This is a genomic window from Streptomyces sp. NPDC057743 (genome assembly GCF_042798755.1).
Taxonomy (GTDB): domain Bacteria; phylum Actinomycetota; class Actinomycetes; order Streptomycetales; family Streptomycetaceae; genus Streptomyces.
Genome location: NZ_JBHVJX010000002.1, coordinates 202063 through 259171, shown reverse-complemented (window position 1 = coordinate 259171; position 57109 = coordinate 202063). Strand labels below are relative to the sequence as shown.

The following is a 57109-nucleotide window of genomic DNA, read 5'->3' as shown; positions in this document are numbered from 1 at the left end:
CCCCCGGGCGTGGCCGAGCAGCGCGATCGAGGCCGCGCACCGCTTCAGGTCCCAGGTGAACGGGCCGACGTACCCCTCACCGGAAGCGGTGACGCCGAACACCAGTCGGCCGGTGGCGTCCAGATACGCGCCGAAGCTGCCGGCGTGCAGATCGCCGTGGATCCACACCCGGCCGGTCCGCTCGTCCAGATACGGGGCGCCCGGCGCCCCCGCGCCGGCCACCGCCAGGTCGTGGTGGAAGAGGGCCGCGGCCCCGCGGAAGAAGGCCGCGGGCGAGCCGGCCATCCGCCGCAGAGCGGGGCCGGCGACCGTGGGGTCGAGGGCGGCGCGGATCTGCTCGGCGCGTCGTGCGGTGTCCTGGCCGTGCCGTGCGGTCTCCCGCACCGGGGCGTCCTGGATCGGCATCATCGGCATTGCTCACAGCCTCCTGGAGTGCCGGAAAGCGGATCGGAGATCAGACCGGAGAACGGACGAGGAGGCCCGTGAGTGCCCGCCCGCGCCAACGCCGTGCCGGGGCGCCGGACGATCCCTCGCCGGGCCGGCGCTGTCAGTGCCGGGCCGTAGACTTCAACACCGTCAGAACCATCTTTCCGACCCGCATTCTTCTCCCTCTCCCGACGTCCCTGACAACTGCCGCTCCCGGAGGTTTTGCGCCGTGGCTCCCTCGTCCAGGCCCCCCTTCACGCACCTGCACGTCCACACCCAGTACTCGCTGTTGGACGGTGCGGCGCGGCTGAGCGACATGTTCACGGCGTGCAAGGACATGGGGATGACCCACATCGCCATGTCCGACCACGGCAACCTCCACGGTGCCTACGACTTCTTCCACTCCGCGAAGAAGGCCGGCGTCACCCCGATCATCGGCATCGAGGCGTACGTCGCACCGGAGTCGCGGCGCAACAAGCGCAAGATCCAGTGGGGCCAGCCGCACCAGAAGCGCGATGACGTCTCCGGTTCCGGTGGTTACACCCACAAGACGATCTGGGCGGCGAACAGCACCGGTCTGCACAACCTCTTCCGCCTCTCCTCCGACGCCTACAAGGAGGGCTGGCTCCAGAAGTGGCCCCGGATGGACAAGGAGACCCTCTCCCAGTGGTCCGAGGGCCTGATCGCCTCCACCGGCTGCCCCTCCGGTGAGCTCCAGACCCGGCTGCGCCTGGGCCAGTTCGACGAGGCGCTGAAGTCCGCCGCCGAGTACCAGGAGATCTTCGGCAAGGACCGGTACTTCCTGGAGCTGATGGACCACGGCATCGAGATCGAGCGCCGGGTGCGCGACGGCCTGTTGGAGATCGGCAAGAAGCTGGGCATCCCCCCGCTGGTCACCAACGACTCGCACTACACCTACGCCCACGAGGCGACCGCGCACGACGCCCTGCTGTGCATCCAGACCGGCAAGAACCTCTCCGACCCCGGCCGCTTCAAGTTCGACGGCACCGGCTACTACCTCAAGTCCACCGACGAGATGTACGCCATCGACTCCTCGGACGCCTGGCAGGAGGGCTGCCGCAACACCCTCCTGGTCGCCGAGCAGGTCGACACCACCGGCATGTTCGAAAAGCGCGACCTGATGCCGAAGTTCGACATCCCGGAGGGCTTCACCGAGGTCACCTGGTTCCAGGAGGAGGTCCGGGTCGGCATGCAGCGCCGGTTCCCGGGCGGCGTCCCCGAGGACCGCGCGAAGCAGGCCGAGTACGAGATGGACGTCATCATCCAGATGGGGTTCCCGGGCTACTTCCTCGTGGTCGCCGACTTCATCATGTGGGCGAAGAACAACGGCATCGCGGTCGGCCCCGGCCGAGGCTCGGCGGCCGGCTCGATCGTCGCCTACGCCATGGGCATCACCGACCTCGACCCGATCGAACACGGCCTGATCTTCGAGCGGTTCCTCAACCCCGAGCGCGTCTCCATGCCCGACGTCGACATCGACTTCGACGAGCGTAGGCGCGTCGAGGTCATCAGGTACGTCACGGAGAAGTACGGCGCCGACAAGGTCGCCATGATCGGCACCTACGGCAAGATCAAGGCGAAGAACGCCATCAAGGACTCGGCCCGCGTGCTGGGTTACCCGTACGCCATGGGCGACCGGATCACCAAGGCGATGCCCGCCGACGTCCTCGGCAAGGGCATCGACCTCGACGGCATCACCAACCCCTCGCACCCCCGCTACAGCGAGGCCGGCGAGGTCCGGGGGATGTACGAGAACGAGCCGGACGTCAAGAAGGTCATCGACACCGCCAAGGGCGTCGAGGGCCTGGTCCGACAGATGGGCGTGCACGCCGCCGGCGTGATCATGTCCAGCGAGCCGATCATCGACCACGCCCCGGTCTGGGTGCGGCACACCGACGGCGTCACCATCACGCAGTGGGACTACCCGCAGTGCGAGTCGCTCGGCCTGCTGAAGATGGACTTCCTGGGCCTGCGCAACCTCACCATCATGGACGACGCCCTGAAGATGGTGAAGGCCAACAAGGGCATCGACCTGGAGCTGCTCTCCGTCCCGCTCGACGACCCCAAGACCTTCGAACTCCTCTGCCGCGGCGACACGTTGGGCGTCTTCCAGTTCGACGGCGGCCCGATGCGCTCGCTGCTGCGCCAGATGCAGCCCGACAACTTCGAGGACATTTCCGCCGTCTCGGCCCTGTACCGCCCGGGCCCGATGGGCATGAACTCGCACATCAACTACGCCGAGCGGAAGAACGGCCGCCAGGAGATCACCCCGATCCACCCGGAGTTGGAAGAGCCCCTGAAGGAGACCCTGGGCCTGACCTACGGCCTGATCGTCTACCAGGAGCAGGTGCAGAAGGCCGCCCAGATCATCGCCGGCTACTCGCTCGGCGAGGCCGACATCCTCCGCCGCGTGATGGGCAAGAAGAAGCCCGAGGAACTGGCCAAGAACTTCACCATCTTCCAGGCCGGCGCCAAGAAGAACGGCTACTCCGACGAGGCCATCCAGGCCCTGTGGGACGTCCTGGTCCCGTTCGCCGGCTACGCCTTCAACAAGGCGCACTCCTCCGCCTACGGCCTGGTCACCTACTGGACCGCCTATCTGAAGGCCAACTACCCGGCCGAGTACATGTCCGCGCTGCTCACCTCGGTGCGCGACGACAAGGACAAGTCCGCGGTCTACCTCAACGAGTGCCGCAAGATGGGCATCAAGGTCCTCCCGCCGAACGTCAACGAGTCCGAGGCCAACTTCGCGGCCCAGGGCGACGACATCATCCTCTTCGGCCTCACCGCCGTGCGGAACGTCGGGCAGAACGTCGTCGACTCGATCATCCGCTGCCGCAAGGCCAAGGGGAAGTACTCCTCGTTCCCCGACTACCTCGACAAGGTCGACGCGGTGGTCTGCAACAAGCGCACCACCGAATCCCTCATCAAGGCCGGCGCGTTCGACGAGATGGGCCACACCCGCAAGGGCCTGACCGCGCACTACGAGTCGATGATCGACAACGTCGTCCAGGTCAAGCGCAAGGAGGCGGAGGGCCAGTTCGACCTCTTCGGCGGGATGGGCGACGACTCCTCCGACGACACCCCCGGCTTCGGGCTGGACGTGGAGTTCTCCGAGGACGAGTGGGACAAGACCTATCTCCTCGCCCAGGAACGGGAGATGCTCGGTCTCTACGTCTCCGACCACCCGCTCTTCGGCCTCGAACACGTGCTGAGCGACAAGGCCGACGCCGCCATCGCCCAGCTCACCGGCGGCGATTACGCGGACGGTTCGATCGTCACCATCGGCGGCATCATCTCCGGCCTCCAGCGCAAGATGACCAAGCAGGGCAACGCCTGGGCGATCGCCACCGTCGAGGACCTCGCCGGCTCCCTCGACTGCATGTTCTTCCCCGCCACGTACCAACTGGTGTCCACCCAACTCGTCGAGGACGCCGTGGTGTTCATCAAGGGCCGGCTGGACAAGCGGGAGGACGTACCGCGGCTGGTCGCCATGGAGTTGATGGTCCCCGACCTCTCGGAGGCCGGCGCCGACGCCCCGGTGACGATCACCATCCCCGCGGTGAAGGTCACCCCGCCGATGGTCGAGAAGCTGGGTGAGGTGCTCAGCAGCCACCGCGGTTCGAGCGAGGTCCGGATCAGGCTCCAGGGCGTGCGCAAGACCACCGTGCTCCGCCTGGACCGCCACCGGGTCACCGCCGACCCGTCGTTGTTCGGCGATCTGAAGGTGCTGCTCGGCCCGTCCTGCCTGGCCGGCTAGGACGGCGGCGCCGGCCGGTCGGGAACCGACCGGCACGGAAGACGACTTGAGGGGCGCGCCCGCACGATGCGGGCGCGCCCCTCAAGTCATCGGCGGCACGCGGCGGTTGGGGAGGTGCCGGGCGGCCGGGAGGTGTCAGTTGTGGCCGAAGCGGCGCTGGTGCTTGCGCGCGACGTCCGCCGGGCTGGCCTGGGCCTGCGAGTGCGAGATCGCCTCCAGGGTCGACTTCTCCGACTGCTGCTGGCCGCGTTCGGGCTGGCTCGCCTTCGACTGCTTCCGGTCCTTCTTGTTCTTGGCCATGATCGTGCCTCCTGAAGGGGATCTCTGGATCGGCCGGAATCAGCCTTACACGACGGGCAGATCACTGCATTTCGGGCAATTACCCTGAGTGACAGCGGGAGTTACGCGCCGTACCGACGAATACGGCCGAATCCGCCACGCCGAAGATCGAGTTGGTGCAGATAACCCCCGTTCGGTCGGGCAGACTCGAAGGAAGCCGAAGAGCACTCGTGCCACGGGCCGAGCCGGGGGGCGACCGGACTTCAGCACCTCAGGGAAGAGGGTGGAACGTGGACCGCTGCGTCGTCCTGGTGGACGCCGGGTATTTGCTCGGGGCCGCCGCCAGCCTGCTCGCCGGAGAACCCGCCCGTTCCCGGATCACCGTCGACCACGCCGCCCTCATCCAGGGGTTGCGTCAGCGCGCCGAGGCCGACACCGAACGGCCGTTGCTGCGCATCTACTGGTTCGACGGCGCCCCCGACCGCGTTCCGCAGCCCGAGCACCGCCGGTTGCGGGTGATGCCGCGGGTCACCGTCCGGCTGGGCGCGCTGACCCGCAGCGACGGTCGCTGGGCGCAGAAGGGCGTGGATGCCGCGATGCACGCCGAGTTGACCGAACTCGCCCGCAACCGCGCCTGCTCCGACATCGTGTTGGTCACCGGCGACGGCGATCTGCTGCCGGGGCTGATGTCGGCCAAAGAACACGGCGTCGCGGTCCACCTCTGGGCGGTGCAGGCCGCCGACGGCGACTACAACCAGTCCGAGGATCTGGTCGCCGAGGCCGACGAGCGGCGGGTGTTGGACCGGACCTGGATCACCCGCGCGGTCCGGCCGAAGGAGCTGGGCGGCCCCTGCGCCCCGCCGCCCGTCCCGCGCCCCGAGATCGCCGCGATCCTCTCCGCCCCGCTCCCGGAGTCCGCGGCCGCCGCGGCGAGCGCGGCCGCGGCCAGCTCCGGCACCGACTCCGGCGGCCGTACCGGCACCAACGGCACCGCCCGCGCGGTGCCGGCCGGCGACCGCGACGGCGGCTCCGGCGAGTCCGGCTCCGGTGGCTCCCGCGGCGTCCCCACCCCCAAGGACCTCGCCGACCTCGGCCGCCCGCACGCCGCCCAGCAGTCCGGACAGAACGGCAACCAGCAGAACGGCAGCCAGCCCGCGGCCACCCTCCGCTGGTCCTCCGACAAGGGCTGGATCGAGCGCGGCGGCCCGCTCGGCGAGCCCGCCGAGACCGCCTCGCTGCCCACCCTCGCCCAGCTCACCAGCGCCGAACAGCGCTGGGCCGACCGCGAGGAGGACATCACCGCGGTCAGCGGCGACCCGTTCGAGGTCGGCCAGGTCTTCGCCCGCCGCTGGACCGAGCGGCTCTCCGACACCGTCCACCTCCAGCAGCTGTCCACGGAGTACCCGCGCATCCCGCACCGCATCGACGGTGAACTCCTGCGCTACGCCGCCCGGTTCGGCCTGCTCGCCCACAAGGACGACCAGATCGACGAGCACGACCGCTATGCCATCCGCGCCGGCTTCTGGCGCGAGGTGGACCTGCGCACCGCGGCGGAACACGCGCCGGCGGGCGACTGAAGGGGGCGGACGGCGGAGCCGTTCCGGGGCCGGGGACCGGACGGCGTCGCCCGCCCCGTCGGCGCGCCCGAAGCCGTGCGGGCGCGGTGCATCGGCCGGGCCGGGCGGACCCGGGACCGGGGGAGGGGCGGGGGACGCGTACCCTCATAGCTCGTGAAGACGGGCGCAAAACAGGTGGACCACGGCGCGCCGGTGTGTGTCGTGCGGGACCTGGTCAAGACCTATCCCGCGCTGCGCGGCCGGCGCGGGGCGGACCGGGCACCCGCGGTGCGGGCCAGCGACGGCATCAGCCTCGACGTCCGGCGCGGCGAGATCTTCGGCCTGCTCGGCCCCAACGGCGCCGGCAAGTCGACCCTGGTCCGGCAGCTGACCGCGCTGCTGCGCCCGGACTCCGGCAGCATCACCGTCCTCGGCCACGACCTGGTGCGGCACCCCGAGCGGGCCGCCCGGCTGCTCGGCTACCTCGGGCAGGAGTCGACCGCGCTGGACGAACTGACCGTCGCGCTCGCCGTGGAGACCACCGGCCGGCTGCGCGGCCTGGACACCCGCACCGCCCGCGCCGAACGGGACGCCGTCCTCGACGAACTGGGCCTGGGCCCGCTCGCCGGCCGGGCGCTGAAGAAGCTCTCCGGCGGCCAGCGCCGACTGGCCTGCTTCGCCACCGTGTTGATCGGCGAGCGCCCGCTGCTGGTGCTGGACGAGCCGACGACCGGCATGGACCCGGTCGCCCGGCGCGCGGTGTGGGCCGCGGTGGACCGCCGCCGCGCCGAGCGGGGCGCCACCGTCGTCCTGGTCACCCACAACGTGCTGGAGGCCGAGAGCGTGCTCGACCGGGTCGCGGTGATCGACCGGGGCCGGGTGATCGCCTGCGACACGCCGGGCCGGCTGAAGGAACGGGTGGGGGAGGAGGTCCGGTTGGAGCTGGTCTGGCGGGACCGGCCCCCGCTCGATGTGCCCGAGGTCGCCGCGCTGGCCGACGACGCCCGGGTGTCCGGGCGTCGCTGGACCCTGCGGCTGCCCGCCGACCAAGCCCGTACCGCGGTCACCGCGGTCACCGCCGGACCCGCCTTCGCGGCGCTGGACGACTTCACCCTGGCCACGCCCAGCCTGGAGGACGTCTATGTCTCCCTGGGCGGCCGCGCCGAGGGGTTGGTGAAGGCGTGAGGACGCGGGGACGGGTGCGGCGGGCCGTGGTGCCCGGGCGGTTGACGGGGTGTGTCGGCTTGGCGCCGCGCGGGTCTCGCGCGGCGGGCCCAGGGCGTGACGAGGAAAGGTGGGCGGCGGCGTGAGCGTGGTTTCCGCGGAGGCGGTGACCGGTACGAAGGCCGCGACGGAGGACGACGGGTGCGTCCCGCTCGCGCCCCGGGCCCGGCTGCTGCCCGCGCTCGGCGCCGTCTACCGCGCCCAGCTCTCCCGGGCCCGGGTCGCCCGGATACCGCTGCTGTTCGTCGCCACCTTCCAGTCCGTCGGGATCATGGTGCTGCTGCGCGGCGTGGTCAGCGGCGGCGCCCCGGCCTACTCGGTGGTCTCCGGCTCCGCGGTGCTGGTCGTCGCCTTCGTCGCACTGAACCTGCTCGCCCAGTACTTCGGCCAACTGCGGGCCGGCGGCGGCCTGGACCACTACGCGACGCTGCCGGTGCCGCCGGCCGCCGTGGTGCTCGGCGCGGCCGCCGCGTACGCCTCGTTCACGGTGCCGGGCGCGGTGGTCACCGCGGTCACCGGCTGTCTGCTCTTCCATCTGCCGATGGCGCACCTGTGGGTGCTGGTCGCCGTGGTGCCGCTCTCCGGGGCGGCGCTGTCCGGGCTCGGCGCGGCCCTCGGGCTGCTCGCCCCGCGGCAGGAACTGGCCACCCTCGGCGGCCAGTTGGGGATGTCGGCGGCGCTGCTGCTGGGCGTGCTGCCGGCCGACCGGATGCCCGCACCGATCGGCTGGGCCCGCGACCTGCTGCCCTCGACCTACGGCGTGGAGGCGCTGGCCCGCACCTTCGGCCCGCGCCCTGACTGGCTGGCGGTCGGCGCCGACCTGGGCATCTGCGCGGCCGTCGGGGTGCTCTCGTTGGCCGTGGCGACCTGGGCGTACCGCCGGGCCGCGGTCCGCTGAGCGCCGCCGACGCCACGCGGGCGCTTAGGGCCTGTCCGATGGGTCAGGGTCGGATAGGCCGCGGCGTCTGGTGCAGGGGGCACCTCCCAGCGGTAGCTGGGGGCGCATCGCAAGGCGCCGGAGCGTCCTGATAGCGGAGCTATTGGGGCGGTTCGGCAACGCCGCGAGGTGCCGTGCCAGGCGTCGCGGCCCCGGCCATGACCCATCGGACAGGCCCTACGGGCGTCCTGCTGGTGGTGGCGTGGCGCCGGCCTGGCACGATGACAAGGTGACCGCACCGCAGACGCCCCACGAGAACCAACCGCCCGACGAGCCGCACGGCGCCACAGCCGACCCCGAAGGCGGCCCCGAATTCGCCCGCGAACTGCGCGAAGGCGTGCTGATCGCGCTGGCGGTCGCGGTGAGCGGGGTGCTGCTGGGCGTGCTGTGGGCCTGGCTGGCGCCGCGCGTGCCGCTGATCGCCGACACCCACAACGTCTACCTGAAGAACACCGAGGGCGAGGAGGCGATCGGCGCCGACGGCACCTTCTTCCTGTTGGCGCTCGGGTTCGGCCTGGTCACCGCGGCCGCGGTCTTCCTCTTCCGGCGCCGCGGCGGCATCCCGCTGGTGGTCGCGCTGGCCGTCGGCGGGCTGCTGGGCGCCGTGCTGGGCTGGGTGACCGGGATGTGGCTGGGGCCCACCCCGGACGTGGTCGCGCACGCCAAGCAGGTCGGCCCCGGGGTCGTCTTCGACGGTCCGCTGCGGCTCCAGGCCAAGGGCGCGCTGCTGGCCTGGCCGGTCGCCGGGATGGCCGCGCTGATCGCGCTGACCGGGCTGTTCGGGCCGCGCGACCCGGAGGACGCGATGGTGCCCGACTGGTCCGGGCACCACCACCAGCCGCCGGCGGCCAGCTGACCGCCGCGCCGGCCGGTCGGACGCGTCAGGCCGGTCGGCGACCGTGATTGGCCCGGCGCTTCCGGATGCGCCACTTCCGCTTACGGGTCCTCTTCGACATGGCGTACCTCCTCCCCGGTCGTAACCGAGGACGGGGCGCTCAGGGAAGGCCCGCGGGGGCGCGGGCGGCGGCACCGGGCGCACCGGGCGGCGCCGGCGCGGCTCAGTCCCGCGCGATCGGTGCGACCCGTGCGCCGGTCAGTGCGACCAGGTCGGCCGGGGCCAACTCGACCTCCAGACCGCGCCGTCCGGCCGAGACGCACACCGTGGGCCGGCCCTCGGCCGAGGCGTCGACCACGGTGGGCAGCCGCTTGCGCTGCCCCAGCGGCGAGATCCCGCCGACCACATAGCCGGTGCTGCGCTCGGCCGCCGCCGGATCGGCCATCGCGGCCCGCTTGCCGCCCACCGCGGCGGCCAGCGCCTTGAGGTCCAGCGAACCGGAGACCGGCACCACGGCCACCGTCAGCGCCCCGTCGACGTCCGCCAGCAGCGTCTTGAACACCTGCTCGGGGGCGACCCCGAGGGCCTGCGCGGCCTCCTCGCCGTACGACGCGGCCGCCGGGTCGTGCTCGTAGGTGTGCACCGTGAACGGGACGCCGGCGGCGGTCAGCGCCACCGTCGCGGGCGTGCCGCCGGTCTGCGCGCCGCCCTTCTTCCCCTGCTTCGCCTTCTTCGCCACTGCGTCTCGCCTCATTCGCGCCCGGACGCCGGCCGGCCCGGTACGGGGCCGCGCCCGGGAGCCTGCCCGAGGCCGGTAACCGGGGACATCCGTAGGTCAGTTGGGACTGGTCGGCTGCCGGGTCAGCTCCACCGCCGGCAGCGACGGGAGCTTACCGATCACCGCCGACTCCGTGCGCAGCAGTTTCAGCTCCTGCCGCAGCCGGCCCGCGGTGTCCGGCACCTCCAGCAGGTGCTGCTTGGCGGGCACGTCCAGCACCGCCGCCGCGGCCACCAGGTACGACAGCACCGACGGGTCGGCGGGCAGGTCCTGGCCGCTGGCCAGGGTCCGCTCGTTCGCCCACGCCAGCCGCTTCTGGTAGGTGCGGAAGGCCCGCACCACCCCGGAGGCCAGCGCGCCCGCGCCCTCCCCGTCGTCCTCCTCAAGCGGGGTCAACTCACCGGTCAGATACGGCCCGGAGGCGTCCACCGAGGACAGTCGGACCCGCGTGGTGCCGGTGGCCAGGACCTCGTAGCCGTCGCCGGACGACTTCTCCCGGATGGTCGCCGCGTCCGCGACGCAGCCGACGGTGTGGAAGGCCCGGATCGGGTCGTCGCCGAAGCCCGCGGCCGGGCCGGTGGCGGTCGGCGCGGTGTCGTCCGGCAGGCCCTGCGCGGTCGCGGCGACCTCCCGGCCGTCCCGGATGGCGACCACCGCGAACCGGCGGTCGTCCTCGGGCCGGTCCAGCAGATCGCGCATCATCGCGCGGTAGCGCGCCTCGAAGACGTTCAGCGGCAGCACCAGGCCCGGGAACAGCACGGAGTTGAGCGGGAACAGGGGCAGACGCAGGGAGGACACAGTCCGTAAGCCTAGAGCCTGCGCCGGTGCGGGCCGTCACCCGCACCCGGCGCAGCCGCGCTACTGGCGCTGGAGGAGCCGGGAGGCACCGGTCGCCATGGTCGTGGCCAGCACCCACCCGGCCAGGATCATCACCGCCGAGACCCACTGGGCGGTGCCGGCCGGCGCCCAGGCATCGCCCTGATGGAGATCGACCAGCGGCAGCAGCAGGTCCAGGGAGTACAGGTACGGGTTCCAGTGCGGCGCCTCGTCGTGCTTGAGCGGCCCCGGCGGGTTCGAGGAGAAGTAGGCGGTGCCGATCGCCCACAGGACCGCCATCCACAGCGCGGCCCGTCCCGGGCGGTAGCCGTAGGCCACCGTCCAGTCCTGGAGGAAGCCCCACGCCTTCGCCGCCAACGGCAGCGTCTCGCGCCGCCGCCGCTGCTTGGCCAGCAGCACCTCCCGGGCGTCCGCGTCCTCGCCCATCGCCCGCAGCGAGGTGGCCAGCATCTCGTACGGCTCCGGCGCGTACTCCGGGGTCGCCGCGGCCACCCACTGCAGGCGCAGCGCCAGCGGGAAGTGGCCGCGCGGGATCAGCGTCTCGTAGGAGAAGCCGGCCATCATCAGCCCGCCCAGCCCCGGCCAGCTCGCCGACTTGTCGACGAGGTTGACGACCCGGGCGCCGGAGAGGATCACCCGGCCCCGCTGCGGGCGCTCGCCCAGGAAGCGCAGCTCCGGCGTCTGGATGCGGCGCAGCGACAGCTCCTGGTCGGACTCCATGATGAAGCGGGCGTGCTCCAGGTCCACCGCGTCCCCGAACCGCCCGTCGTCCAGCCGCACCCCGCCCTCGCACTCGAAGCGCTGCATGCGGGTGCCGCGGGACGGGGTGTGGGTGATGCCGTACGGGGGCGTGGTGCCGCTGGAGAACGGGGAGTTGGCCAGGCCGGCGGCGGTGAGGTAGAGGGTGCGCTCGACGGTCAGTTGGGGGGCGTTCAGCGCCCGGCGGCCGAACGGATTGCTCAGGTGGCTGCCGCGCAGGCTCAGCGACACCCCGATGGTGGCGCCGCGCAGCGACAGTTCGCCGTAGGACTCCAACATCTCGGCCTGGAGGTCCTGGGCGACGGTCAGCCCGTCGGCCATGATCGAGCGGCCCTGTCGGTCCTTGTGCACCACGACCTGGTTGAGCATCAGGTCGGTGCCGATGTGTGCGTCGGTGAGCCGGATGCCGGAGTGCACCACGCAGCGCGGCAGGTGCAGATCGCCCTCGGTGTGCAGCCGGGCCGCCTCCAGCCGCGGTATCGCGCAGTTCACCAACCGCAGGGTGGTGAACCGGCTCTCCGGCAGCAGCACCTCGGCCTCGAAGCGGCAGTCCCGCAGCTCGACGAATGGCTTGATCGTGCCGCCCGCAAGGTCGAGAGTGTCCGTGATGTACGCCCCGGTCAGCTTCAGCCCGGGCACCCGCCCGGGCTGCGCCGGCGGCCCTTCGAGCAGCAGCAACGCCACCACCCGGGCGCGTATCCGGCGCTCCGGGCCCCACAGGTGCTGCCCGTGCGGGTCGTCCCGGGACGGGTCGCCGGTGTGCAGGTTGCAGCTGCTGCCGTTGCGGAACGCCTGCCACATGCTCCATTCCGCGGACGTCAGTCGCAGGTCGGCGGGCGCGTCGCCGTCCCTGGCTCCGGTCACTGTGGCTCCCCCTCGCTCTCACGGTGCCTTGCGGCAGGCCGTCGGTACTGGTCCTCGTCGTTGGTCGTCGTCGCCCCTTGGTGGGCGCCGTGCGGGCCCGGCGCGCGACGCTGCCGTGCCGTGCACGCCGGCGCCGGTGGTCGTGGCCGGTGCTCCGGCGGCGCTACCTGTTCGGACGCGTTCCGGCGGGCCCTCTTCCGCCGGCCCGCGCGGGCAGAAGAGGGTCCGATGGAACGCCCGCACCGACCCCTTGCCCACCCCGTGACCCGTTGAACACGCGTGGTCAGGGCTAACTCCGGTCAACTTCGGTGACGGGCTCGGCGGCCGCCCGGCCCGCGCGTCACTACGTATCACTGAGTGATACGGGCGCTCGGCCCCGGCGGCGGGTCTGAGACACTGGGGGGGTGATCTCCCGAATCGATCTGCGTGGCGCCGCCCTCCCCGAGGGTGCCGCCCTGCGCGACCTGCTGCCCCGTGCCGAGTTCGACGTGGAAGCCGCCCTGGAGAAGGTGCGGCCGATCTGCGAGGACGTGCACCATCGCGGCACCGCGGCGCTGATCGAGTACGCGCGGCGGTTCGACGGCGTCGAGATCGAGCGGGTGCGGGTCCCGGCCCAGGCGCTCACCGAGGCCCTCGACGCGCTGGACCCGAAGGTCCGCGCCGCCCTGGAGGAGTCCATCCGGCGCGCCCGGACCGTCCACCGCGAGCAGCGCCGCACCGACGTCACCACCAAGGTCGTGCCCGGCGGCACGGTCACCGAGCGCTGGGTCCCGGTCGAGCGGGTCGGCCTCTACGTCCCCGGCGGCCGCTCGGTCTACCCGTCCTCCGTCGTCATGAACGTCGTCCCCGCCCAGGAGGCCGGCGTCGACTCGCTCGCCGTCGCCTCCCCGCCGCAGGTGGAGTTCGGCGGCCTGCCGCACCCGACGATCCTGGCCGCCTGCGCCCTGCTCGGCGTCGACGAGGTCTACGCCGCCGGCGGCGCCCAGGCCGTCGCGATGTTCGCCTACGGCACCGACGAGTGCGCCCCGGTCAATCTGGTCACCGGCCCCGGCAACATCTACGTCGCCGCCGCCAAGCGCCTCCTCAAGGGCCGGATCGGCATCGACTCCGAGGCCGGTCCCACCGAGATCGCGATCCTCGCCGACACCACCGCCGACCCGGTGCACCTCGCCGCCGATTTGATCAGCCAGGCCGAGCACGACCCGATGGCCGCCGCCGTCCTGGTCACCGACTCCGAAGAGCTGGCCGACCGCACGGCGAAGGAGCTGGCCGGGCAGGTCGAGGCCAGCAAGCACGTCGAGGACCGGATCGCGCCGGCGCTGTCCGGCCGGCAGTCCGCGATCGTCCTGGTCGACGGCCTCGACGAGGGCCTGAAGGTGGTGGACGCCTACGGCGCCGAGCACCTGGAGGTCCAGACCGCCGACGCCGCCGCGGTCGCCGCCCGGGTCCGCAACGCCGGCGCGATCTTCGTCGGCCCCTACGCCCCGGTCTCGCTCGGCGACTACTGCGCCGGCTCCAACCACGTCCTGCCCACCGGCGGTTGCGCCTGCCACTCCTCCGGCCTGTCCGTCCAGTCGTTCCTGCGCGGCATCCACGTGGTGGACTACAGCCGCGAGGCGCTGGCCGAGGTCGCCCACCATGTGGTGACCCTCGCCGAGGCCGAGGACCTCCCGGCCCACGGCGCGGCGATCAAGGCACGGTTCGGTTGGACGGTCCCCCAGAGCAAGTGAGCACGCACGTGACCAAGAACACCCCCGTGTCCAGGATGGACGAGCTGCCCATCCGGGACGAGCTGCGCGGCAAGTCCCCTTATGGCGCGCCGCAGTTGGACGTCCCGGTGCGCCTGAACACCAACGAGAACCCCTACCCGCTGCCCGAGCCGCTGGTGCAGCGGATCGCCGAGCGGGTCACCGAGGCCGCCCGGCACCTCAACCGCTACCCCGACCGGGACGCGGTCGAGCTGCGCACCGCGCTGGCCGGCTACCTCACCCGCACCGCGGGCCACGACGTCACCGCCGCCCAGGTCTGGGCCGCCAACGGCTCCAACGAGATCATCCAGCAGCTGCTGCAGACCTTCGGCGGCCCCGGCCGCACCGCCCTCGGCTTCGAGCCGTCGTACTCCATGCACGCGCTGATCTCGCGCGGCACCGGCACCGGTTGGCTCTCCGGCCCCCGCAACGACGACTTCACCATCGACGTCGAGGCGGCGAAGACGGCCATCGCCGAGCACCGGCCCGACGTGGTCTTCGTCTGCTCGCCGAACAACCCCACCGGCACCGCCGTCGAGGCCGACACCGTCCTGGCGCTGTACGAGGCGGCCCAGGCCGCCAAACCGTCCCTGGTAGTGGTGGACGAGGCGTACGGCGAGTTCAGCCACCGGCCCTCGCTGCTGCCGCTGATCGAGGGCCGGCCCAACCTGGTGCTCTCCCGCACCATGTCCAAGGCGTTCGGCGCCGCCGGGCTGCGGCTGGGCTATCTCGCCGCCGACCCGGCCGTGGTCGACGCCGTCCAACTGGTCCGGCTGCCCTACCACCTCTCGTCCGTCACCCAGGCCACCGCGCTCGCGGCCCTGGAGCACACCGATACGCTGCTGGCCTACGTCGAGCAGCTCAAGGGCGAGCGGGACCGTCTGGTCACCGAACTGCGCACGATCGGCTGCCAGGTCGTCGCCTCGGACGCCAACTTCGTCCAGTTCGGCCTCTTCGACGATGCGCACGCCGTCTGGCAGTCGATCCTCGACCACGGCGTGCTGGTCCGCGACAACGGCGTACCGGGCTGGTTGCGGGTCACCGCCGGCACCCCGGCCGAGAACGACGCGTTCCTCGACGCGGTGCGCGCGGTGTGCAAAGAACGCAGCCTGAAGGAGAACAAGCGATGAGCGGGGCGAGTGCCCGCGTGGGGCGCGTGGAGCGCACCACCAAGGAGACCACCGTGCTGGTCGAGATCGATCTCGACGGCACCGGTCAGGTCGACGTCTCGACCGGCGTCGGCTTCTACGACCACATGCTCGACCAGCTCGGCCGGCACGGCCTCTTCGACCTGAAGGTCAAGACCGACGGCGATCTGCACATCGACACCCACCACACCATCGAGGACACCGCCCTCGCGCTGGGCGCCGCCTTCAAGCAGGCCCTCGGCGACAAGGTCGGCATCTACCGCTTCGGCAACTGCACCGTCCCGCTGGACGAGTCGCTGGCCCAGGTCACCGTCGACCTCTCCGGACGCCCGTACCTGGTGCACACCGAGCCGGAGAACATGGCGCCGATGATCGGCACCTACGACACCACGATGACCCGGCACATACTGGAGTCGTTCGTCGCCCAGGCGCAGATCGCGCTGCACGTCCACGTCCCGTACGGGCGCAACGCCCACCACATCGTGGAGTGCCAGTTCAAGGCGCTGGCCCGGGCGCTGCGCTACGCCAGCGAGCGGGACCCGCGGGCCGCGGGCATCCTCCCGTCCACGAAGGGCGCCCTTTAATGAACGGCTTGTCCACCGTCTTCATTCTGGTGGGGCTCTTCCTGCTCGGCGGCGTCTACTCGTTCTGGAAGCAGAAGATCCCCAAGTCCGTGATCACCCTGATGGCCATCGCCTCGGCGATGTGCCTGGTGGCCGGTGTGATGCGCCTGGAGGTGTGGAATTGAGCGCCGCGCAGCAGCAGGCCGCGCAGCCCTCTGCCGGGAAGCCCGGCAAGAAGGTCGTGGTCTTCGACTACGGCTTCGGCAACGTCCGGTCCGCCGAGCGGGCGCTGGCGCACGTCGGCGCGGACGTGACGATCACCCGTGACTACGACACCGCGATGAACGCCGACGGGCTGCTGGTGCCCGGCGTCGGCGCGTTCGCCGCGTGCATGCGGGGCCTGAAGGAGGCCCGCGGCGACTGGGTCGTGGGGCGCCGACTGGCCGGCGGGCGGCCGGTGATGGGCATCTGCGTCGGCATGCAGATCCTCTTCGGCCGCGGCATCGAGCACGGCGTTCAGACCGACGGCCTCGACGAGTGGCCCGGCACGGTCGGCCCGCTCAAGGCCGAGGTGGTCCCGCACATGGGCTGGAACACCGTGCGCGCCGCGGAGGGTTCGCGGCTCTTCGCCGGGCTGCCCAGCGACGCCCGCTACTACTTCGTGCACTCCTACGCGGTCCACGACTGGGAGTTGGAGATCGGTAACGCCGCGATCGCCGCACCCAAGGTCACCTGGGCCACCCACGGCGAGCCGTTCGTCGCCGCGGTCGAGAACGGCCCGCTGTGGGCCACCCAGTTCCACCCCGAGAAGTCCGGCGACGCCGGTGCCCAGCTCCTCTCCAACTGGATCAGAACCCTGTGAGTCCCGTGAACGCTGTGAAGAAGCTCGAACTGTTGCCCGCCGTCGACGTCCGCGACGGCCAGGCCGTCCGCCTGGTGCACGGCGAGTCCGGCTCGGAGACCTCCTACGGTGACCCGCTGCAGGCCGCCCTCGCCTGGCAGGCGGCCGGCGCCGAGTGGCTGCACCTGGTCGACCTGGACGCGGCCTTCGGCACCGGCGACAACCGCGCGCAGATCGCCGAGGTCGCCCGCTCCATGGACCTCAAGGTCGAGCTGTCCGGCGGCATCCGCGACGACGACTCGCTGGCCGCCGCGCTGGCCACCGGCTGCACCCGGGTCAACATCGGCACCGCGGCGCTGGAGGACCCGGAGTGGGTCGCCAAGATCATCGCCGAGCACGGCGAGCGGATCGCGGTCGGCCTGGACGTCCGCGGCACCACCCTGCGCGGCCGCGGCTGGACCCGGGACGGCGGCGACCTCTACGAGACGCTGGCCCGCCTGGACTCCGAGGGTTGCGCCCGCTACGTCGTCACCGACATCAACAAGGACGGCACCCTCCAGGGCCCCAACCTGGAGCTGCTGAGGAACGTCTGCGCGGCCACCGACCGCCCGGTCGTGGCCTCCGGCGGCGTCTCCTCCCTCGACGACCTGCGGGCGATCGCCGCGCTGGTGCCGGCGGGTGTGGAGGGCTCGATCGTCGGCAAGGCGCTCTACGCGAAGGCGTTCACCCTGGAAGAGGCGCTGGCGGCGGTGGCGTAGGGCCGCGGGTGCCGCAACCGACCAAAGAGGGAGGCGGCGTGATGAGCATCGAGCGCGTACGGACCGACAGCCCCTGGGAAGAGACCATTGGCTTCGCACGCGCGGTGGCCGCCGGCGACCGGGTCCTGGTCGCCGGCACCATGCCGCTGGTCGGTGGCGTCCTCCAGGGCGAGGGCGACCCTTATGTCCAGACCAAGGTCGCCTTCGGCAACGCGCTGTCGGCGATCAAACCCTTCGGGCTGGGTGCCGCCGAGGTGCTGCGCACCCGGATGTACCTGACCCACCTGCGGGACGCGGACGCCGCCGCCCGCGCCCACCGCGAGCTGTTCGACGCCGCGCCGCCGGCCACCACCATGGTCGTGGTCTCCGGCTTCGTCGACTCCCGGGTGTTGGTGGAAGTAGAACTGGAAGCGTTCCGGGACCCGTCCCGGGACACCGAGCGAGAGGGCTGAAGACGAGATGACCCTGGCGGTCCGCGTCATTCCCTGCCTGGACGTGGACAACGGCCGCGTCGTCAAGGGCGTCAACTTCCAAAACCTCCGCGACGCCGGGGACCCGGTCGAGATGGCGAAGGTCTACGGCGACGAGGGCGCCGACGAGCTGACCTTCCTCGACATCACCGCGTCCTCCGGCAACCGCGAGACCACCTACGACGTGGTCCGCCGCACCGCCGAGCAGGTCTTCATCCCGCTGACCGTCGGCGGCGGGGTGCGCACCGCCGACGACGTCGACAAGCTGCTGCGGGCCGGCGCCGACAAGGTCGGGGTGAACACCGCGGCGATCGCCCGCCCGGAGCTGATCAAGGAGATCGCCGAGCGGTTCGGCAGCCAGGTGCTGGTGCTGTCCGTGGACGCGCGCCGGACGGCCTCGGGGGCGTTCGAGGTCACCACGCACGGCGGGCGCCGCTCGGCCGGCATCGACGCGGTCGAATGGGCGCACCGGGCCGCGGAGTTGGGCGCCGGCGAGATCCTGCTGAACTCCATGGACGCGGACGGCACCAAGGACGGCTACGACCTGGCGATGATCGAGGCGGTGCGCCGGCACGTCAGCGTCCCGGTCATCGCCTCCGGCGGCGCCGGCAAGTTGGACGACTTCGCCCCCGCCGTGGCCGCCGGCGCCGACGCGGTGCTGGCCGCCTCCGTCTTCCACTTCGGCGATCTGCGGATCGGCCAGGTCAAGGACGCGCTGCGGGAGGCCGGCCACCCGGTGCGGTGACCGCCGGTACGGCACGAGGCCCCTCCGCGCTGGGCGGAGGGGCCTCGCTGCGTTCCGGCGGCCGCCGGTCAGCGGCCCTTGCGGGCCGCGCGGAGGAACTCCCGGTTCATCGCGGTGATGCTGAACAGCGGGATGCCCTTGGGGCAGGCGGTGGCGCACTCGCCGGCCAGGGTGCAGCCGCCGAAGCCCTCCTCGTCCATCTGGGCCACCATGTCCAGCACCCGGGACTCGCGTTCCGGCGCGCCCTGCGGCAGCACGCCCAGGTGGTTGACCTTGGCCGAAGTGAACAGCATCGCCGCGCCGTTGGGGCAGGCCGCCACGCAGGCGCCGCAGCCGATGCACTCGGCGTGCTCGAAGGCGAAGTCGGCGTCCGGCTTGGGCACCGGGGTGGCGTGCGCCTCGGGGGCGGCGCCGGTCGGTGCGGTGATGTAGCCGCCGGCCTGGATGATCCGGTCGAAGGCGGAGCGGTCCACGACGAGGTCCTTGACGACCGGGAAGGCCGCGGCCCGCCACGGTTCGACGTCGAGGGTGTCGCCGTCCTGGAAGGACCGCATGTGCAACTGGCAGGTGGTGGTGCGCTCCGGGCCGTGCGCCTCGCCGTTGATGACGAGCGAGCAGGCGCCGCAGATGCCCTCGCGGCAGTCGTGGTCGAAGGCGACCGGGTCCTCGCCGGCCAGGATGAGCCGCTCGTTGAGGACGTCCAGCATCTCCAGGAAGGACATGTCGGGCGAGATGCCGTCCACCTCGTAGGTGGACATGGCGCCGTCGGCGTCGGCGCTCTGCTGCCGCCAGACGCGCAGGGTGAGGGACATCGAGGGTGTGGGGGTCGCCCCCCGGGAGACGGCGGTCATGCGTAGCTCCGCTGGGTGGGGTGGACGTACTCGAAGACCAGGTCTTCCTGGTGCAGGGTGGGGGCCGCGCCGGTGCCGGTGAACTCCCAGGCGGCCGCGTAGGAGAACGCCTCGTCCCGGCGGGCGGCCTCGCCGTCCGGGGTCTGCGACTCCTCGCGGAAGTGGCCACCGCAGGACTCGGCGCGGTGCAGCGCGTCGAGGCACATCAGCTCGGCCAGCTCCAGGTAGTCGACGATCCGGTTGGCCTTCTCCAGCGACTGGTTGAACTCCTCGCCGGTGCCCGGGACCTTGATGCGCCGCCAGAACTCCTCGCGGATCTGCGGGATCCGGTCCAGCGCCTTGCGCAGGCCCGCGTCGGTGCGGGCCATCCCGCAGTGCTCCCACATGAGTTCGCCGAGCTCGCGGTGGAAGGAGTCCGGGGTGCGGTCGCCGTCGACGGCCAGCAGCAGGTTCAGCCGGTCCTCGGTCTCGGCCAACACGCCCTGGACGACCGGGTGTTCGGCGGTGACGGACTCCTGGCTGGGGTGGCGCGCCAGGTAGTCGTTGATGGTGGCCGGCAGCACGAAGTAGCCGTCGGCCAGGCCCTGCATCAGCGCGCTGGCGCCCAGGCGGTTGGCGCCGTGGTCGGAGAAGTTGGCCTCGCCGATCGCGAACAGGCCCGGGATCGTGGTCTGGAGGTCGTAGTCGACCCACAGGCCGCCCATCGTGTAGTGCACCGCCGGGTAGATCCGCATCGGCACCGTGTACGGGTCCTCGTCGGTGATCCGCTGGTACATGTCGAAGAGGTTGCCGTACTTGGCCTCGACGGCCTTGCGGCCCATCCGCCGAATCGCGTCGGCGAAGTCCAGGTAGACGCCCTGCCCGCCGGGGCCCACGCCGCGCCCCTCGTCGCAGACGTTCTTCGCGGCCCGGGAGGCGATGTCGCGGGGCACGAGGTTGCCGAACGACGGGTAGATCCGCTCCAGGTAGTAGTCGCGCTCGTCCTCGGGGATCTCGTTGGCCGGGCGGGTGTCGCCCTTGACCTTCGGTACCCAGATCCGGCCGTCGTTGCGCAGCGATTCGCTCATCAGCGTCAGCTTGGACTGGTGGTCGCCGGTGCGCGGGATGCAGGTCGGATGGATCTGGGTGAAGCAGGGGTTGGCGAAGTAGGCGCCGCGCCGGTGGGCCCGCCACACGGCCGTGGCGTTGGAGTTCATGGCGTTGGTCGACAGGTAGAAGACGTTGCCGTAGCCGCCGGAGGCGAGGACCACCGCGTCGGCGAAGTGGCTGGAGATCTTCCCGGTGACCAGGTCGCGGGCGACGATGCCGCGGGCTTGGCCGTCGACGACGATCAGGTCGAGCATCTCGGTGCGCGGGTGCAACTCGACGTTGCCGGCGGCGATCTGCCGCGACAGCGCCTGGTAGGCGCCGAGCAGAAGCTGCTGTCCCGTCTGGCCGCGGGCGTAGAAGGTGCGGGAGACCTGGACGCCGCCGAAGGAACGGGTGTCGAGCAGGCCGCCGTACTCGCGGGCGAACGGGACGCCCTGCGCCACGCACTGGTCGATGATCTCCACCGAAATCTGCGCGAGGCGGTGGACGTTGGACTCTCGGGCGCGGAAGTCGCCGCCCTTGACGGTGTCGTAGAAGAGCCGGTGGACGGAGTCGCCGTCGTTGCGGTAGTTCTTCGCGGCGTTGATGCCGCCCTGCGCGGCGATGGAGTGGGCCCGGCGCGGCGAGTCCTGATAGCAGAACTGGACGACGTGGTAGCCCTGTTCGGCCAGGGTGGCGCCGGCCGAGCCGCCGGCCAGGCCGGTGCCGACGACGATGACGGTGTGCTTGCGGCGGTTGGCGGGATTGACCAGCTTGGCATCGAAGCGGCGGGTGTCCCAGCGCTCGGCGATCGGGCCGGCGGGGGCCTTGGTGTCGACGACCGGCTCCCCGGTCGCGTAGTCGGTGTAGTTCACAGGTCAGCTCACCACTTTGGTCATGACGCCCACGGGGACGGCGATGAAGCCGATCGTGAGCAGCAGCGCGAGGACATTGGCGAGGGTCTTCAGGGCCCGGTCGCGGGTGCGGCTGCCGGCGCCGAGGGTCTGGGCGGCGCTCCAGAAGCCGTGCCGGATGTGCAGCCCGAGCGCGAGCATGGCGACGAGGTAGATGACGTTGCCGTACCAGGTGGAGAAGGTGCCCACGACGTTCTGGTACGGGTGCCCTTCCCGGAAGCCGGGGTGCACGGTGCCGGTCGTCAGGTCCAACAGGTGCCAGACGATGAACAGGCCGAGGATGATCCCGCCCCACCGCATGGTGCGGGTGGCGTAGCTGGCCCGCGGCTTGCGGTGCACATACCTGCTGGGGCGGGCCCGGATGTCGCGGCGGCTGAGTTGGTAGGCGGAGACCGCGTGCGCGACCACCGCGACGACCAGCACGACGCGGATCAGCCACAGCGTCCACTCGTAGTGCATGAAGGGCTCGCCGACGGTGCGCAGCCAGTGCGCGTAGTGGTCGAACTCCCCGGGCCCGAAGAAGATCTTGAGGTTCCCGATCATGTGGGCGACCAGGTAGAGCAGCATGATCAGGCCGCTGACGGCCATCACCGTCTTCTTGCCGACGGAGGAGCCCCACACCGTCAGTGCCTTGGACGGTCGATCCGTCCGCGTTGCCAATGCCATGAGTCACGACGCTAGGGACGCAGCCGCCATCAGTCCAAGACATGGTCCAGCTGATCTCAATAGGCTGTGCCTATCCTGGCTCTATAGTCGCCCCATGCAGCTACAGCAGCTCCGCTACTTCACGGCCGTGGCCGAAACCCGTCACTTCACCCGCGCCGCCGAGCGCGAACACGTCGCCCAGCCCTCGCTCTCCCAGCAGATCCGGGCGCTGGAACGGGAGTTGGGCGCCGAGCTCTTCCACCGCGCCCGCGGCCACATCGCCCTCACCGACGCCGGCGAGACCCTGCTGCCGCTGGCCCGCCGGATCCTCGCCGACACCGAGACCGCCCGCCGCGAGGTCCAGGAGGTCGCCCAACTCCGCCGCGGCCGGCTCCGGCTCGGCGCCCCGCCCAGCCTCTGCGCCAGCCTCGTCCCCGACGTGCTCAGCGCCTTCCACGCCGCCTACCCGGGCGTCGAGTTGCTCGTCACCGAGGACGGCTCCCAGGACCTCGTCCGGGCCCTGGCCGACGGCGCCCTCGACCTGGCGCTGATCATCACGCCGCTGCCCGGCCAGGCCCCGGCGCTGGCCACCGCCGAGCTGCTGCGCGAGGAACTGGTGGTGGTCTCCGCCCCCGACCGCCCGGCACCGGTGACCGGACGGCGCACCCGGATCCGCGTCGAGGACCTCCGCGGCCGCCCGCTGGCGATGTTCCGCCGCGGCTACGACCTGCGGGAGTTCACCACCGCCGCGTGCCGCGCGGCCGGCTTCGAGCCGACCTTCACCGTCGAGGGCGGCGAGATGGACGCGGTCCTCGGCTTCGTCCGCGCCGGCCTCGGCGTCGCCGTCGTCCCCAGCATGGTCGCCGAGCGCTCCGGCCTGCGGATCACCCCGTTCGCCACCCCCGTCATGCACCGGGTGGTCTCGGTGGCGCACCGCGGCGACGTCTCCCCCTCCCGCGCCGCCCGCGAACTGGAACGCATCCTGCGCGCGCAGCTGGCCGAAGGGCCCCGCTGACCGACACCGGGGGTGGGGGAGACGCCCCGGCTCACACCCCCAGCTTCGCCGCCCGCAGCTTCGCGATCGCGTCCTCGTCGCCGTCCCACTCCACCTTCGCGGCGTCCTGCCGACCGAAGGCGAACATCGTCAGCTCGCCCGGCTCACCGGTGACCGTCACCACCGGGGCGCCCCGGTGCGCCACCGCGGTCTGCCCGTCCGGCCGCCGCAGCACCAGCCCGACCGGCGCCTTCCGGCCCAGCACCCGGGCCGCCCGCTCCAGCCGCGCCCACAGCGCGTCCGCGAACACCGGGTCCAGCTCGCGCGGCGTCCAGTCCGGCTGGGCCCGCCGCACGTCCTCGGCGTGGACGTAGAACTCCACGGTGTTGGACGCCTCGTCGACCTGCTTCAGCGCGAACGGCGACATCTTCGGCGGCCCCGTCCTGATGAGCTGGATCAGCTCCTCGTACGGCTTCGCCGCGAACTCCGCCTGCACCCGTTCCAACCGGGCCGCCAGCGGCTTGACCAGGATCCCGGCGGACGCATCGGCCCGCCGCTCGCGGACCACCACGTGCGCGGCCAGATCCCGCGTCGTCCAGTCCTCGCACAGCGTGGGCGCCTCGGGCCCCGCGCTCTCCAACAGGTCGGCCAGAAGGAGCCGTTCACGCTTCGCATGGGTCGACATGCGGTCAGCCTACGGCCGTCCCGCGCGCCCTGCCACGGCGCACCGTCCCCGGCCGGCGCCGCTCAATCCCGCAGCACCACCACGGCCACCACCACCGCGGCCACCAGCGCCGCCACGAACACCACCACCATCACCCGCACCGCGACCCTGGCCACCCGGTCCGGTGGCGGCTGCTGATCCATTCCAGCAGGATGCCGCACGGCACAATGGACCCATGACCACCAGCCGTGTCACCGCATCCTCGCTCGCCCCCGAAGTCGCCGCCCGCCTCAAGCGCGACGCCGACGGGCTGTTCCCGGCCATCGCCCAGCAGTACGACACCGGCGAGGTGCTGATGCTCGGCTGGATGGACGACGAGGCGCTGCACCGCACCCTCACCACCGGCCGCTGCACCTACTGGTCCCGCAGCCGCCGGGAGTACTGGGTCAAGGGCGATACTTCCGGCCACGTCCAACACGTCAAGTCCGTCGCCCTGGACTGCGACGCCGACACCGTCCTGGTCAAGGTCGACCAGGTCGGCGCCGCCTGCCACACCGGCGCCCGCACCTGTTTCGATGCGGACGTATTGGCGAACGGGCCGGCCACCGACCAGTAGGCTCCGCTGCCATGACCACGGGAACCACGGGCACCGCCACACCGGACCTCGACACCTTCCGCACGCTCGCCAAGGACCGGCGGGTCATCCCCGTCACCCGGCGCCTCCTCGCGGACGGCGACACCCCGGTCGGGCTCTACCGCAAGCTGGCCGGCGAGCGCCCCGGCACCTTCCTGCTGGAATCCGCCGAGAACGGCCGCACGTGGTCGCGGTACTCCTTCATCGGCGTCCGCAGCGCCGCGACCCTCACCGCCCGCGACGGGCAGGCGCACTGGCTCGGCACCCCGCCGGTCGGCGTCCCCACCGACGGCGACCCGCTCGCCGCCCTGCGCGCCACCGTCGAGACCCTGCACACCCCGCACGACCTCATCGAGGGCGCGGGCCTGCCCCCGTTCACCGGCGGCATGGTCGGCTACCTCGGCTACGACATCGTGCGCCGGCTGGAGAAGGTCGGCGAGCACACCGCCGACGACCTCGGCCTGCCCGAGCTGACCATGCTGCTCACCTCCGATCTCGCGGTCCTGGACCACTGGAGCGGCACGGTCCTCTTGATCGCCAACGCGATCAACCACAACGACCTGGAGACCGGCGTCGACGAGGCGTACGCGGACGCGGTGGCCCGCCTGGACACCATGGCCGACGACCTCGCCCGCCCCGCCCCCGCCAGCGCCGCCGCGCTCCCGCCGTCCGCCGTGCCCCCGTACACCGGCGAGTGGGGCGCCGAGTCCTTCATGGCCGCCGTCGAGGACATCAAGGAGCGCATCCGGGCCGGCGAGGCGTTCCAGGTGGTGCCCTCGCAGCGGTTCGAAACCCCCTGCACGGCAAGCGCGTTGGACGTCTACCGGGCGCTGCGGGCGACCAACCCCAGCCCGTACATGTACCTCTTCCGCTTCGAGGACGGCAACGGCCCGGACGGCGGCTCCTTCGACGTGGTCGGCTCCAGCCCCGAGGCGCTGGTCAAGGTCGAGGGCGGCCGCGCCATGGTGCATCCGATCGCCGGCACCCGCCCGCGCGGCGCGACCGTCCAGGAAGACCAGGCGCTCGCCGACGAGTTGATGGCCGATCCCAAGGAGCGCGCCGAGCACCTGATGCTGGTCGACCTGGGCCGCAACGACCTGGGCCGGGTCTGCGAGCCGGGCAGCGTCGAGGTCGTCGACTTCATGTCCGTCGAGCGCTACAGCCACGTCATGCACATCGTCTCGACGGTGACCGGGACGGTCGCCAAGGGCCGCACCGCCTTCGACGTGCTCACCGCCTGCTTCCCCGCCGGCACCCTCTCCGGCGCCCCCAAGCCGCGCGCCCTGCAGATCATCGAGGAGCTGGAGCCGACCCGGCGCGGCCTGTACGGCGGCTGCGTGGGCTACCTGGACTTCGCCGGCGACTCCGACACCGCCATCGCCATCCGCACCGCCCTGCTGCGGAACGGCACCGCCTACGTCCAAGCCGGCGCCGGCATCGTCGCCGACTCCGACCCGGTCGCCGAGGACACCGAGTGCCGCAACAAGGCCGCCGCCGTCCTCCGCGCCGTGCACACCGCCAACCACCTGGGCAAATGACCGGGCGCACCCCCGCCCACCGGCCCGCGGGGGCCGGTGGGCGATAGTGGTGTGCGTGAGTGCCGTACCCCAGCCCCGTACCGACACCGAGCCGGCCGCGCCGCCGGCCCGGCCCGCGCGCAGCGCCAAGCGGTCCCTCGCCCTGGCGCTGCTGCTCGGCGCCGCCGGCGCGAGCCTGGCCCTGCTGGCCTCCGGCCGCATCTGGGCGCGCGGCACCGCGGTGCTGGCCCAGGGCGAGCTGCCGCGCACCGTGACCGGCGCCGACGTGACCGGGGTGCCCGGCGCGCTGGCGGTGGTCGGACTGGCCGCCCTGGTCGCCGTCTTCGCGGTCCGCCGGGTCGGCCGGATCGTGGTCGCCGCGCTGCTCGCCCTCAGCGGGCTGGGCGTCGCCGTCGCCGCCGCGCTCGGCAACGCCGACACCTCCGCGCTGCGCGCGAAGGCCGCCGACGCGGTCGGGCTGGCCGGCGCCGACGTGCACCACGTCAGCCACACCGGCTGGCCCTGGGTGGCCGCCGCCGGCGGTCTGCTGCTGTTCCTCGCCGGCGTGCTGGCCCTGGTCTTCGGCCGCTCCTGGCCGGGGATGTCCGGCCGCTACGAGCGCACCCCCGGCGGCGCCCGCGGCCCGCGGCGCGCCCCGGCCGCCCCGGACCTGGACCGCCCCGAGGAGATCTGGAAGTCCCTGGACCGCGGCGAGGACCCCACCCGGTAAAAGGGTTCCGCCCGGCATCGGTGACAATGGACGACGACATTCCTGCGCCCGCACCCCGGCGCGACTTCAGTAACGAGGAGCACTCCATGTCGAGCAGTGGCCACGGACACACCCCCGCCGCCTGGACCGGCGTCATCATCGCGTTCATCGGCTTCTGCGTGGCCGGTGCCTTCATTGTGGTGGCCAACGTGCCCGGTTTCTGGGCGGGCATGGCGCTGATCGCCGCCGGTGCCGTCGTGGGTGGTGTGATGCGCGCGGCCGGCCTCGGCCAGGCGCCCAAGCGCTCCGGCCAGCCCGTCGCGCAGGCCAAGGCCCAGCCGCAGGAAGGCTGAGCCCCGCTCGACGAGCAGTCCCCGAAGGCGCCGCTTCGCGCCCCGTACGGCCCGCGTCCCGTACGGCGGCGACGAAGCTGCGCCTTCCCGCGTCCGGTAGCACCATCGGCACCGTGAGTGATCCCCTGGTCCCGGCGCGGCCCGCCGGCCCGCTGCGCCGCCTCGCGGCACCGGTCGGCACCCTGGCGGCGGCCGTCGCCGCCTTCGCCTACGTAGGCGCCGTCGACCCCAACGAGCCGGGCCACTACCCCATCTGCCCGCTGCGCCACCTCACCGGCCTGCTCTGCCCGGCCTGCGGCGGACTGCGCAGCGCCCACGCCCTCGCGCACGGCGACCTCACCGCCGCGCTGAGCGCCAACGCCCCCGCGGTGGCCGGCTACGCCGCGTTCGCGCTCTTCTGGCTCGGCTGGCTGACCCGCGCGGCGCGCGGGCTGCCCACCGCAGGACCCCGCCCCCGGCCGGTCCACTGGTGGGCGCTGGCCGGGCTGCTGCTGGTCTTCACCCTCGTCCGCAACCTCCCCGTCGCCGCCGTGCTGCGCCCCTGATCCGCACCCCTCGCCGCTCCCCGGGATGTCCAGGTTGTGGGACCGCGGTCAACCGGATGTGAGACCTGCACCTCGCGGCGGATACCATCGAAAGAAGCGGTCCGGGAACAGCAGGTGCGGTACCCGGGCGCTGTCCACCTCCACCGTCCAAGAAGGAGGCCGCTCGCGTGAGCGTGCTCGATGAGATCATCGACGGAGTCCGCGCCGACCTCGCCGAGCGACAGGCGCGCGTCAGCCTCGACGAGCTCAAGGAGCGGGCCCGCAAGGCGCGCCCGGCCAAGGACGGTGCCGCCGCCCTGAAGGGCGAGGGCGTGCGGGTGATCTGCGAGGTCAAGCGCTCCAGCCCCTCCAAGGGCGCGCTGGCCGCGATCGCCGACCCCGCGGGCCTGGCCGCCGACTACGAGGCCGGCGGCGCCGCGGTCATCTCCGTCCTCACCGAGCAGCGCCGGTTCGGCGGCTCGCTCGCCGACCTGGAGGCGGTCCGCGCCAAGGTCGACATCCCGGTCCTGCGCAAGGACTTCATCGTCACCGCCTACCAGCTCTGGGAGGCTCGGGCCTACGGCGCCGACCTCGCGCTGCTGATCGTGGCCGCGCTGGAGCAGGAGGCGCTGGTCTCGCTGATCGAGCGGGCCGAGTCGATTGGGCTGACGCCGCTGGTCGAGGCGCACGACGAGGACGAGGTCGCCCGCGCGGTGGCCGCCGGCGCCCGGATCATCGGGGTCAACGCCCGCAACCTCAAGACCCTGGAGGTCGACCGCGGCACCTTCACCCGCGTCGCCCCCGAGATCCCCGACCACATCGTCAAGGTCGCCGAGTCCGGCGTGCGCGGCCCGCACGACCTGATCGCCTACGCCAACGACGGTGCCGACGCCGTCCTGGTGGGCGAGTCGCTGGTCACCGGCAAGGACCCCAAGGCCGCCGTCGCCGACCTGGTCGCGGCCGGCTCGCACCCGGCGATTCGGCACGGCCGGGACTGACCGCCCCACCACGACAGGCACCCCGACATGACCGCCGTCCCCCGCCGCCCCCAGGCCCGGCTCAGCGCGCTGCCCTCGTGGCACCGTGGCTGCCGGGCCCCCGCGCGGCGGGTGCGGGGGCGTCGGGTCCGGTACCACATCGGCTCCGAACCGGGCCAGATCAACGGGATGCGATGGCGCCCTTTCAGGGGCGCGGGACTGTGTCGACATGCGGCTCCGCCGCGTGGGCGCGACCGGTAACACGAGGCCGCAGCCAAGCAATGACCCCCGCCCCACGGCTCAAGTGTCCACACACGCACCCGTGAGGTTTCCGCATGCCCAGCGAGTTCTTCCTTCCCGACCCCGAGGGTCAAGTTCCAAGCGCCGAAGGCTACTTCGGCGCGTTCGGCGGCAAGTTCATCCCCGAGGCGCTGGTCGCCGCGGTGGACGAGGTCGCCGCCGAGTACGAGAAGGCCAAGGCCGATCCGGCGTTCGCCGCCGAACTCGACGACCTGATGGTCAACTACACCGGGCGCCCCAGCGCGCTCACCGAGGTGCCGCGGTTCGCCGAACACGCCGGCGGCGCCCGGGTGTTCCTCAAGCGCGAGGACCTCAACCACACCGGCTCGCACAAGATCAACAACGTGCTCGGGCAGGCCCTGCTCACCAAGCGCATGGGCAAGACCCGGGTCATCGCCGAGACCGGCGCCGGCCAGCACGGCGTCGCCACCGCCACCGCCTGCGCCCTCTTCGGCCTCGACTGCACCATCTACATGGGCGAGGTCGACACCCAGCGGCAGGCGCTCAACGTGGCCCGGATGCGGATGCTCGGCGCCGAGGTCGTCTCCGTGACGTCCGGCAGCCGCACCCTGAAGGACGCCATCAACGAGGCGTTCCGCGACTGGGTCGCCAACGTCGACCGCACCCACTACCTCTTCGGCACGGTCGCCGGCCCGCACCCCTTCCCGGCGCTGGTCCGCGACTTCCACCGGGTCATCGGCGTCGAGGCCCGGCGGCAGATCCTGGAGCGTGCCGGCCGGCTGCCGGACGCCGCGCTGGCCTGCGTCGGCGGCGGCTCCAACGCCATCGGCCTGTTCCACGCCTTCCTGCCCGACGCCGATGTCCGCCTGATCGGCTGCGAGCCCGGCGGCCACGGCGTCGAGACCGGCGAGCACGCCGCCACCCTCACCGAGGGCACCCCCGGCATCCTGCACGGCTCGCGCTCCTACGTCCTCCAGGACGAGGACGGCCAGATCACCGAGCCGTACTCGATCTCGGCCGGCCTGGACTACCCCGGCATCGGGCCCGAGCACTCCTACCTCAAGGACGCCGGCCGCGCCGAGTACCGCGCGGTCACCGACGACGAGGCGATGCAGGCCCTGCGGCTGCTGTCCCGCACCGAGGGCATCATCCCGGCCATCGAGAGCGCCCACGCGCTGGCCGGCGCCCTGGAGGTCGGCCGGGAGCTGGGCCCCGACGGCCTGCTGCTGGTGAACCTCTCCGGCCGCGGCGACAAGGACATGGACACCGCCGCCCGCTACTTCGGGCTCTACGACGACAGCCGCACCGACGAGGGGGACAAGTGATGGCGGGCAACCTCGAACTCCTCAACTCCGTGTTGGCGCAGGCCAAGGCGGAGGACCGGGCGGCCCTGGTCGGCTACCTGCCGGCCGGCTTCCCCACCGTCGACGGCGGCATCCGGGCGCTGACCGAGATGTTGGACGGCGGCTGCGACATCGTCGAGGTCGGACTGCCGCACAGCGACCCGGTGTTGGACGGCCCGGTGATCCAGACCGCCGACGACATCGCGCTGCGCGCCGGCGTCAGGATCGTCGACGTGCTCCGCACGGTCCGCGAGGTGCACGCCGCCACCGGCGCCCCGGTGCTGTGCATGACGTACTGGAACCCGGTCGACCGCTACGGCGTCGAGCGGTTCGCCGCCGATCTCGCCGAGGCCGGCGGGGCCGGCTGCATCCTGCCGGACCTCCCGGTCGAGGAGTCCGAGGTCTGGCGGAAGGCCGCCGAACAGCACGGCCTGGCCACCGTCTTCGTGGTCGCGCCGAGCAGCCGGGACGAGCGGCTGGCCAAGATCACCGCGGCCGGCAGCGGCTTCGTCTACGCCGCCTCCCTGATGGGCGTCACCGGAACCCGCGAGTCCGTCGGCCGCGAGGCGGCGGACCTGGTGGCCCGCACCCGCGCCACGGCGGGCGGGCTCCCCGTCTGCGTCGGCCTCGGCGTCTCCAACGCCGAACAGGCCGCCGAGGTGGCCCACTTCGCCGACGGTGTGATCGTCGGCTCGGCGTTCGTCAAGTGCCTCCTGGCCGCCGACGGCGACCTTGACGCCGGCCTCGCCGCGGTCCGGGAGCTCGCCGGCCAACTCGGCGCCGGGGTGCGCCGGGGCGGCGCGGCCGGTAACTGACGCACCACGCTCGCTCGTTCGGGCGAACCTCGGAGCGGAGGGGTGCGGCTGCACCCCTCCGCTTCGTTGTCCACGGGCGTGAACCAGAAGAACCATGACGGCCAGAACCGTGACGCAACGAGCAGCGCCCGCGAGCGACTTCAGGCAGAGCGGGCCAAGGAGAAGACGCGCGCCCGGCGGGTCCGCCAGGCGGTCGTCGCCGGGGCGGTGGTGGTGACGCTCGCGGTGGCCGGCGGGATCGCCGTCTGGGTGTCCTCCGGCGGCGGCACCGGCAGCGTCGCCGACAACGAGTTCGCCCTCCCCAAACAGGCCAGCGACGGCGACAAGCCCGCCGTCCCGGTGGGCACCGCCGGTGCCCGCTCCACCCTCACCGTCTGGGAGGACTTCCGCTGCCCGGCCTGCCAGCAGTTCGAGACCGGCTTCCGGCCGGTGATCCACGAGTTGGAGGACACCGGCAAGCTCAAGGCCGAGTACCACCTCGCCACCCTCATCGACGGCAACGGCGGCGGCACCGGCTCGCTGAAGGCCGCCAACGCCGCCCTGTGCGCCCAGGACGCCGGGAAGTTCCGCCAATACCACGACGTGCTCTACGCCAACCAACCGCCCGAGCAGCAGGACCGCTTCGGCGACAAGAACTACCTGATCCAACTCGCCGGGAAGGTCGGCGGCTTGGTGAACGACACCTTCACCTCGTGCGTCAAGAGCGGCCGCTACGACGGCTTCGTCCGCAAGTCCAACGCCGCCTTCGCCGCCGGCGGTTTCCGCGGCACCCCGACCGTGCTGCTCAACGGCAAGGACCTGGCCCAGGTCAAGGGCGGCCGGCTCACCCCCGTCGACCTGAAGAAGATGGTCGAGGAGGCCGACCAGGGGAAGGCGCACGGCAAGGGCTGACCCGGCCGGCGGGCACCGCCGGCCACCTTCGGGGGTCGTTACGCAGCCGTAGCCGGGCGGGTTGTCGTCAACCCGGCCCGGCGCGGTAGCGTCGGTCCTGCCATGGACCTCGCATTCATTCCCAGCCCGTCGACCGGTGTCGTCCACCTCGGCCCGATCCCGCTACGCGGCTACGCGTTCTGCATCATCATCGGCGTGTTCGTCGGCGTCTGGCTCGGCAACCGGCGCTGGGTGCAGCGCGGCGGCCGCTCCGGCACGGTCGCCGACATCGCCGTGTGGGCGGTGCCCTTCGGCCTCGTCGGCGGCCGCCTCTACCACGTCATCACGACGTACGAGCCGTACTTCGGCAAGAACGGCCACCCGCTCGACGCCTTCAAGGTCTGGCAGGGCGGCCTCGGCATCTGGGGCGCGGTGGCGCTGGGCGCGCTCGGTGCCTGGATCGGCTGCCGCCGCCGCGGCATCCCGATGCCTGCCTACGCCGACGCGCTGGCGCCGGGCCTGGCGATTGGCCAGGCGATCGGCCGCTGGGGCAACTGGTTCAACCAGGAGCTGTACGGCAAGCCCACCGACGTGCCGTGGGCGCTGAAGATCAACCCGGACCCGGCGATCGGCCGGATCGGCGGCACCTACCACCCGACGTTCCTCTACGAGTCGCTGTGGTGCCTGGGCGTCGCGGCGCTGGTGATCTGGGCGGACAAGCGCTTCCGCCTCGGCCACGGCCGGGTCTTCGCGCTCTATGTCGCCGCGTACTGCGCGGGCCGCGCCTGGATCGAGTACATGCGCGTCGACGAGGCGCACCACATCCTCGGCCTGCGGCTCAACGACTGGACGTCGCTGATCGTCTTCATCCTGGCCGTCGTCTACATGGTCGTCTCCGCGAAGAAGGCCCCGGGCCGCGAGGAGATCGTCGAGCCGGAGTGGCAGCTCGGCGAGGGCGCCCAGGACGCCGACGGTGCCAAGGGTGCCGGGAGCGCCACGGACGGCAGGGACGAGAAGGACGAGAAGGGCGGCAAGGAGCCGGGCGCCGGGGCCGACGCACCGAAGGCCGCCGGGAGTTCGGGCGGCGCGAAGCCCTGACGCCGACACCGGCCACCCTCCGACCGGAGCGCCGGGCGGACCCGCTCACACCGGGACCGCCCGGCGCTTTGCCGTCTGCGGGCCGCCAACGGGCCCGGCGCGGTGGCGAGTTCCTCGACAACGGCACCGGCGTGGCCCCGTGGTCGGCGCCCGTCTCGGGGGAGTCAGGTGACCCTTTGTGACTCGTATCACGAGCTCTCCGGATCGGTGAAACCGCAGGTCAGCGCGGTAAGTTCGGCCTTCCTTGCTAGCGGAGGAGGGCAATTCGCGCATAGCTTCGAGGTGTTGAAGGGGGAAGCGCCGCCATCGGCCCACACCTCGCTGAGCAGGGAGCAGGTCCTGATATGTCGGTCATGGAGATCATGGATGCCGGCGCCGCGACGCATGTGGCGCACCGCGACAACCACACCCACCGCGACGTCAACGGTGGCTGGCTCCGCCCCGCCGTCTTCGGTGCGATGGACGGCCTGGTGTCCAACCTCGCGCTGATGACGGGCGTGGCCGGCGGTGCGGTGTCGCAGCAGACGATCGTGATCACCGGGCTCGCGGGGCTGGCGGCCGGTGCGTTCTCGATGGCCGCGGGGGAGTACACCTCGGTGGCTTCGCAGCGTGAACTGGTCGTCGCGGAGCTGGACATCGAGCGGGCCGAGTTGCGCAAGCACCCGAAGGACGAGCAGGAGGAGCTGGCCGCCCTCTACGAGTCCCGCGGGGTGGAGCCGGAGCTCGCCCGGCAGGTCGCCGAGCAGCTCTCCCGGGACCCCGAGCAGGCGCTGGAGATCCACGCCCGCGAGGAGTTGGGCATCGATCCTTCGGACCTTCCTTCGCCCACCGTCGCCGCCGTCTCCTCCTTCGGATCGTTTGCGCTGGGCGCGCTCCTCCCTGTTCTTCCCTTCCTGCTGGGCGCCGGCGCGCTCTGGCCCTCGCTGCTGCTGGCGCTGCTCGGGCTCTTCGCCTGCGGCGCCGTGGTGGCGCGCGTGACGGCCCGTTCCTGGTGGTTCAGCGGGCTGCGGCAGCTGGCGCTGGGCGGCGCCGCGGCGGCCGTGACGTACGGCCTGGGGGCGGTGTTCGGGACGGTAGTGGGTTGACGTCTCATTCGGGTGACCGCATGATGGCCGCGTTACCCAGCGGTTTCGGCTCGTTGACGACCGGGCATAAGGCCCTGGCGTCGCGGGCAACGTCGCTCGCCGAACGCCACCGCTTCAGGGCGGCCCGTGCCCGTCCGCATTCCCCTTAGACGCGCCTCATCACCGGTGCGGCGTCCGTATGTTGGAAGGCATCTTCCGCTTTTCGGGAAGCGGGCCATCCTGTAACCTGCACGAAATTTCAGCGGAGGGCCAACGTCGTCCCTCGGCACCGCCAATGCCACGACGACGTTGGGAGCGCCGATGCGCCACGCGTCCACGCACTCCGCGACCACCAGCAGCGCCGCCGCCTGGTCGCCCATGGACGGCCGCCCCGCCCAGCAGGGGATGTACGACCCCCGGAACGAGCACGACGCCTGCGGCGTCGGCTTCGTGGCCACCCTCACCGGCGAGGCCAGCCACGCCCTGGTCGAACGGGCCCTGACCGTGCTGACGAATCTGGAGCACCGCGGCGCCACCGGCTCCGAGCCCGATTCGGGCGACGGCGCCGGCATCCTGCTCCAGATCCCGGACGCGTTCCTGCGCGAGAACGTCACCTTCGAGCTCCCCGAGGCCGGCGGCTACGCCGTGGGCATGGCCTTCCTGCCGTCCGACGCCCACGCAGCGGCCGAAGCCGTCTCACGGATCGAGACGCTTGCCGTGGAGGAGGGCCTGGAGGTCCTCGGCTGGCGGGTCGTCCCGGTTGCCCCGCAGCTCCTCGGCAACGGCGCCCGCGCCACCATGCCGGCCTTCTCGCAGCTCTTCGTCACGGACCGCAAGAGCATCGGGCTGGCGCTGGACCGCAAGGCGTTCGCGCTGCGCAAGCGCGCCGAGCGGGAGGCCGGGGTCTACTTCCCCTCGCTGTCCGCCCGCACCATCGTCTACAAGGGCATGCTCACCACCGGCCAGCTGGAGCCCTTCTTCCCGGACCTGTCCGACCGCCGGTTCGCCACCGCCATCGCCCTGGTCCACTCGCGGTTCTCCACCAACACCTTCCCGAGCTGGCCGCTGGCCCACCCGTACCGCTTCGTCGCGCACAACGGCGAGATCAACACCGTCAAGGGCAACCGCAACTGGATGCGGGCCCGCGAGTCGCAGCTCGCCTCCCAGCTGTTCGGCAATGAGGACCTGGAGCGGCTGTTCCCGATCTGCACGCCGGACGCCTCCGACTCCGCCTCCTTCGACGAGGTCCTGGAGCTGCTCCACCTCGGCGGGCGGCCGCTGCCGCACGCGGTGCTGATGATGGTCCCCGAGGCGTGGGAGAACGCCCCCGCCATGGACCCGGCCCGGCGGGCGTTCTACCAGTACCACTCCACGATGATGGAGCCCTGGGACGGCCCGGCCTGCGTCACCTTCACCGACGGCACCCAGGTCGGCGCGGTCCTGGACCGCAACGGCCTGCGCCCGGGCCGCTACTGGGTCACCGACGACGGCCTGGTCGTGCTCTCCTCCGAGGTCGGCGTCCTGGACATCGACCCGGCCAAGGTCGTCCGCAAGGGCCGCCTCCAGCCGGGCCGGATGTTCCTCGTCGACACCGCCGAGCACCGCATCATCGAGGACGACGAGATCAAGGCCCAACTGGCCACCGAGCACCCCTACCAGGAGTGGTTGGACGCCGGCCTGATCGACCTGGCCGACCTGCCCGAGCGCGAGCACATCGTGCACACCCACGCCTCGGTCACCCGCCGCCAGCAGACCTTCGGCTACACCGAGGAGGAGCTGCGGGTCATCCTCGCGCCGATGGCCAAGTCCGGTGCGGAGCCGATCGGTTCGATGGGCACCGACTCGCCGATCGCCGCGCTCTCCGAGCGCCCCCGGCTGCTCTTCGACTACTTCACCCAGCTCTTCGCGCAGGTCACCAACCCGCCGCTGGACGCCATCCGGGAGGAGCTGGTCACCTCCCTGATCTCCTCCCTCGGCCCGCAGGGCAACCTCCTGAGCCCCACCGCGGCCTCCTGTCGCAGCGTGTCCCTGCCGTTCCCGGTCATCGACAACGACGAGCTGGCCAAGCTCGTCCACATCAACGCCGACGGCGACATGCCCGGCATGAAGGCCGTGACCCTCTCCGGCCTCTACCGGGTCTCCGGCGGCGGCCGGTCGCTGGCCGACCGGATCGAGGAGATCTGCGCCGAGGCCGACGCCGCCATTGCCGACGGCGCCCGGCTGATCGTGCTCTCCGACCGGCACTCCGACGCCGAGCACGCGCCGATCCCGTCGCTGCTGCTGACCGCCGCGGTCCACCACCACCTCATCGCCACCAAGACCCGTACCCAGGTGGGGCTGCTGGTCGAGGCCGGCGACGTCCGCGAGGTGCACCACGTCGCGCTGCTCATCGGCTACGGCGCCGCCGCGGTCAACCCGTACCTGGCGATGGAGTCCGTCGAGGACCTGGTCCGGGCCGGCACGTTCATCCAGGACGTCCCCGGCGCGGACGCCGACGCCGCCATCCGCAACCTCATCAAGGCGCTCGGCAAGGGCGTGCTCAAGGTGATGTCCAAGATGGGCATCTCCACCGTCGCCTCCTACCGGGGCGCGCAGGTCTTCGAAGCCGTCGGCCTGGACGAGGAGTTCGTCGCCAAGTACTTCCACGGCACCGCCACCAAGATCGGCGGCGCCGGCCTGGACGTCATCGCCCAGGAGGTCGCGGCGCGGCACGCCAAGGCGTACCCGGCCACCGGCATCACCGCCACCCACCGCGCGCTGGAGATCGGCGGCGAGTACCAGTGGCGCCGCGAGGGCGAGCCGCACCTCTTCGACCCGGAGACCGTCTTCCGGCTCCAGCACGCGACCCGGGCCCGCCGCTACGACATCTTCAAGAAGTACACGGAGCGGGTGAACGAGCAGGCGGAGCGGCTGATGACGCTGCGCGGCCTGTTCTCCTTCGCCTCCGACCGCCCGTCGATCCCGCTGGACGAGGTCGAGCCGGTCTCCGAGATCGTCAAGCGGTTCTCCACCGGCGCGATGTCCTACGGCTCGATCTCCCGCGAGGCCCACGAGACCCTCGCCCTGGCGATGAACCAGCTCGGCGCCAAGTCCAACACCGGCGAGGGCGGCGAGGACCCGGAGCGCCTCTACGACCCGGCGCGCCGCTCCAGCATCAAGCAGGTCGCCTCCGGCCGGTTCGGCGTCACCTCCGAGTACCTGGTCAACGCCGACGACATCCAGATCAAGATGGCGCAGGGCGCCAAGCCCGGCGAGGGCGGCCAACTGCCCGGCCACAAGGTCTACCCGTGGGTGGCGAAGACCCGGCACTCGACGCCGGGCGTGGGGCTCATCTCCCCGCCGCCGCACCACGACATCTACTCCATCGAGGACCTCGCCCAGCTCATCCACGACCTGAAGAACGCCAACCCGGCGGCCCGCATTCACGTGAAGCTGGTCTCCGAGGTCGGCGTCGGCACGGTCGCCGCGGGCGTCTCCAAGGCGCACGCGGACGTGGTCCTCATCTCCGGCCACGACGGCGGCACCGGCGCCTCGCCGCTGACCTCCCTCAAGCACGCCGGCGGCCCCTGGGAGTTGGGGCTGGCCGAGACCCAGCAGACGCTGCTGCTCAACGGCCTGCGCGACCGGATCGTGGTGCAGACCGACGGCCAGCTCAAGACCGGCCGCGACGTGGTCATCGCCGCGCTGCTGGGCGCCGAGGAGTTCGGCTTCGCCACCGCCCCGCTGGTGGTCTCCGGCTGCGTCATGATGCGCGTCTGCCACCTGGACACCTGCCCAGTCGGCATCGCCACCCAGAACCCGGTGCTGCGCGAACGGTTCAACGGCAAGGCCGAGTTCATCGTCAACTTCTTCCAGTTCATCGCGGAGGAGGTCCGCGAGCTCCTCGCCGAGCTGGGCTTCAGGACGCTGGACGAGGCCGTCGGCCACGCCGAGGTCCTCAACGTCGCCCGCGCGGTCAGCCACTGGAAGGCCCAGGGCCTGGACCTCGCCCCGCTGCTGCACGTCCCCGAGCTGCCCGACGGCGCGGTCCGGCACCGGGTCACCGAGCAGGACCACGGCCTGGCGAAGGCGCTGGACAACGAGCTGATCAAGCTCGCCGCCGACGCGCTGGCCGCGGACACCGCCGAGGCCGCCCAACCGGTCCGCGCCCAGGTCCCGATCCGCAACATCAACCGGACCGTCGGCACCATGCTCGGCCACGAGGTCACCAAGAAGTTCGGCGGCGCGGGCCTGCCCGACGACACCATCGACCTCACCTTCACCGGCTCCGCCGGCCAGTCGTTCGGCGCGTTCCTGCCCCGCGGCATCACCCTCCGCCTGGAGGGCGACGCCAACGACTACGTCGGCAAGGGCCTGTCCGGCGGCCGGATCGTGGTCCGTCCGGACCGCGGCGCGGACCACCTCGCCGAGTACTCCACCATCGCCGGCAACACCCTCGCTTACGGCGCCACCGGCGGCGAGCTGTTCCTGCGCGGCCGGGTCGGCGAGCGGTTCTGCGTCCGCAACTCCGGCGCCACGGTGGTCTCCGAGGGCGTCGGCGACCACGGCTGCGAGTACATGACCGGCGGCAGCGCCGTCGTCCTGGGCGAGACCGGGCGCAACTTCGCGGCCGGCATGTCCGGCGGCTCCGCCTACGTCATCGACCTCGACCCGGCCAACGTCAACAAGGAACTGGCCGGCGCCGTCCGCCCGTTGGACGACAACGACAAGCAGTGGCTGCACGACGTGGTGCGCCGCCACCAGGAGGAGACCGGCTCCACCGTGGCCGCCAAGCTCCTCGCCGACTGGGATGGAGCCGCGGCGCGCTTCTCCAAGGTCATCCCGTCCACGTACCAGGCAGTGCTCGTCGCCAAGGAGGCCGCCGAGCGGGCCGGGCTCTCCGAGTCCGAGACCCACGAGAAGATGATGGAGGCGGCGACCCATGGCTGACCCCAAGGGCTTCCTGAACCACGGGCGCGAGGTCGCCAAGACCCGGCCCGTCGAGGAGCGCGTCAAGGACTGGAACGAGGTCTACCAGCCCGGCTCCCTGCTGCCGATCATCACCAAGCAGGCGTCGCGCTGCATGGACTGCGGCATCCCCTTCTGCCACAACGGCTGTCCGCTGGGGAACCTCATCCCCGAGTGGAACGACTACGCCTACCGCGAGGACTGGACGGCGGCCAGCGAGCGGCTGCACGCCACCAACAACTTCCCGGAGTTCACCGGGCGGTTGTGCCCCGCGCCCTGCGAGGCGGCCTGTGTGCTGGGCATCAACCAGCAGCCGGTCACCATCAAGAACGTCGAGGTCTCCATCATCGACAAGGCGTGGGACGCCGGCGACGTCACCCCGCAGCCGCCGGAGCGACTCTCCGGCAAGACCGTCGCCGTCATCGGCTCCGGACCGGCCGGCCTGGCCGCCGCCCAGCAGCTGACCCGGGCCGGCCACACCGTCGCCGTCTACGAGCGCGCGGACCGGATCGGCGGCCTGCTGCGCTACGGCATCCCCGAGTTCAAGATGGAGAAGCGGCACATCAACCGCCGCATCGAGCAGATGCGCGCGGAGGGCACCAAGTTCCGCACGGAGGTGGAGATCGGCCGCGACATCGACGCGGCCAAGCTCCGCAAGCGCTACGACGCGGTGGTCATCGCGGCCGGCGCCACCACCTCCCGCGACCTGCCGGTGCCCGGCCGCGAGCTGAACGGCGTGCACTTCGCGATGGAGTACCTGCCGCTGGCCAACAAGGTCCAGGAGGGCGACCTGACGGTCGCGCCGATCACCGCCGAGGGCAAGCACGTGGTGGTCATCGGCGGCGGTGACACCGGCGCGGACTGCGTGGGCACCGCGCACCGCCAGGGCGCCGCCTCGGTGACCCAGCTGGAGATCATGCCGAAGCCGGGTGAGGAGCGCAGCGCGGGCCAGCCCTGGCCGACCTTCCCGATGCTCTACAAGGTCACCTCCGCGCACGAGGAGGGCGGCGAGCGGATCTACTCCGTCTCCACCACCCACTTCGAGGGTGACGAGGACGGCAACGTCCAGTGGCTGCACCTGATCGAGGTGGAGTTCAAGGACGGCAAGCTGGAGCAGAAGCCGGGCACCGAGCGCCGCATCCCGGCCCAACTGGTCACCCTGGCCATGGGGTTCACCGGCACCGACCGGGAGAACGGCCTGGTCGAGCAGTTCGGGCTGGAGCTGGACGAGCGCGGCAACGTCGCCCGGGACGCCGACTTCGCCACCAACGTCCCCGGCGTCTTCGTCGCCGGCGACGCCGGTCGCGGCCAGTCGCTGATCGTGTGGGCCATCGCCGAGGGCCGCTCCGCCGCCCGCGGCGTGGACCGCTTCCTCACCGGAGCCAGCGCCCTGCCGGCCCCGATCAAGCCGACGGACCGCGCCCTGGCGGTGTGAGCGTCCGTCACCGGATGTCCCGTACAGCGTCGTACGGAGGCACGGGGGCCGGGTGAACAGCCCGGCCCCCGTAACAGCGACGCCTGTCCCTCCACCCCGACCGGAGGGCAGGCGCCGCGCTGTCATGTCGGGCCCCGGCGGCCCCGTTGGGCGCTCGGCGGCCCTTGGGTTAGCCGTCCCGCTGGGCGGGGAAGCGGCGGCCCAACTGCCGGGCCAGTTCCCTGGCGGGCGCGGGGACGGCCTGCGGCGGGGGAGCCACCGGCGGCCGGAAGTCGTGCACCGGCGCGCTCCAGCCCGACACGTCGAGGGAGCCGTCGCCCAGCGGCAGCACCCGGCGCGGGTCCGCGTGCACCCGCAGCACCTGGGCCTCGACCTGCGTCCAGGCGCCGTCGGTGACGGTCCGCTCGCCGACCCGACGGGCCTCCAACTGCACGGGGCAGTGCGCCAGTCGGGGCGGCCGGACCAGTTCGGACGGCTCGGTCCAGGGCTCCTCCGCCTCGGGGGCGAGGCGCGGTCCCTCCTCGGTGGCCGTCCCCTCGGGCGGCAGGTTGAAGACCACGTCCGGGCGTAGTGCGAGATTCTGTGCGGTGCGGCCGCGGGCGGGTAGCCAGACGCTCACCACCGGGCCGAGTTCCCACCGAATCCGCAGCGCCACCAGCACGAACGTCCCGTCGTCGTTCTCCGTGGACAGCAGCGCCGGCACGACCGAACTGCTCTTCTCCAGCGCGGATTTCATGTTCCAGAGGATAGAAGGCGGACGATTCGGTTCTCACCGAAGTGTTATATGTGATTACGCTCTGCACATGATTCGATGGGACGCCGATCACGTAAACACCGCCGAAACCCCCGATCTGGCCGCCCTGGCCGCGCTGCTCGCGGACCGCACCCGCGCCGCCATCTGCATCGCCCTCCTCGACGGCGGCACCTGGACCGCCGGCGAACTGGCCGAGTACGCCGGAGTGGCCCCGTCGACCGCGACCGAGCACCTCAACCTCCTGGTCGCCGGCGGCCTGTTGGCCGAGGAGCGGCAGGGGCGCCGGCGCTACGTCCGACTGGCCGGGCCGGACACCGCCGAGACGCTGGAGAACCTCGCCGGCCTCGCCCCCTACCGCCAGGTGCGGATCCGCTCGCTGGCCGAGGCCAACCACCGCCGGGCCCTGCACCACGCCCGCACCTGCTACGACCACATCGCCGGCGCGCTGGGCGTGGCCATCGCCGAGGCGATGACCGAACGCGGCCTGCTGGCGCGGCAGTACGGGCTGGAGCTGACCGCCGCCGGCACCGCATGGCTGGCCGACCTGGGCATCCCGGAGGCCGGCCACTCGCCGACCCACCGGGCGCACGTGCGCACCTGCCTGGACTGGACCTCGCGCCGGCAGCATCTCTCCGGCGCGGTCGGCGCCGCCCTCTACCGGTATGCGGTGGAGCGGCGCTGGATCATCAAGGCCCCGGCCAGCCGCATCCTCGCGGTCACCGAGGCCGGCCGGGCCGGCTTCCGGAGCCAACTGGGGCTGCCCGCCGAGGTGCTGACGCCCGCCCCGGCGGTGGCGCCGCCGCGCGAGCGGGCGTGAGGGGGCGATCCGCCGGCCGGGCCCCGGCCGTCACTCCTCGCCGACGTGGGCGATCCGGTCGTCGCCCAGCCGGTGTTGGACGTCCTGGAGCAGGAGTCGCAGCAGTCCGGTGAGCTGCTCCTGCTGCTCGGGGTTCAGGGACTGGAGCAACTCGGCCTCGCGGCCCAGGACTTGGTCGACGGTGGACTCGACCAGGTCATGGCCGGCCGGGGTGAGTTCGACCAGGACGGTGCGCGGGGGGCCCTCGCCGGGTCGGCGGGTGACCAGGCCCTCGCGCTCGGCGCGGGCCACCCGTTGGGAGATCGCCCCGGCAGTGATCAGGGAACGCCGGCTCAACTCCCGGGTGCTCAGGGTGTACGGCGGGCCGCCGCGGCGCAGCACGCTCAGCAGGTCCAGGGTGGCGGAGTCCACCCCGGCCCGGGCCAGCACCCGTCGCCGGTCGTCGCCCAGCAGCTTCGCCAGTCGCCACAGGGGCGTGACGATCCCGATGGAGGAGACCGGCGTGCCGGGCCGCTCGCGCTGCCAGGCGGCGGCGATCTCCTCCACCGGGTAGGGCGAAGTGCGGCCCGGCGCACGGCCGTTGCCGTCGCCCGGCGCCTTGGGTGTGCTTGCCACGGGACCTCCCGGAGGTGTTATGTTCAGGTCTAAATTTAGCCCTGAACAAAGGGTCGTGTCACCTCACGTATTTAGACCTAAACATCATGGACGGAGTTCACCCCATGGCACGCACCATCCTGGTCACCGGCGGCGGCACCGGCATCGGCCGCGCCCTCGTCGAGCACTTCGCGGCCCACGGCGACCGGGTCTTCCTCACCGGCCGCCGCCCCGGCCCGCTGAAGGACGTCACCGGCGCCCGCCCCGAAGTCACCGCCCTGGTCTGCGACCACACCGACCCGGCGGCGCTCACCGCCCTCGCCGCGGCGCTGCCCGAGCGCCTCGACGTCCTGGTCAACAACGCCGGCGGCAACACCGACTTCGACGCCGACGGCGCGGCCGACCTGGCCGCCTACGCCCGGGACTTCCGCGCCAACCTGGACGCCAACCTCGTCAGCGCCGCGCTGACCACCCGGGCCCTGGACGACCGGCTGGCGGCCGGCGGCGCGGTGATCCACATCGGGTCCATCGCCGCCGACCAGGGGGCGGGGGCCTACGGCGCGGCCAAGGCCGGGCTCGCCTCCTGGAACGTCGACCTGGCCCGGGAGCTCGGCGCCCGCCGGATCACCGCCAACGTCGTCTCGCCCGGCTACATCGCCGGCACCGACTTCTTCCGCGACCGCCTCGCCGACTCCCGCCGGGAGCAGCTGATCGCGGCCACCGCCACCGGCCGCCCCGGCGCCGTCGACGACATCACCGGCGCGGTCGCCTTCCTGGCGTCCCCGGCCGCCCGGCACATCACCGGCCAGGTGCTGAACGTCAACGGCGGTGCGCACCCCACCCGTTGACGCCCGGCGGCGCCGGGTCAGGCGCCGTCGCCGGCCACCAGCCGGGCCGGGAAGCCGCCGGTCGCGATCGGGCCCCAGCGCCGCGGGGTCACCCGGATCAGGGACTTGCCCTGCTTGCGCATCGCGGCGCGGTACTCGTCCCAATCCGGGTGCTCCCCGGCGATGTTGCGGTAGTACTCGACCAGCGGCTCGATGGAGTCCGGGGCGTCGATCACCTCGGCCTCGCCGTCGACCTGCACCCACGGTCCGGTCCACTCGTCGGACAGCACCAGCACGCTGACCGACGCGACCCGGCGCACATTGCGGACCTTGGCCCGCTCCGGGTACGTCGACATCACCAGCCGACCGGAGTCGTCCACCCCGCAGGTCAGCGGCGAGCCCTGCGGGGTGCCGTCGGAGCGGCGGGTGAGCAGGATCGCATGGTGTCGGGGGCGGACGAACTCCAGCAGCCCGGGCAGGTCGACGCGGGTGGTGGTGGCGATGGAAGGGCTCATGGACGCGAGCCTAGGGCTTCGAGCCCGCTCCATGGCGAACCCCGCGGCCGCCCGCCACCCGGGTCGCGGCCCGGGCCTTTCGGCTCACCCCTTCAGCAACTGCTTGCCGGTGACCGCGTCCACCACCTTGCGGCCCGCCAACGGGCTCTTCAGCGAAACCTTCGTCTTGTGGGTGGCCAACTGGTCGGTGCACATGGCCTTGGGGTTCTTCTTCTGGCCCCAACCGGAGACCACCACCAGGTCCTTGGACTCCAGGACGCGGGCACCGTAGTGGGCGTCGCAGGCGCTGTGGCCGACGGTCACCGTGAGCGCCCTGGCGTCCGCGGCCGCCGGTCGGTCGGCGGCGGCCAGCGGCAGCAGCGCCTCCTGCCGGCCGGGGACCGGCGCGACCTTCGGCCAGTCCCGCACGATCTGCGCGGCCCGCTGGTCGAAGGCGTCCGCGCGGTGCTGCGGCGGCGAACTGTGCACCGTCTGCGTGGCCTTGCCACAGCCGGCGAGCGCCAGGGCGCCGGCCGCGGCGAGGCAGCCGACCAGGGCGGTGGTCCGGGTGCGGGAGCGATGTGCGGTGTGCTGCATGACGTGCCTCCTCGGGGTCGGTCGCGGATGGGACGTGTCAGGGTCACGACGGGTTCCGCCCCGGCCGGCCGTGAACTCCCGCAGGGCCCGGCCCTTTTCGCCGTGCGCTCAATCCGCCCACGGCGCAAACCCCGCGGCGCCCGGCCGACGGCGGTTAGCGTCCGATCATGGACGCACTCACCCGGATCACCCCGCACATCTGGCAACTCCCGTTCCCCGTGGGCCATGTGTACCTCGTCGCCCTGACCGACGGCGGCTTCGCCGCGGTCGACACCGGCATACCCGGCTCGGCCCCCGCGATCCTCGACGCGCTGGACCGGCTCGGCGGCGGCCCCGCCGCGCTCCGGCAGATCGTGCTCACCCACCACCACCTCGACCACATGGGGTCCGCCGCCGACCTGGTCGCCGCCACCGGCGCCCGCGTCCTGGCCGGCGCCCTCGACGCCCCCGTCATCAGCGGCGCCCGCCCCGAGCCGCCGCTCGACCTCGTCCCCGGCGAACGGGTCGTGCACGAGGGCGTCATGGCCGGGCTCACGGCCGGCGCGATGCCGCCGCTGCGCCATGTCGGGGTGGACACCCCGCTCCACGAGGGCGACACCCTCGACGACTGGCCCGAGCCGGTCCGGGTGCTGCACGTCCCCGGCCACACCGAGGGCGCCATCGCCCTCCATCTGCCGGGGAGCCGGCTGCTGTTCCCCGGGGACATCATCGCCACCGACCCCACCGGCTCCCGGGTCCTGCTCGGCCCCTTCAACGTCGACCGCGCGCGGGCCCTGGCCTCGTTCCGGCGGCTGGCGGCCCTGGACGACGTCGACACGGTCTGCGTCCCGCACGGCGTGCCGATCCGCACCGGCGCCCGCGCGCTGCTGGCGGCGGCCACACCGGAGTCGGACTGGCGGTGAAGTCGGCGCGAGGCGGGGGGTGTTGACTGCGGGGGGCGGTCCGTGTCGCGGCGGGGGCGGGCGGTATGCGGGCGGCCGGTGGTGCGCCGCTTACGCCCGCCCCACGACCGGCACGTGTAATTTCGCCGTCACGGCCCCACCGGGCCGCCCCTGGGCCCGGAGCGGGCGGGAGACGAGCGGGAGAGAGGCACGGCATGCAGCTGCACACCCACGAGTGGGGCGCCGGCGACCGGATCGCGGTGCTGATCCACGGGATCATGTCCGACCACCGCACCTGGCACCGGGTCGGCCCGGCCCTCGCCGACCGGGGCTACCGCGTCATCGGCGTCGACCTGCGCGGCCACGGCCGCAGCCCGCGCGGCGCGTACGGCCCCGAACTCTTCGCCGACGACCTGGTGGACACCCTGCCGACCGGCGTCGAGGTCGCCGTCGGGCACTCGTTGGGTGGGCTGGCGCTGGCCCTGGCGGTCGAGCGGCTGCGGCCGCGGCGGGCGGTCTACTGCGACCCGGCGTGGTCGCTGGTGGGCGTGGGGCAGGCGGTCGACCCGGCGGTGTTCGTGACGTTCAAGACCGCGGACCGGGCGCGGGTGGCGGCCTTCAACCCGCGCTGGGACGACGCCGACATCGACGTCGAACTGGCCACCCTCGCGGACTGGGACACCGCCACGGCGCTGGCCCTGTCCGGCGGCCATCTGCGGGACCGGACGCCGGCGCGTCCGGTGGTGCCGTCGCTGGTGCAGATCGCGGGGGAGGGGTTCCTGTTCACCGAGGAGGCGGCGAAGGAGCTGGTCAGCCGGGGCTTCACGGTCCGGACCGTGGCCGGCGCCGGGCACACCATCCACCGGGATGACCTGGCGGGGTTCCTGGCCGGGCTGGAGGGCTGGATCTGAACCGTTGCGGTGCCCGGCGGGGCGTCAAGTGTCGCAGTCCAGCAGGGACTTGCACAGGCCGCAGCGGGCCTGGAGGCGGCCGCGCACCGGGACGCGGATGCGCTGGCAGCAGGTCGGGCAGGGGAACGAGACCCGCAGCGTGGCGCCGGGGCCCGCGGACTCGAAGGCGTAGCCCCCGCCCGGGCCGGCGGCGGGCGCGGTGGTGCGGGGGCGGGCCGTCACCGCGCGGCGGTCCCTGGCGTAGCGGAGCCGCGCGGCGAGGCCGGCGCCGGCCAGCGGCGGCCGGCGGGCGTCCTGCCGGGACCGGGCCCGCCCCGCGGTGTACGCGTCGTACGCCTGCGGGCTGGTGAACCACGGCGACGGGTCCTCGCCGAAGAAGTCGGCGCGCTTGGCCAGCACATAGCCGAACTCCTCGGGCGTGAGGTAGCCCAACTTCTGGGAGAACGGCCCGTGTTCGCGGTAGGCGTCCAGCAGCAGCCAGCCGGCGCCGAGGTAGCTGGCGGCGGTGTCGGTGAGGATCTCGTTGTCGCGGGTGCCGGGGAAGGACAGGTCCAGCCGGTGCAGCCAGACGTGGGTCACCTCGTGGGCCAGGGCGGCGCCGATGTCCTTGCGGTGCCGGCGGAAGCGGTCGTTGAGCTCGACGAAGTACTCGGGGCCCGCGGTCAGTTCGACGGTCGCGGCGTGCTCCATCTCGCGGAAGGTGAGCACGATCCGGGCGTCCGGCAGATGCAGGTGGTGGACCATGGCGCGGGCCACCCGCTGGGCGCCCAGATGGAGGTCCTCGGCGTCGTCGAAGGCCACGTCGACGGGGAGCACGCTGGTGGGAAAGGTGCTCACGGTGTCGTGGGACAGCCGGCGGAAGAGCGCGGTGAGGGCCGCACGGACCGTGTCGAGATGAGGGAAGCCGTGCGCGATCTCGCTGCCGCCGGTGGTCATCGGCTCACTCTACGACCGGCGCGGGCGCGGCGGCACCAGGGCCCACCGGGCGTGCGGGGGACGGGAGTTGGCCGGATGTTGACCCTTGTCACTCTGTTCCCGCACTCCACATAATCACAGGGCGCTTTACGGGTTCATTGCCCAGGCGCCCGGAAGTTTTGCCGAGTGCTGCCGTCGTTCCCACGGATTTTGCGGGGCCGTGGTCGGCACGGGGCTTGGCATGGGCCTGTCATGACGCTTCGTTTCTCCACCCCCCACGGAAGGAAGCACGTTGCGCACCCACCACAAGCACCTCAAGAGAGCCACCGCCGCCGGCGCCATCGCCCTGGCCGCCGTCAGCCTCCAGCCCGTCGCCGCCCAGGCCGCCCCCGCCCCCACCCCCGGCGGCTCCAGCCACTCCCACGTCGTCGGCGGCACCCGCGCCGACCAGGGCGAATTCCCCTTCATGGTGCGGCTGTCGATGGGCTGCGGCGGCGCCCTCTACGCCAAGGACATCGTGCTCACCGCCGCGCACTGTGTCGACGGCAGCGGGCCCGACACCTCCCTCACCGCCACCGGCGGCGCCGTCGACCTCCAGGACCCCGCCGCCGTCAAGGTCAACTCCACCCAGGTCCTCCAGGCCCCCGGCTACAACGGCAAGGGCAAGGACTGGGCCCTCATCAAGCTGGCCAAGCCCCTCGACCAGCCCACCCTCAAGACCGCCGACAAGGACACCTACAACAAGGGCGACTTCACCATCGCCGGCTGGGGCGCCGACAAGGAAGGCGGCGACCAGCAGCGCTACCTCCTCAAGGCCACCGTCCCCTTCATCGACGACGCCGCCTGCCAGCAGGCGTACGGCGACTCCCTCACGCCCGGCGAGGAGATATGCGCCGGCAAGCTGGACACCGGCGGCACCGACACCTGCCAGGGCGACTCCGGCGGCCCGATGTTCCGCAAGGACGACGCCGGCCAGTGGATCCAGGTCGGCATCGTCTCCTGGGGCGAGGGCTGCGCCCGACCCGGCAAGCCCGGCGTCTACACCGAGGTGAGCACCTTCGCCGCCGACATCGCCAAGGCCGCCGCCCAACTCGGCTGACCCCGCACCACCGGCGCAGGGGCCCGGCCACCCCCACGGGCCCCTGCCCGTACCACCATCCGCCGCCGCGGCTTGCGGGCCGCCACCGCCACCGGTCCGATGGAGCCATGCCGATCAGCGTGGTCATCGCCGACGACCAGGAGATGGTCCGGACGGGCTTCCGGATGATCCTGGAGAGCCAGCCCGACATCGAGGTCCTCGCCGACGTCACCGACGGCGACGCCGCCCTGGAGGCCGCCGAGCGCCTCCGCCCCGACGTGCTGCTGCTCGACATCCGGATGCCCGGACCCGACGGCCTGGAGGTCACCCGCCGGCTCGCCGAACGCGCCGCCGAACAGCCCGAACTCCACGGCCGCCCCAAGGTCGTCATCGTCACCACCTTCGACCTCGACGAGTACGTGCACGCCGCCCTCCACAACGGCGCCTGCGGCTTCCTCCTCAAGGACGCCAGCCCCGCCCTGCTCGTCGAGGGCGTCCGCGCCGCGGCCGCCGGCGACGCCCTGGTCTCACCCGCCATCACCCTGCGCCTGCTGCGCAGCCGCACTCCCGCCGCCGGCCGCCAGCCCGCCGAACCCCTCACCGACCGCGAGGAACAGGTCGTCCGCGCCCTGGCCACCGGCCGCACCAACGCCGAGATCGCCGACGCCCTGCACGTCTCGCTCTCCACCGTCAAGACCCACCTCGCCAACGTCCAGGCCAAACTCGCCGCCCGCAACCGCGTCGAGATCGCCGCCTGGGCCTGGGAAACCGGCCTGGCCACCGAGGAATGAGCCCGCTGACCGGATGGGCCCGCGCCCACCCTCACAAGGCCCTCGCCGCCAAGGCCGCCCTCGCCGCCGTCCTGCTCTTCCTCGTCGGCTTCGAAACCGTCGCCCTGGCCCGACAACCCACCCGCCCGCACGCCATCGTCGTCGCCGCCGCCGTCGTGGTCTGCCTGTGCGCCGTCCCCTCCCGCCACATCCCGCTGACCCTCCGCGCCGGCCTCGCCGCCGCGGTCTCCCTCGCCGCCTCCGCCGTCCTGATCGCCGGCCAGCACGCCCTGCGCGTCTGGGGCCTGGGCGAGGGCATCGCCCTGCTCGTGCTGCTCACCGCGGTGGTGCAGCGCGCCCCCGCCCGCACCGCCGCCGTCCTCGGCCCACTGCTCGGCCTGTCCTGCGTGCTCGCCCCCATGCGGGACATCCGGATGGGCGTCTTCACCGTCGTCTACGGCGTCCTCACCGTCGTCGTCACCGCCTACTCGATGATCCTGCGCTGGCAGAACGCCGCGCGGCTGCGCGACCTGGCCGCCGTACGGGACGCCGAACGCCTGGAGCTGGCCCGGGAGTTGCACGACGTCATCGCCCACCACGTCACCGGCATCGTGGTGTCGGCCCGCGCCGCCCGCTTCACCCACCTCGACGGGGAGCGCGCCGGTGACGCCTTCGCCCGGATCGAGAGCGCCGGCGACGAGGCCCTCGGCGCCATGCGTCGCCTGGTCCGGGTGCTGCGCGAGGGCGAGGCCCGCACCACCCCCGTCGCCGGACTCGCCGAAGTCCGCGCCCTCGCCGACGCCTTCACCCGCACCGGCCCGCCCGTCACCCTCGACCTCGAACCCGGCCTGGACCACACCCTGCCGCCCGAAGTCGCCGCCGCCGTCCACCGCATCGTCCGCGAATCCCTCACCAACGTCCGCAAGCACGCCCCCGACGCCACCGCCGTCCGCATCACCGTGCACACCACCCCCCGCGGCACCGAACTGCGCATCGCCAACGACGGTGGCACCCCGGCCCGCCCGACCGAACCGCCCACCCGCGGCGGCGGCTTCGGCCTGGCCGGCCTCACCGAACGCGCCGAGGCCCTCGGCGGCACCCTCACCGCCGGCCCCGCCCCCGAAGGCGGCTGGCAGGTCACCGCCCTCCTCCCACCGGCCGGCCCGACCGACCACTGAGCCGCGCCCGCCGGTCGCATCTGTCCAACACCCGGCGCCCCTCAGTCCATGGGCCCGCGCCCCGCCCACCTTGCACGCTGTCCGCCGACAAGGCCGCACCGCCACCGAGGAGGACGCGTGAGCGCACAGCCCGGACCCAGCCGCAGACAACTCGTCGCCGCCACCGCACTCGCCGGCGTCGCCACCGCCCTCCCGCTCGGCACCCGCACCGCGACCGCCGCACCCCCCACCGCCCCCACGGTCCTGCGCTCCACCGCCCTGGAGGTCCGCGTCGACCCCGCCTTCCCCCGCATCGTCTCCTACACCGACCGCGCCACCGGCGCCGTCCTGCACGGCCAGCAAACCCCCGTCACCCACCTCCTCATCGACGACCGCCCGCACACCCCCCGCGTCACCCACCGCGCCCGTACCGACCGCGCCACCTACACCCTCGCCCTCGACGGCGGCACCACCCTCACCGTCGAGATCGCCGTCCACGACTGGCAGGTCACCTGGCGCCTGACCGACCTCACCGACACCCCCGAACTCCGCGTCGGCACCCTCCAGATACCCGACCTCGCCCTGCTCAGCGTCCGCAGCGACCAACCCGGTGCCCACCTCCTCGCCGCCCGCCTCCAACTCGACAAGGCCACCAGCGGCGACACCCTCATCGAGGTCACCGACCACACCCCCGTCGAGGCCGCCCCCACCGGCTGCGCCTACGCCGTCGTCGCCACCGCCCAACTCGCCGCCGCCATCGAGACCAACACCGTCTACGACACCCCCACCACCCCCACCGCCTGGGAGAACGGCCGCCTCTGGCACCAGACCCTGCGCAGTGGTGCACACGTCACGGCCCACCTCACCCCCGGCCAATGGACCCACCGCGCCGCCGGCCAACCCACCGACGCCACCGAACCCCTCCCGTATGCCACCGTCATCCTCACCCGCGACCGCAACGGCGACGGCCGCACCGACTGGCAGGACGCCGCCCTCGCCCTCCGCGACATCATGGTCAACCCGCTCGGCGCCGACACCCAGCACCTCCGCGTCGTCCCGCACATCCCCTTCAACTTCGCCAGCCAGGCCACCAACCCGTTCCTCGCCACCCTCGACAACGTCAAACGGATCGCCCTGGCCACCGACGGCCTGCGCCAGTTCACCCTCCTCAAGGGCTACCAATCAGAGGGCCACGACTCGGCCCACCCCGACTACGGCGGCAACTACAACGAACGCGCCGGCGGCCTCGCCGACCTCAACACCCTGCTGCGCGCCGGAAAGAAGTGGGGCAGCGACTTCGCCGTCCACGTCAACGCCACCGAGTCCTACCCCGTCGCGCACGCCTTCTCCGAACGGCTCGTCAACTCCCGCGACAAGCAATGGGACTGGCTCGACCAGTCCTACCGCATCGACGCCCGCCGCGACCTCGTCTCCGGCGACATCGTCGCCCGCTTCGCCCAGCTCCGCCGGGAGACCGACCCCGCCCTGAACACCGTCTACCTCGACGTCTTCCGGGAATCCGGCTGGAACTCCGACCGCCTCCAACGCCACCTGCGCGACCAGGGCTGGCAGGTCGCCACCGAATGGGGTCACGGCCTGGAACGCTCGGCCCTCTGGTCCCACTGGGCCAACGAGACCGACTACGGCCCCGACACCTCCCGCGACATCAACTCCCAGCTCATCCGCTTCCTCCGCAACCACCAAAAAGACGTCTTCGCCGACAAGTGGCCCACCCTCCTCGGCGCCCCCCGCATGGGCAACTTCGAGGGCTGGACCGGCAAGAACGACTGGAACGCCTTCCACACCATCGTCTGGAACGACGCCCTGCCCGCCAAGTACCTCCAGGCGTACCCCATCCGCACCTGGACCGACCACGAGATCACCTTCGAAGGCCCCACCCGCACCACCGTCACCGACGCCGGCGGCACCCGCCGCATCACCACCGACGGCCGCCTCGTCTACGACGGCGGCCGCTACCTGCTGCCCTGGGAACCCCGCCGCGCCACCGACCCCGCCAAGCTCTACCACTACAACCCCCAAGGCGGGCAGACCAGTTGGCAACTGCCCCGCGGTTGGGCCGGCACCCGGACCGTCCACGCCTACCGCCTCACCGACCAGGGCCGCACCGACCACCGGCGCATCCCCGTCACCGGCGGCCGGATCACCCTCACCGCCCGCCCCGACACCGCCTACGTCCTCTACCGCACAAAGGCCCCCACCCCGCCCGACCCCCACTGGGGCGAGGGCACCCCCCTGACCGACCCCGGCTTCCACGCCGGCGACCTCACCGCCTGGCAGACCACCGGCCCCGCCACCGTCCAACGCAACGACCGCGGCGACTACGAACTGGTCATTGGCCCCGGCCCCGCCGCCACCGTCGCCCAACGCTTGGCCCGCCTCGCCCCCGGCGACTACGCCGCCTCCGTCCAGGTCGAGGTCGGCGCCACGGCGGGGGAGCGGCGCCGCGCCGCCCTGGAGGTCCGCACCCCCGACGGCGTCACCGCCACCAACTTCACCGAGACCTCCACCGCCCCCAACTACGTTGCCGCCGACCGCAAGACCGGCACTCGCTACCAGCGCCTGACCACCCGCTTCACCGTCCCCGACGGCGGCGGCCCGGCCACCCTCGCCCTCACCGCCGCCCCCGGACACCCCCGCATCCGCTTCGACAACGTCCGCATCGTCCCCGCCCCGCGCCCCGCCACCGGGCCCGGCACCCTCGTCCACGAGGACTTCGAGGCCGTCCCCCAGGGCTGGGGCCCCTTCGTCAAGGGCGACGCCGGCGGCTCCACCGACCCCCGCACCCACCTCGCCCAACGCCACGCCCCGTACACCCAACGCGGCTGGAACGACAAGGCGATCGACGACGTCATCGACGGCACCCAGTCCCTGAAGTCCCGCGGCGAGCACACCGGCCTCGTCTACCGCACCGTCCCGCACACCGTCCGCTTCGCCCCCGGCCGCCGCTACCGCGTCACCCTCCGCTACGAGAACGAGCAGGCCGACCAGTACGCCTGGGTCACCGCCGTCGACACCCCCGGCACCCGTGAGCTCAGCCGGCACCCCCTGCCGGTCGCCACCCAACCCGCCACCCTCAGGTACGAGTTCACCGCGCCGGAGGAGGGCGAGGTCTGGGTCGGGCTACGCAAGACGGGCGGGGACGGGACGGCGGAGTTCGTCCTGGATGCCTTCGGGGTGGTTGAGGGGTGATGCCCTTCGGGGTGGTTGAGGCGTGAGGTGGGGCGGGGGAGGCGGGCGCGGGCTGGACCGTCTGGGGGCTTGGCCCCGCGTTCGGGCATCCGGCCCGTGAGGCTCACGGCACCAACCGCGGTGCCCCCGCCGCCACTACGGACCCCGTCGCACCCGCCGCCCCCTCGTCCCCATCCGGCCCCTCCAACTCCAGCACCAGCACCTCGTTCGTCCCCTCCCGCAACACCGGACCCGGCACGAACAAACCTTGCTGCGGCCCCACCGACCAATACCGCCCCACCGGAAAACCCCCGATCCACACCAACCCCCGTGTCCACCCCGGCAGTTCCAACACCGCGTCCCCCACCCCACCCGGCGGCACCGTCACCGTGCCCCGATGCAACCCCCGCGCCCCCGGCCGCGCCCCACCGAACCCCAACCCGGCCACCGCCGCCGCGCCCGCTGCCCCCTCCAACGCGTCCCACCGCAGCCCCCGCGCCCGCACCCCGTGCAGATACTGCCGCTCGTGCAGCACCCCGCCCGTGATCCCCTTCGCCTCGCCCAGCCGCGGCCCGTAGTTGACCCGCCCCAACGACTCCACCCACAACACCACCTCCGCGGGCCCCGCCACCCGCCCCAACACCGCAACCTCCCCCTCCCCCTCACTCCCCTCCACCAACACCGGCCCCCGCACCCCGTCCACCACCGTCACCGCCCGATCCCGCAGCCCCACCACCCGCAACGGATACGGCTCCCGCGGCCCCGGCACCGCCACCCGGTACCGCACCAACCCCCGCTCCACCCCCAACTCCTCGAATGTCGGCGGCACCCCCGCGCACACCTCCGGACCCCCCAACCCCGCCAACACCGCATCCATCCCCAACCACCCCGACAACGCCACCTCCACCGCCCCCGCCAACACCGGTTGCGCCGTTGGCACTTCCGGCAACGGCCCCACCGCGTATTCCGCCAACACCTCCCGCATCCGCCAGAACAACTCCGTCGGCCGCCCCCGCTCATCCACCGGCGCCCCGTAGTCGTACGACGTCACCGTCGGCAACAACGCCCCGTCCTGCACCTCACCCGCCCGGTTCGCCCCCGCCCAGCCCCCGAAACTCGTCCCCCCGTGCGCCATATAGACATTCACCGACGCCCCGCACGCCAACACCTCCCGCAACGCCGCCGCCACCTCAGCCGCCCCCCGCGGCTGAGCCGCCGCACCCCAGTGCGCGAACCACCCACACCAGAACTCCATGCACATCAACGGCCCCCGCGCCCGATGCCGCCGCAACGCTGCGAACGCCTCCCGCGCCCCCGACCCGAAGTTCACCGTCGCCAGCACCCCCGGCACGCTCCCACCGGTCAGCATGTGGTCCTCCGCCCCGTCCGACGTGCACAGCGGCACCGTCACCCCCAACTCCCGCAACGTCCGGGCCAGATGCCCCAGATACTCCGTATCCGACCCATACGACCCGTACTCGTTCTCCACCTGCACCAGCACCACCGGCCCGCCCCGGCCGCACTGCCGCGCCACCACCTGCGGCAGCACCACCTCCCACCACCCGTCCACCGCCCGCAGAAACGCCGGCTCCCGGGTCCGCACCCGCCGCCCCAACGCCCCCGTCAACCACCACGGCAACCCCCCGTTCTCCCACTCCGCGCAGATATACGGCCCCGGCCGCACGATCGCCCACAACCCCGCCGCCGCCACCGCGTCCAGGAACCGCCCCAGCGCCCCGACGTCCCGCAGTTCACCAGGCCGCGGCTCGTGCCAGTTCCACGGCACATACGTCTCCACGCAGTTCAGCCCCATCGCCCGCACCATCGCCAACCGGTGCGCCCACTGCGCCTCATGCACCCGGAAGTAGTGCAACGCCCCCGACAGCAGCCGCACCGGCCGCCCGTCCACCTCGAACTCCCGCTCCCCAACGGCAAACCGCACCCCGCGCCTCCCGCCTCGTCGCTCCCGATCGCCTCCCCTCACGCTCGCCCCCTGGCGGCCGGCCGGTCCATGGACAAAGATCGATGCCCATTGGACGGATCGCCGCCAGGCGCCTGGCGCGTGCGGGGCGCGCGTCGGGGGCGCGCGTTCGGGGCGCCGAACGGCGAGGGGAGGAGGACCGGCCGGCATGTACCGCACCTGGATGCGCTACTTCACCCCGAGCCCGCTCCACCACCGGCTCGGCCTGGTCTGCCTGGGCGTCGGCCTCCAACACGGCACCCTGCCGCCGGTCGGCCCGCGCACCCTCGACCACCACGTCGCCGTCGTCCTGTGCGCCGGCCGCGGCTGGTTCACCACCCCCGACGGGCACCGTCACACCGTCACCGCCCCCGCCCTCCTCTGGCTCGTCCCCGGCGTCGAGCACCACTACGGCGCCGACCCCGACACCGGCTGGGACGAGGGCTTCGTCGACTTCACCGGACCCGCCGCCGACACCTACACCGAACTCGGCTACATCGAGCCGCACCAACCCCTCGTCCCGCTCACCGACGCCGGGCCGGCCCGCGCCGCGATCGGCCGCATCGCCCGCGCCGCGCGCCGCGGCAACCCCCTCCTGGAGGTCGAGACCGCCGCCGCGGTCCACGAACTCCTCGTCGCGCTGCGTCGCGCCCGCGCCGACACCGGCGCCGACGGCGAACCGGTGCTGGCCGCCCTGGCCCGCGACGCGTTCCTCCCGCTCTCGATCGCCGAACACGCGGCCCGGCGCGGCATGACCCCCGCGGCGCTCCGCGCCGCGGTGCGCCGCGGGGCCGGTTGCAGCCCCAAGGACTACCTCCTCGGCATCCGCCTGGGCCGCGCCAAGGAACTCCTCGTCGCCACCGAACTCCCCGTCGCGGCCGTCGCCCGCCGCGTCGGCTACGACGACCCCGCCTACTTCAGCCGCCTCTTCACCCGCCGCGTCGGCCTTGCCCCCGCCCGCTTCCGCGACCGCCAAACCCGCTCCGTCCCCGGCGGCTGGTCCACCCAAATCCCAGACCCCTCGTCTCCACCACACGTCGACGGGTGACGCCACGTTCTCTACGTTCTCTCGTTCCCCTTCCCCTTCCCCGCCGGTCCCTGTCGGTGGGTGGTTGCGCGCCGTGGCGGCGGGGGTGTGGTTGGTGGTCGCCCCGCGTTGTCGTCTGTCTGTCTGGCGCGGTGGTGGCTGGGGTGGCCTCGCCCACTCTTCGGTGGGTGGGGGTCGGAGGGGCTGCCCCGGAACCCGTCCTCGGTGCGGGCGCCTCTGGTGTGTGGGTGAGGATTACCCGGGGCTTTGCTCCAGATCCTGCGGGCGGGCTCCGGGACATCCCCTCCGACCCGGCGCCGTGGGCGTCTTTCCCGCCGCGTCGGTCCGGGGCAGCTACGCGGTCGCGTCCCCTGGCAGCGTCGCCGACCTCGGCCCGCCGGTCGCCTTCACGACTGCGCCCCGCCTGTGCGGCCCCCTGTGTCCTGCCTGTGCGGCCCCGACTGTGGGGGGCGTATCCCCAACCCTCCTCACCATCCCCACCCGTCCGACTACAATCCGTAATGGAACGCGGAACTCCCCACCCCTCCGCGTTCGTTGCCGGATAAGAGGAGGCGGCGGCGAGCAAGGCACGGGGCAGCGGCCCACTCCTGGCTCGGACCGCCGACGGCTACCACCGATGGCTGGCGTAGTCAGGGTCGCTGCCTGGCCCGCGAGTGACCCTGACTACTGGCCCGCGAGTGACCTGACTACGCCAGCCGTTGTCGGAGCCAGCCGCGGTCGGGTAGCCACCAGGGCGCCGTGGTCTGTGAGTTGGGCTGGTGGCGGTTGGGTCCACCGGCGGATGGTCGGCGACGGCGTAGGCCGGAGGGGATGTCCCGGGGTGCGCCCGCAGGATCTGGAGCAAAGCCCCGGGTATGCGTCATTTGACTGACCAGAGGCGCCCGC

General features: G+C 72.6%; 52 protein-coding genes (1 of these 52 cut by a window edge). 37 read left to right on the top strand and 15 right to left on the bottom strand.

The genetic code is table 11. The annotated features are described in order from the left end of the window. Nucleotides 1-405 carry the 5' portion of a DUF2252 family protein gene (locus ACFVFQ_RS03190; RefSeq protein WP_383408052.1) on the bottom strand. It extends 921 nt beyond the left edge of the window, so 405 of the gene's 1326 nt are visible here — the first part of the coding sequence; its start codon is at nucleotides 403-405; its stop codon lies off the left edge, out of view. A gap of 250 nt (nucleotides 406-655) precedes the next feature. Between ACFVFQ_RS03190 and dnaE the strand changes: the two genes are divergently transcribed. Then, nucleotides 656-4207 (top strand): DNA polymerase III subunit alpha, encoded by a 3552-nt coding sequence (gene dnaE, locus ACFVFQ_RS03185; protein WP_383407696.1) that lies wholly within the window; start codon nucleotides 656-658, stop codon nucleotides 4205-4207. Nucleotides 4208-4342: 135 nt separating this feature from the next. Here dnaE and ACFVFQ_RS03180 read toward each other — a convergent pair whose 3' ends face one another. Then, complete coding sequence (locus ACFVFQ_RS03180) at nucleotides 4343-4507, bottom strand: hypothetical protein (protein ID WP_383407693.1); 165 nt, start codon at nucleotides 4505-4507, stop codon at nucleotides 4343-4345. Nucleotides 4508-4776: 269 nt separating this feature from the next. On the opposite strand from ACFVFQ_RS03180, the gene ACFVFQ_RS03175 reads away from it, so the two are divergent. The 4 genes from ACFVFQ_RS03175 to ACFVFQ_RS03160 all read left to right on the top strand — a co-directional run bounded on the left by ACFVFQ_RS03175 (nucleotide 4777) and on the right by ACFVFQ_RS03160 (nucleotide 9059). Then, nucleotides 4777-6063 carry an NYN domain-containing protein gene (locus ACFVFQ_RS03175; protein ID WP_383407690.1) on the top strand — a complete coding sequence of 429 codons (1287 nt, stop codon included), beginning with the start codon at nucleotides 4777-4779 and terminating at the stop codon, nucleotides 6061-6063. Between the two features lie 153 nt (nucleotides 6064-6216). Continuing rightward, nucleotides 6217-7227 carry an ABC transporter ATP-binding protein gene (locus ACFVFQ_RS03170; RefSeq protein ID WP_383407687.1) on the top strand — a complete coding sequence of 337 codons (1011 nt, stop codon included), beginning with the start codon at nucleotides 6217-6219 and terminating at the stop codon, nucleotides 7225-7227. Nucleotides 7228-7348: 121 nt separating this feature from the next. Next, complete coding sequence (locus ACFVFQ_RS03165) at nucleotides 7349-8164, top strand: ABC transporter permease (RefSeq protein WP_383407684.1); 816 nt, start codon at nucleotides 7349-7351, stop codon at nucleotides 8162-8164. Nucleotides 8165-8432: 268 nt separating this feature from the next. Next, nucleotides 8433-9059 carry an ABC transporter permease gene (locus tag ACFVFQ_RS03160; protein ID WP_383407681.1) on the top strand — a complete coding sequence of 209 codons (627 nt, stop codon included), beginning with the start codon at nucleotides 8433-8435 and terminating at the stop codon, nucleotides 9057-9059. 202 nt (nucleotides 9060-9261) lie between these two features. Here ACFVFQ_RS03160 and ybaK read toward each other — a convergent pair whose 3' ends face one another. The 3 genes from ybaK to ACFVFQ_RS03145 form a co-directional block, all read right to left on the bottom strand. Next, nucleotides 9262-9792, bottom strand: coding sequence for a Cys-tRNA(Pro) deacylase (ybaK, locus tag ACFVFQ_RS03155; protein WP_383407675.1), 531 nt, complete (start codon nucleotides 9790-9792; stop codon nucleotides 9262-9264). An 81-nt stretch (nucleotides 9793-9873) separates the two neighbouring features. Beyond that, complete coding sequence (locus ACFVFQ_RS03150; RefSeq protein WP_383407672.1) at nucleotides 9874-10614, bottom strand: LON peptidase substrate-binding domain-containing protein; 741 nt, start codon at nucleotides 10612-10614, stop codon at nucleotides 9874-9876. Nucleotides 10615-10674: 60 nt separating this feature from the next. After that, nucleotides 10675-12276, bottom strand: a complete 1602-nt coding sequence (locus ACFVFQ_RS03145) for an oxidoreductase (RefSeq protein WP_383407669.1) — start codon at nucleotides 12274-12276, stop codon at nucleotides 10675-10677. A 404-nt stretch (nucleotides 12277-12680) separates the two neighbouring features. On the opposite strand from ACFVFQ_RS03145, the gene hisD reads away from it, so the two are divergent. Genes hisD through hisF form a run of 8 tightly spaced genes read left to right on the top strand, consistent with a single transcriptional unit; the run spans nucleotide 12681 to nucleotide 18549 of the window. Then, on the top strand, nucleotides 12681-14006 hold the full coding sequence (gene hisD / locus ACFVFQ_RS03140; protein ID WP_383407666.1) for a histidinol dehydrogenase: 1326 nt from the start codon (nucleotides 12681-12683) through the stop codon (nucleotides 14004-14006). Nucleotides 14007-14041: 35 nt separating this feature from the next. After that, on the top strand, nucleotides 14042-15154 hold the full coding sequence (locus tag ACFVFQ_RS03135; RefSeq protein WP_383408049.1) for a histidinol-phosphate transaminase: 1113 nt from the start codon (nucleotides 14042-14044) through the stop codon (nucleotides 15152-15154). Beyond that, on the top strand, nucleotides 15151-15756 hold the full coding sequence (gene hisB, locus ACFVFQ_RS03130) for an imidazoleglycerol-phosphate dehydratase HisB (protein ID WP_383407663.1): 606 nt from the start codon (nucleotides 15151-15153) through the stop codon (nucleotides 15754-15756). Before ACFVFQ_RS03135 ends, hisB begins: the two co-directional genes overlap by 4 nt. An 8-nt stretch (nucleotides 15757-15764) precedes the next feature. Next, nucleotides 15765-15920 carry a hypothetical protein gene (locus ACFVFQ_RS03125; protein WP_383408062.1) on the top strand — a complete coding sequence of 52 codons (156 nt, stop codon included), beginning with the start codon at nucleotides 15765-15767 and terminating at the stop codon, nucleotides 15918-15920. Beyond that, a complete protein-coding gene (gene hisH, locus ACFVFQ_RS03120; protein WP_383407660.1) occupies nucleotides 15917-16597 on the top strand; it encodes an imidazole glycerol phosphate synthase subunit HisH in 681 nt (226 codons plus the stop codon). Before ACFVFQ_RS03125 ends, hisH begins: the two co-directional genes overlap by 4 nt. 14 nt (nucleotides 16598-16611) lie before the next feature. Then, complete coding sequence (gene priA / locus ACFVFQ_RS03115) at nucleotides 16612-17334, top strand: bifunctional 1-(5-phosphoribosyl)-5-((5-phosphoribosylamino)methylideneamino)imidazole-4-carboxamide isomerase/phosphoribosylanthranilate isomerase PriA (protein WP_383408046.1); 723 nt, start codon at nucleotides 16612-16614, stop codon at nucleotides 17332-17334. A 41-nt stretch (nucleotides 17335-17375) separates the two neighbouring features. Continuing rightward, on the top strand, nucleotides 17376-17786 hold the full coding sequence (locus ACFVFQ_RS03110; RefSeq protein WP_383407657.1) for a Rid family hydrolase: 411 nt from the start codon (nucleotides 17376-17378) through the stop codon (nucleotides 17784-17786). A gap of 7 nt (nucleotides 17787-17793) precedes the next feature. Beyond that, the gene (gene hisF, locus ACFVFQ_RS03105; RefSeq protein WP_383407653.1) at nucleotides 17794-18549 is read left to right on the top strand and encodes an imidazole glycerol phosphate synthase subunit HisF; all 756 of its coding nucleotides are present in this window, start codon (nucleotides 17794-17796) and stop codon (nucleotides 18547-18549) included. A gap of 68 nt (nucleotides 18550-18617) precedes the next feature. On the opposite strand, the gene ACFVFQ_RS03100 is transcribed toward hisF, so the two are convergent. From ACFVFQ_RS03100 to ACFVFQ_RS03090, 3 genes are read right to left on the bottom strand one after another with little or no spacing between them, the layout of a single operon-like run. Then, entirely contained in the window at nucleotides 18618-19361 is a 744-nt protein-coding gene (locus tag ACFVFQ_RS03100) for a succinate dehydrogenase/fumarate reductase iron-sulfur subunit (protein ID WP_383408043.1), read from the bottom strand. Nucleotides 19362-19396: 35 nt separating this feature from the next. After that, nucleotides 19397-21343 carry a fumarate reductase/succinate dehydrogenase flavoprotein subunit gene (locus ACFVFQ_RS03095; protein WP_383407650.1) on the bottom strand — a complete coding sequence of 649 codons (1947 nt, stop codon included), beginning with the start codon at nucleotides 21341-21343 and terminating at the stop codon, nucleotides 19397-19399. Nucleotides 21344-21346: 3 nt separating this feature from the next. Then, the gene (locus ACFVFQ_RS03090; protein ID WP_383407647.1) at nucleotides 21347-22048 is read right to left on the bottom strand and encodes a succinate dehydrogenase; all 702 of its coding nucleotides are present in this window, start codon (nucleotides 22046-22048) and stop codon (nucleotides 21347-21349) included. A 94-nt stretch (nucleotides 22049-22142) separates the two neighbouring features. Between ACFVFQ_RS03090 and ACFVFQ_RS03085 the strand changes: the two genes are divergently transcribed. After that, nucleotides 22143-23042 (top strand): LysR family transcriptional regulator, encoded by a 900-nt coding sequence (locus tag ACFVFQ_RS03085; RefSeq protein WP_383407644.1) that lies wholly within the window; start codon nucleotides 22143-22145, stop codon nucleotides 23040-23042. A gap of 31 nt (nucleotides 23043-23073) precedes the next feature. Here ACFVFQ_RS03085 and ACFVFQ_RS03080 read toward each other — a convergent pair whose 3' ends face one another. Further along, entirely contained in the window at nucleotides 23074-23706 is a 633-nt protein-coding gene (locus tag ACFVFQ_RS03080; protein WP_383407641.1) for a TIGR03085 family metal-binding protein, read from the bottom strand. 214 nt (nucleotides 23707-23920) lie between these two features. On the opposite strand from ACFVFQ_RS03080, the gene hisI reads away from it, so the two are divergent. From hisI to ACFVFQ_RS03010, 14 genes are all read left to right on the top strand, one after another. Further along, complete coding sequence (hisI, locus tag ACFVFQ_RS03075; RefSeq protein ID WP_383407638.1) at nucleotides 23921-24301, top strand: phosphoribosyl-AMP cyclohydrolase; 381 nt, start codon at nucleotides 23921-23923, stop codon at nucleotides 24299-24301. An 11-nt stretch (nucleotides 24302-24312) separates the two neighbouring features. Then, nucleotides 24313-25857 carry an anthranilate synthase component I gene (locus ACFVFQ_RS03070; RefSeq protein ID WP_383407635.1) on the top strand — a complete coding sequence of 515 codons (1545 nt, stop codon included), beginning with the start codon at nucleotides 24313-24315 and terminating at the stop codon, nucleotides 25855-25857. Between the two features lie 55 nt (nucleotides 25858-25912). Continuing rightward, a complete protein-coding gene (locus tag ACFVFQ_RS03065) occupies nucleotides 25913-26566 on the top strand; it encodes a TIGR02234 family membrane protein (protein WP_383407632.1) in 654 nt (217 codons plus the stop codon). 86 nt (nucleotides 26567-26652) lie between these two features. Further along, nucleotides 26653-26898, top strand: a complete 246-nt coding sequence (locus ACFVFQ_RS03060) for an HGxxPAAW family protein (RefSeq protein WP_383408040.1) — start codon at nucleotides 26653-26655, stop codon at nucleotides 26896-26898. Between the two features lie 113 nt (nucleotides 26899-27011). Then, nucleotides 27012-27443, top strand: a complete 432-nt coding sequence (locus ACFVFQ_RS03055; protein WP_383407629.1) for a DUF2752 domain-containing protein — start codon at nucleotides 27012-27014, stop codon at nucleotides 27441-27443. 167 nt (nucleotides 27444-27610) lie between these two features. Further along, entirely contained in the window at nucleotides 27611-28420 is an 810-nt protein-coding gene (gene trpC / locus ACFVFQ_RS03050) for an indole-3-glycerol phosphate synthase TrpC (RefSeq protein ID WP_383407625.1), read from the top strand. A gap of 27 nt (nucleotides 28421-28447) precedes the next feature. Continuing rightward, entirely contained in the window at nucleotides 28448-28660 is a 213-nt protein-coding gene (trpM, locus tag ACFVFQ_RS03045) for a tryptophan biosynthesis modulator TrpM (protein WP_383407622.1), read from the top strand. 74 nt (nucleotides 28661-28734) lie between these two features. Continuing rightward, nucleotides 28735-29985: a tryptophan synthase subunit beta gene (trpB, locus tag ACFVFQ_RS03040; RefSeq protein ID WP_383407619.1), complete on the top strand. Its 1251-nt coding sequence runs from the start codon at nucleotides 28735-28737 to the stop codon at nucleotides 29983-29985. Continuing rightward, on the top strand, nucleotides 29985-30818 hold the full coding sequence (trpA, locus tag ACFVFQ_RS03035) for a tryptophan synthase subunit alpha (RefSeq protein ID WP_383407616.1): 834 nt from the start codon (nucleotides 29985-29987) through the stop codon (nucleotides 30816-30818). Before trpB ends, trpA begins: the two co-directional genes overlap by 1 nt. A 78-nt stretch (nucleotides 30819-30896) precedes the next feature. Next, complete coding sequence (locus ACFVFQ_RS03030; protein WP_383407613.1) at nucleotides 30897-31709, top strand: DsbA family protein; 813 nt, start codon at nucleotides 30897-30899, stop codon at nucleotides 31707-31709. Nucleotides 31710-31811: 102 nt separating this feature from the next. Beyond that, nucleotides 31812-32786 (top strand): prolipoprotein diacylglyceryl transferase, encoded by a 975-nt coding sequence (gene lgt / locus ACFVFQ_RS03025; protein WP_383407610.1) that lies wholly within the window; start codon nucleotides 31812-31814, stop codon nucleotides 32784-32786. A 353-nt stretch (nucleotides 32787-33139) separates the two neighbouring features. Continuing rightward, nucleotides 33140-33871 carry a VIT1/CCC1 transporter family protein gene (locus ACFVFQ_RS03020; RefSeq protein ID WP_383408037.1) on the top strand — a complete coding sequence of 244 codons (732 nt, stop codon included), beginning with the start codon at nucleotides 33140-33142 and terminating at the stop codon, nucleotides 33869-33871. Nucleotides 33872-34171: 300 nt separating this feature from the next. After that, nucleotides 34172-38779: a glutamate synthase large subunit gene (gene gltB, locus ACFVFQ_RS03015; protein ID WP_383407606.1), complete on the top strand. Its 4608-nt coding sequence runs from the start codon at nucleotides 34172-34174 to the stop codon at nucleotides 38777-38779. After that, the gene (locus ACFVFQ_RS03010) at nucleotides 38772-40232 is read left to right on the top strand and encodes a glutamate synthase subunit beta (protein WP_383407603.1); all 1461 of its coding nucleotides are present in this window, start codon (nucleotides 38772-38774) and stop codon (nucleotides 40230-40232) included. Before gltB ends, ACFVFQ_RS03010 begins: the two co-directional genes overlap by 8 nt. A gap of 169 nt (nucleotides 40233-40401) precedes the next feature. Here ACFVFQ_RS03010 and ACFVFQ_RS03005 read toward each other — a convergent pair whose 3' ends face one another. Next, nucleotides 40402-40968 (bottom strand): hypothetical protein, encoded by a 567-nt coding sequence (locus tag ACFVFQ_RS03005; protein ID WP_383407600.1) that lies wholly within the window; start codon nucleotides 40966-40968, stop codon nucleotides 40402-40404. Between the two features lie 67 nt (nucleotides 40969-41035). Between ACFVFQ_RS03005 and ACFVFQ_RS03000 the strand changes: the two genes are divergently transcribed. Continuing rightward, a complete protein-coding gene (locus ACFVFQ_RS03000) occupies nucleotides 41036-41803 on the top strand; it encodes an ArsR/SmtB family transcription factor (RefSeq protein ID WP_383407596.1) in 768 nt (255 codons plus the stop codon). 30 nt (nucleotides 41804-41833) lie between these two features. Here ACFVFQ_RS03000 and ACFVFQ_RS02995 read toward each other — a convergent pair whose 3' ends face one another. Next, a complete protein-coding gene (locus ACFVFQ_RS02995; RefSeq protein WP_383407593.1) occupies nucleotides 41834-42418 on the bottom strand; it encodes a MarR family winged helix-turn-helix transcriptional regulator in 585 nt (194 codons plus the stop codon). Nucleotides 42419-42522: 104 nt separating this feature from the next. Between ACFVFQ_RS02995 and ACFVFQ_RS02990 the strand changes: the two genes are divergently transcribed. Next, entirely contained in the window at nucleotides 42523-43245 is a 723-nt protein-coding gene (locus ACFVFQ_RS02990) for an SDR family NAD(P)-dependent oxidoreductase (protein WP_383407591.1), read from the top strand. 17 nt (nucleotides 43246-43262) lie between these two features. Here ACFVFQ_RS02990 and ACFVFQ_RS02985 read toward each other — a convergent pair whose 3' ends face one another. Together ACFVFQ_RS02985 and ACFVFQ_RS02980 are read right to left on the bottom strand one after the other, a co-directional pair. Next, nucleotides 43263-43739, bottom strand: coding sequence for a PPOX class F420-dependent oxidoreductase (locus ACFVFQ_RS02985; RefSeq protein ID WP_383407588.1), 477 nt, complete (start codon nucleotides 43737-43739; stop codon nucleotides 43263-43265). 84 nt (nucleotides 43740-43823) lie between these two features. Then, entirely contained in the window at nucleotides 43824-44315 is a 492-nt protein-coding gene (locus tag ACFVFQ_RS02980) for a hypothetical protein (protein ID WP_383407585.1), read from the bottom strand. 167 nt (nucleotides 44316-44482) lie between these two features. Between ACFVFQ_RS02980 and ACFVFQ_RS02975 the strand changes: the two genes are divergently transcribed. Together ACFVFQ_RS02975 and ACFVFQ_RS02970 are read left to right on the top strand one after the other, a co-directional pair. Next, nucleotides 44483-45217, top strand: coding sequence for an MBL fold metallo-hydrolase (locus ACFVFQ_RS02975; protein ID WP_383407582.1), 735 nt, complete (start codon nucleotides 44483-44485; stop codon nucleotides 45215-45217). Between the two features lie 194 nt (nucleotides 45218-45411). After that, nucleotides 45412-46107, top strand: coding sequence for an alpha/beta fold hydrolase (locus ACFVFQ_RS02970; RefSeq protein WP_383407579.1), 696 nt, complete (start codon nucleotides 45412-45414; stop codon nucleotides 46105-46107). A 24-nt stretch (nucleotides 46108-46131) separates the two neighbouring features. On the opposite strand, the gene ACFVFQ_RS02965 is transcribed toward ACFVFQ_RS02970, so the two are convergent. After that, complete coding sequence (locus ACFVFQ_RS02965) at nucleotides 46132-47043, bottom strand: hypothetical protein (RefSeq protein WP_383407576.1); 912 nt, start codon at nucleotides 47041-47043, stop codon at nucleotides 46132-46134. 271 nt (nucleotides 47044-47314) lie between these two features. On the opposite strand from ACFVFQ_RS02965, the gene ACFVFQ_RS02960 reads away from it, so the two are divergent. The 4 genes from ACFVFQ_RS02960 to ACFVFQ_RS02945 all read left to right on the top strand — a co-directional run bounded on the left by ACFVFQ_RS02960 (nucleotide 47315) and on the right by ACFVFQ_RS02945 (nucleotide 53237). Continuing rightward, nucleotides 47315-48121: a S1 family peptidase gene (locus tag ACFVFQ_RS02960; RefSeq protein ID WP_383407573.1), complete on the top strand. Its 807-nt coding sequence runs from the start codon at nucleotides 47315-47317 to the stop codon at nucleotides 48119-48121. A gap of 107 nt (nucleotides 48122-48228) precedes the next feature. Further along, a complete protein-coding gene (locus ACFVFQ_RS02955) occupies nucleotides 48229-48891 on the top strand; it encodes a response regulator (protein ID WP_383407568.1) in 663 nt (220 codons plus the stop codon). A 5-nt stretch (nucleotides 48892-48896) separates the two neighbouring features. Continuing rightward, nucleotides 48897-50048, top strand: a complete 1152-nt coding sequence (locus tag ACFVFQ_RS02950; RefSeq protein ID WP_383408034.1) for a sensor histidine kinase — start codon at nucleotides 48897-48899, stop codon at nucleotides 50046-50048. 117 nt (nucleotides 50049-50165) lie between these two features. Further along, complete coding sequence (locus tag ACFVFQ_RS02945; RefSeq protein ID WP_383407562.1) at nucleotides 50166-53237, top strand: endo-alpha-N-acetylgalactosaminidase family protein; 3072 nt, start codon at nucleotides 50166-50168, stop codon at nucleotides 53235-53237. 103 nt (nucleotides 53238-53340) lie between these two features. On the opposite strand, the gene ACFVFQ_RS02940 is transcribed toward ACFVFQ_RS02945, so the two are convergent. Beyond that, the gene (locus tag ACFVFQ_RS02940; protein WP_383407559.1) at nucleotides 53341-55158 is read right to left on the bottom strand and encodes a beta-galactosidase; all 1818 of its coding nucleotides are present in this window, start codon (nucleotides 55156-55158) and stop codon (nucleotides 53341-53343) included. A 187-nt stretch (nucleotides 55159-55345) separates the two neighbouring features. Here ACFVFQ_RS02940 and ACFVFQ_RS02935 point away from each other — a divergent pair, with 187 nt between their 5' ends. Beyond that, a complete protein-coding gene (locus ACFVFQ_RS02935; RefSeq protein ID WP_383407556.1) occupies nucleotides 55346-56224 on the top strand; it encodes a helix-turn-helix domain-containing protein in 879 nt (292 codons plus the stop codon). Nucleotides 56225-57109: the final 885 nt, after the last annotated feature.

Excerpts from the sequence above, each read along its gene's own strand:
- ACFVFQ_RS02955 (WP_383407568.1), top strand. The coding sequence starts at position 48,229 with ATGCCGATCAGCGTGGTCATCGCCGACGACCAGGAGATGGTCCGGACG.
- hisF (WP_383407653.1), top strand. The coding sequence starts at position 17,794 with ATGACCCTGGCGGTCCGCGTCATTCCCTGCCTGGACGTGGACAACGGC.
- ACFVFQ_RS03070 (WP_383407635.1), top strand. The coding sequence starts at position 24,313 with ATGACCACGGGAACCACGGGCACCGCCACACCGGACCTCGACACCTTC.
- ACFVFQ_RS03085 (WP_383407644.1), top strand. The coding sequence starts at position 22,143 with ATGCAGCTACAGCAGCTCCGCTACTTCACGGCCGTGGCCGAAACCCGT.
- ACFVFQ_RS02990 (WP_383407591.1), top strand. The coding sequence starts at position 42,523 with ATGGCACGCACCATCCTGGTCACCGGCGGCGGCACCGGCATCGGCCGC.
- ACFVFQ_RS03100 (WP_383408043.1), bottom strand. The coding sequence starts at position 19,361 with ATGTCCCTCACCCTGCGCGTCTGGCGGCAGCAGAGCGCCGACGCCGAC.
- ACFVFQ_RS03110 (WP_383407657.1), top strand. The coding sequence starts at position 17,376 with ATGAGCATCGAGCGCGTACGGACCGACAGCCCCTGGGAAGAGACCATT.
- ACFVFQ_RS03135 (WP_383408049.1), top strand. The coding sequence starts at position 14,042 with ATGGACGAGCTGCCCATCCGGGACGAGCTGCGCGGCAAGTCCCCTTAT.
- ACFVFQ_RS02980 (WP_383407585.1), bottom strand. The coding sequence starts at position 44,315 with ATGCAGCACACCGCACATCGCTCCCGCACCCGGACCACCGCCCTGGTC.
- ACFVFQ_RS03005 (WP_383407600.1), bottom strand. The coding sequence starts at position 40,968 with ATGAAATCCGCGCTGGAGAAGAGCAGTTCGGTCGTGCCGGCGCTGCTG.
- ACFVFQ_RS02970 (WP_383407579.1), top strand. The coding sequence starts at position 45,412 with ATGCAGCTGCACACCCACGAGTGGGGCGCCGGCGACCGGATCGCGGTG.
- hisB (WP_383407663.1), top strand. The coding sequence starts at position 15,151 with ATGAGCGGGGCGAGTGCCCGCGTGGGGCGCGTGGAGCGCACCACCAAG.
- trpA (WP_383407616.1), top strand. The coding sequence starts at position 29,985 with ATGGCGGGCAACCTCGAACTCCTCAACTCCGTGTTGGCGCAGGCCAAG.
- trpM (WP_383407622.1), top strand. The coding sequence starts at position 28,448 with ATGACCGCCGTCCCCCGCCGCCCCCAGGCCCGGCTCAGCGCGCTGCCC.
- ACFVFQ_RS03180 (WP_383407693.1), bottom strand. The coding sequence starts at position 4,507 with ATGGCCAAGAACAAGAAGGACCGGAAGCAGTCGAAGGCGAGCCAGCCC.
- lgt (WP_383407610.1), top strand. The coding sequence starts at position 31,812 with ATGGACCTCGCATTCATTCCCAGCCCGTCGACCGGTGTCGTCCACCTC.
- ACFVFQ_RS03000 (WP_383407596.1), top strand. The coding sequence starts at position 41,036 with ATGATTCGATGGGACGCCGATCACGTAAACACCGCCGAAACCCCCGAT.
- ACFVFQ_RS03010 (WP_383407603.1), top strand. The coding sequence starts at position 38,772 with ATGGCTGACCCCAAGGGCTTCCTGAACCACGGGCGCGAGGTCGCCAAG.
- ACFVFQ_RS03090 (WP_383407647.1), bottom strand. The coding sequence starts at position 22,048 with ATGGCATTGGCAACGCGGACGGATCGACCGTCCAAGGCACTGACGGTG.
- ACFVFQ_RS03020 (WP_383408037.1), top strand. The coding sequence starts at position 33,140 with ATGGAGATCATGGATGCCGGCGCCGCGACGCATGTGGCGCACCGCGAC.
- ACFVFQ_RS02965 (WP_383407576.1), bottom strand. The coding sequence starts at position 47,043 with ATGACCACCGGCGGCAGCGAGATCGCGCACGGCTTCCCTCATCTCGAC.
- hisI (WP_383407638.1), top strand. The coding sequence starts at position 23,921 with ATGACCACCAGCCGTGTCACCGCATCCTCGCTCGCCCCCGAAGTCGCC.
- ACFVFQ_RS02985 (WP_383407588.1), bottom strand. The coding sequence starts at position 43,739 with ATGAGCCCTTCCATCGCCACCACCACCCGCGTCGACCTGCCCGGGCTG.
- trpB (WP_383407619.1), top strand. The coding sequence starts at position 28,735 with ATGCCCAGCGAGTTCTTCCTTCCCGACCCCGAGGGTCAAGTTCCAAGC.
- ACFVFQ_RS02975 (WP_383407582.1), top strand. The coding sequence starts at position 44,483 with ATGGACGCACTCACCCGGATCACCCCGCACATCTGGCAACTCCCGTTC.
- ACFVFQ_RS03080 (WP_383407641.1), bottom strand. The coding sequence starts at position 23,706 with ATGTCGACCCATGCGAAGCGTGAACGGCTCCTTCTGGCCGACCTGTTG.
- ACFVFQ_RS02935 (WP_383407556.1), top strand. The coding sequence starts at position 55,346 with ATGTACCGCACCTGGATGCGCTACTTCACCCCGAGCCCGCTCCACCAC.
- ybaK (WP_383407675.1), bottom strand. The coding sequence starts at position 9,792 with ATGAGGCGAGACGCAGTGGCGAAGAAGGCGAAGCAGGGGAAGAAGGGC.
- gltB (WP_383407606.1), top strand. The coding sequence starts at position 34,172 with ATGCGCCACGCGTCCACGCACTCCGCGACCACCAGCAGCGCCGCCGCC.
- ACFVFQ_RS03060 (WP_383408040.1), top strand. The coding sequence starts at position 26,653 with ATGTCGAGCAGTGGCCACGGACACACCCCCGCCGCCTGGACCGGCGTC.